At 67.2% G+C, this 57,671-nt stretch carries 47 protein-coding genes and 1 tRNA gene (2 of these 48 only partly in view); 29 read left to right on the top strand and 19 right to left on the bottom strand.

The window, feature by feature from the left end; all coding sequences use genetic code 11:
* Positions 1-448, top strand: the 3' portion of a protein-coding gene (locus ABQE44_RS06030; protein WP_448395091.1) for a sigma-70 family RNA polymerase sigma factor. 212 nt of this gene lie to the left of the window's left edge; the window shows 448 of its 660 coding nt (coding positions 213-660); the start codon falls outside the window, past its left edge; its stop codon occupies positions 446-448.
* The gene (rsrA, locus tag ABQE44_RS06035) at positions 445-753 is read left to right on the top strand and encodes a mycothiol system anti-sigma-R factor (RefSeq protein ID WP_448395030.1); all 309 of its coding nucleotides are present in this window, start codon (positions 445-447) and stop codon (positions 751-753) included. The genes ABQE44_RS06030 and rsrA overlap by 4 nt, the downstream gene beginning before the upstream one ends.
* On the opposite strand, the gene ABQE44_RS06040 is transcribed toward rsrA, so the two are convergent.
* The gene (locus tag ABQE44_RS06040) at positions 750-842 is read right to left on the bottom strand and encodes a 50S ribosomal protein bL37 (RefSeq protein ID WP_090355725.1); all 93 of its coding nucleotides are present in this window, start codon (positions 840-842) and stop codon (positions 750-752) included. The two genes, rsrA and ABQE44_RS06040, sit on opposite strands and share 4 nt — an antisense overlap.
* A 170-nt stretch (positions 843-1,012) precedes the next feature.
* Between ABQE44_RS06040 and ABQE44_RS06045 the strand changes: the two genes are divergently transcribed.
* Together ABQE44_RS06045 and ABQE44_RS06050 are read left to right on the top strand one after the other, a co-directional pair.
* On the top strand, positions 1,013-1,228 hold the full coding sequence (locus ABQE44_RS06045) for a biotin/lipoyl-binding carrier protein (protein WP_448395092.1): 216 nt from the start codon (positions 1,013-1,015) through the stop codon (positions 1,226-1,228).
* A 68-nt stretch (positions 1,229-1,296) separates the two neighbouring features.
* Positions 1,297-2,784, top strand: coding sequence for a two-component system sensor histidine kinase PdtaS (locus tag ABQE44_RS06050; protein WP_448395031.1), 1,488 nt, complete (start codon positions 1,297-1,299; stop codon positions 2,782-2,784).
* Between the two features lie 206 nt (positions 2,785-2,990).
* On the opposite strand, the gene ABQE44_RS06055 is transcribed toward ABQE44_RS06050, so the two are convergent.
* Together ABQE44_RS06055 and ABQE44_RS06060 are read right to left on the bottom strand one after the other, a co-directional pair.
* Positions 2,991-3,245, bottom strand: a complete 255-nt coding sequence (locus ABQE44_RS06055) for a WhiB family transcriptional regulator (protein ID WP_448395032.1) — start codon at positions 3,243-3,245, stop codon at positions 2,991-2,993.
* 237 nt (positions 3,246-3,482) lie between these two features.
* Positions 3,483-4,448 (bottom strand): diacylglycerol/lipid kinase family protein, encoded by a 966-nt coding sequence (locus tag ABQE44_RS06060; RefSeq protein ID WP_448395033.1) that lies wholly within the window; start codon positions 4,446-4,448, stop codon positions 3,483-3,485.
* Between the two features lie 83 nt (positions 4,449-4,531).
* Between ABQE44_RS06060 and ABQE44_RS06065 the strand changes: the two genes are divergently transcribed.
* The gene (locus tag ABQE44_RS06065) at positions 4,532-5,551 is read left to right on the top strand and encodes a 3-hydroxybutyryl-CoA dehydrogenase (RefSeq protein WP_448428727.1); all 1,020 of its coding nucleotides are present in this window, start codon (positions 4,532-4,534) and stop codon (positions 5,549-5,551) included.
* A 42-nt stretch (positions 5,552-5,593) separates the two neighbouring features.
* Entirely contained in the window at positions 5,594-6,031 is a 438-nt protein-coding gene (locus tag ABQE44_RS06070) for a hypothetical protein (RefSeq protein WP_448395035.1), read from the top strand.
* Here the strand turns inward: ABQE44_RS06070 and ABQE44_RS06075 are convergent.
* Genes ABQE44_RS06075 through ABQE44_RS06085 form a run of 3 tightly spaced genes read right to left on the bottom strand, consistent with a single transcriptional unit; the run spans position 5,983 to position 8,197 of the window.
* Positions 5,983-6,465: a GNAT family N-acetyltransferase gene (locus tag ABQE44_RS06075; RefSeq protein ID WP_448428729.1), complete on the bottom strand. Its 483-nt coding sequence runs from the start codon at positions 6,463-6,465 to the stop codon at positions 5,983-5,985. The genes ABQE44_RS06070 and ABQE44_RS06075 overlap by 49 nt on opposite strands.
* Complete coding sequence (locus tag ABQE44_RS06080) at positions 6,462-7,556, bottom strand: isochorismate synthase (protein WP_448395037.1); 1,095 nt, start codon at positions 7,554-7,556, stop codon at positions 6,462-6,464. The genes ABQE44_RS06075 and ABQE44_RS06080 overlap by 4 nt, the downstream gene beginning before the upstream one ends.
* Positions 7,553-8,197, bottom strand: coding sequence for an acid phosphatase (locus tag ABQE44_RS06085; RefSeq protein WP_448395038.1), 645 nt, complete (start codon positions 8,195-8,197; stop codon positions 7,553-7,555). Before ABQE44_RS06085 ends, ABQE44_RS06080 begins: the two co-directional genes overlap by 4 nt.
* Before the next feature lie 51 nt (positions 8,198-8,248).
* Here ABQE44_RS06085 and ABQE44_RS06090 point away from each other — a divergent pair, with 51 nt between their 5' ends.
* A complete protein-coding gene (locus ABQE44_RS06090; RefSeq protein ID WP_448395039.1) occupies positions 8,249-9,052 on the top strand; it encodes a ParA family protein in 804 nt (267 codons plus the stop codon).
* Between the two features lie 94 nt (positions 9,053-9,146).
* Here the strand turns inward: ABQE44_RS06090 and ABQE44_RS06095 are convergent, their stop codons facing one another.
* The gene (locus ABQE44_RS06095) at positions 9,147-10,358 is read right to left on the bottom strand and encodes an Rv3212 family protein (protein WP_448395040.1); all 1,212 of its coding nucleotides are present in this window, start codon (positions 10,356-10,358) and stop codon (positions 9,147-9,149) included.
* A gap of 19 nt (positions 10,359-10,377) precedes the next feature.
* Positions 10,378-11,835 (bottom strand): DEAD/DEAH box helicase, encoded by a 1,458-nt coding sequence (locus ABQE44_RS06100; RefSeq protein WP_448395041.1) that lies wholly within the window; start codon positions 11,833-11,835, stop codon positions 10,378-10,380.
* Between the two features lie 231 nt (positions 11,836-12,066).
* Between ABQE44_RS06100 and ABQE44_RS06105 the strand changes: the two genes are divergently transcribed.
* Entirely contained in the window at positions 12,067-12,762 is a 696-nt protein-coding gene (locus ABQE44_RS06105; RefSeq protein WP_448395042.1) for a ferritin-like fold-containing protein, read from the top strand.
* 11 nt (positions 12,763-12,773) lie between these two features.
* Here the strand turns inward: ABQE44_RS06105 and ABQE44_RS06110 are convergent, their stop codons facing one another.
* Positions 12,774-13,577 carry a superantigen-like protein SSL4 gene (locus ABQE44_RS06110; RefSeq protein WP_448428731.1) on the bottom strand — a complete coding sequence of 268 codons (804 nt, stop codon included), beginning with the start codon at positions 13,575-13,577 and terminating at the stop codon, positions 12,774-12,776.
* Between the two features lie 255 nt (positions 13,578-13,832).
* Here ABQE44_RS06110 and ABQE44_RS06115 point away from each other — a divergent pair, with 255 nt between their 5' ends.
* A complete protein-coding gene (locus ABQE44_RS06115; protein ID WP_448395044.1) occupies positions 13,833-14,087 on the top strand; it encodes a DUF3107 domain-containing protein in 255 nt (84 codons plus the stop codon).
* On the opposite strand, the gene ABQE44_RS06120 is transcribed toward ABQE44_RS06115, so the two are convergent.
* The gene (locus ABQE44_RS06120) at positions 14,074-14,739 is read right to left on the bottom strand and encodes an HTH-type transcriptional activator FasR (RefSeq protein ID WP_448395045.1); all 666 of its coding nucleotides are present in this window, start codon (positions 14,737-14,739) and stop codon (positions 14,074-14,076) included. The two genes, ABQE44_RS06115 and ABQE44_RS06120, sit on opposite strands and share 14 nt — an antisense overlap.
* Positions 14,740-14,870: 131 nt before the next feature.
* On the opposite strand from ABQE44_RS06120, the gene ABQE44_RS06125 reads away from it, so the two are divergent.
* The 3 genes from ABQE44_RS06125 (at position 14,871) to ABQE44_RS06135 (ending at position 18,176) form a co-directional block, all read left to right on the top strand.
* Positions 14,871-15,920 carry a DUF3152 domain-containing protein gene (locus ABQE44_RS06125; RefSeq protein WP_448395046.1) on the top strand — a complete coding sequence of 350 codons (1,050 nt, stop codon included), beginning with the start codon at positions 14,871-14,873 and terminating at the stop codon, positions 15,918-15,920.
* A 186-nt stretch (positions 15,921-16,106) separates the two neighbouring features.
* Positions 16,107-17,285, top strand: a complete 1,179-nt coding sequence (gene moeZ, locus ABQE44_RS06130) for an adenylyltransferase/sulfurtransferase MoeZ (RefSeq protein WP_448428733.1) — start codon at positions 16,107-16,109, stop codon at positions 17,283-17,285.
* A gap of 36 nt (positions 17,286-17,321) precedes the next feature.
* On the top strand, positions 17,322-18,176 hold the full coding sequence (locus ABQE44_RS06135; RefSeq protein WP_448395048.1) for a TIGR02569 family protein: 855 nt from the start codon (positions 17,322-17,324) through the stop codon (positions 18,174-18,176).
* Positions 18,177-18,266: 90 nt separating this feature from the next.
* Here ABQE44_RS06135 and ABQE44_RS06140 read toward each other — a convergent pair whose 3' ends face one another.
* Both ABQE44_RS06140 and ABQE44_RS06145 read right to left on the bottom strand, forming a co-directional pair.
* Positions 18,267-18,563 carry an MGMT family protein gene (locus ABQE44_RS06140; protein WP_448428735.1) on the bottom strand — a complete coding sequence of 99 codons (297 nt, stop codon included), beginning with the start codon at positions 18,561-18,563 and terminating at the stop codon, positions 18,267-18,269.
* A gap of 2 nt (positions 18,564-18,565) precedes the next feature.
* Positions 18,566-19,348, bottom strand: coding sequence for an alpha/beta fold hydrolase (locus ABQE44_RS06145; protein WP_448428737.1), 783 nt, complete (start codon positions 19,346-19,348; stop codon positions 18,566-18,568).
* Between the two features lie 63 nt (positions 19,349-19,411).
* Here ABQE44_RS06145 and ABQE44_RS06150 point away from each other — a divergent pair, with 63 nt between their 5' ends.
* Entirely contained in the window at positions 19,412-22,540 is a 3,129-nt protein-coding gene (locus ABQE44_RS06150) for an ATP-dependent helicase (RefSeq protein WP_448428739.1), read from the top strand.
* Positions 22,537-25,788 carry an ATP-dependent helicase gene (locus tag ABQE44_RS06155; protein ID WP_448428741.1) on the top strand — a complete coding sequence of 1,084 codons (3,252 nt, stop codon included), beginning with the start codon at positions 22,537-22,539 and terminating at the stop codon, positions 25,786-25,788. Before ABQE44_RS06150 ends, ABQE44_RS06155 begins: the two co-directional genes overlap by 4 nt.
* On the opposite strand, the gene ABQE44_RS06160 is transcribed toward ABQE44_RS06155, so the two are convergent.
* Entirely contained in the window at positions 25,785-26,189 is a 405-nt protein-coding gene (locus tag ABQE44_RS06160) for a DoxX family protein (protein ID WP_448395053.1), read from the bottom strand. The genes ABQE44_RS06155 and ABQE44_RS06160 overlap by 4 nt on opposite strands.
* A gap of 45 nt (positions 26,190-26,234) precedes the next feature.
* Here ABQE44_RS06160 and ABQE44_RS06165 point away from each other — a divergent pair, with 45 nt between their 5' ends.
* Positions 26,235-27,314, top strand: coding sequence for a potassium channel family protein (locus ABQE44_RS06165; RefSeq protein ID WP_448395054.1), 1,080 nt, complete (start codon positions 26,235-26,237; stop codon positions 27,312-27,314).
* Entirely contained in the window at positions 27,311-28,243 is a 933-nt protein-coding gene (gene nudC / locus ABQE44_RS06170) for an NAD(+) diphosphatase (RefSeq protein WP_448428743.1), read from the top strand. Before ABQE44_RS06165 ends, nudC begins: the two co-directional genes overlap by 4 nt.
* A 107-nt stretch (positions 28,244-28,350) precedes the next feature.
* Here the strand turns inward: nudC and ABQE44_RS06175 are convergent, their stop codons facing one another.
* The gene (locus ABQE44_RS06175) at positions 28,351-28,605 is read right to left on the bottom strand and encodes a mycoredoxin (RefSeq protein WP_448395056.1); all 255 of its coding nucleotides are present in this window, start codon (positions 28,603-28,605) and stop codon (positions 28,351-28,353) included.
* Positions 28,606-28,687: 82 nt separating this feature from the next.
* On the opposite strand from ABQE44_RS06175, the gene ABQE44_RS06180 reads away from it, so the two are divergent.
* Both ABQE44_RS06180 and ABQE44_RS06185 read left to right on the top strand, forming a co-directional pair.
* Positions 28,688-30,847 carry an ATP-dependent DNA helicase UvrD2 gene (locus ABQE44_RS06180; protein WP_448428745.1) on the top strand — a complete coding sequence of 720 codons (2,160 nt, stop codon included), beginning with the start codon at positions 28,688-28,690 and terminating at the stop codon, positions 30,845-30,847.
* Positions 30,848-31,315: 468 nt separating this feature from the next.
* Positions 31,316-31,597: a WhiB family transcriptional regulator gene (locus ABQE44_RS06185; protein ID WP_448395058.1), complete on the top strand. Its 282-nt coding sequence runs from the start codon at positions 31,316-31,318 to the stop codon at positions 31,595-31,597.
* 26 nt (positions 31,598-31,623) lie between these two features.
* Here ABQE44_RS06185 and ABQE44_RS06190 read toward each other — a convergent pair whose 3' ends face one another.
* From ABQE44_RS06190 to ABQE44_RS06200, 3 genes are read right to left on the bottom strand one after another with little or no spacing between them, the layout of a single operon-like run.
* Entirely contained in the window at positions 31,624-32,985 is a 1,362-nt protein-coding gene (locus tag ABQE44_RS06190) for a macrolide-binding ATPase MABP-1 (protein WP_448395059.1), read from the bottom strand.
* A 9-nt stretch (positions 32,986-32,994) separates the two neighbouring features.
* Positions 32,995-33,822: a cyclodehydratase gene (locus tag ABQE44_RS06195; RefSeq protein WP_448395060.1), complete on the bottom strand. Its 828-nt coding sequence runs from the start codon at positions 33,820-33,822 to the stop codon at positions 32,995-32,997.
* Between the two features lie 54 nt (positions 33,823-33,876).
* Positions 33,877-35,250 (bottom strand): zinc-dependent metalloprotease, encoded by a 1,374-nt coding sequence (locus ABQE44_RS06200; RefSeq protein ID WP_448395061.1) that lies wholly within the window; start codon positions 35,248-35,250, stop codon positions 33,877-33,879.
* A 121-nt stretch (positions 35,251-35,371) separates the two neighbouring features.
* Here ABQE44_RS06200 and ABQE44_RS06205 point away from each other — a divergent pair, with 121 nt between their 5' ends.
* From ABQE44_RS06205 to ABQE44_RS06255, 11 genes are all read left to right on the top strand, one after another.
* Positions 35,372-36,394 carry a YlbL family protein gene (locus ABQE44_RS06205; protein WP_448395062.1) on the top strand — a complete coding sequence of 341 codons (1,023 nt, stop codon included), beginning with the start codon at positions 35,372-35,374 and terminating at the stop codon, positions 36,392-36,394.
* Positions 36,395-36,476: 82 nt separating this feature from the next.
* Positions 36,477-39,500 (top strand): UPF0182 family protein, encoded by a 3,024-nt coding sequence (locus ABQE44_RS06210; protein WP_448395063.1) that lies wholly within the window; start codon positions 36,477-36,479, stop codon positions 39,498-39,500.
* A gap of 135 nt (positions 39,501-39,635) precedes the next feature.
* Positions 39,636-39,712: transfer RNA gene (locus tag ABQE44_RS06215), tRNA-Met, on the top strand.
* A gap of 666 nt (positions 39,713-40,378) precedes the next feature.
* Positions 40,379-40,510, top strand: a complete 132-nt coding sequence (locus tag ABQE44_RS06220; RefSeq protein WP_448395064.1) for a hypothetical protein — start codon at positions 40,379-40,381, stop codon at positions 40,508-40,510.
* 265 nt (positions 40,511-40,775) lie between these two features.
* Positions 40,776-41,345 carry a type IV toxin-antitoxin system AbiEi family antitoxin domain-containing protein gene (locus ABQE44_RS06225; protein ID WP_448428747.1) on the top strand — a complete coding sequence of 190 codons (570 nt, stop codon included), beginning with the start codon at positions 40,776-40,778 and terminating at the stop codon, positions 41,343-41,345.
* Complete coding sequence (locus ABQE44_RS06230) at positions 41,335-42,285, top strand: nucleotidyl transferase AbiEii/AbiGii toxin family protein (protein ID WP_448428749.1); 951 nt, start codon at positions 41,335-41,337, stop codon at positions 42,283-42,285. The genes ABQE44_RS06225 and ABQE44_RS06230 overlap by 11 nt, the downstream gene beginning before the upstream one ends.
* A gap of 111 nt (positions 42,286-42,396) precedes the next feature.
* Positions 42,397-43,155 (top strand): MBL fold metallo-hydrolase, encoded by a 759-nt coding sequence (locus ABQE44_RS06235; RefSeq protein WP_448428751.1) that lies wholly within the window; start codon positions 42,397-42,399, stop codon positions 43,153-43,155.
* Positions 43,156-44,014: 859 nt separating this feature from the next.
* Entirely contained in the window at positions 44,015-44,437 is a 423-nt protein-coding gene (locus ABQE44_RS06240; RefSeq protein ID WP_448395093.1) for an MmpS family transport accessory protein, read from the top strand.
* A complete protein-coding gene (locus ABQE44_RS06245) occupies positions 44,434-47,337 on the top strand; it encodes an MMPL/RND family transporter (protein ID WP_448395068.1) in 2,904 nt (967 codons plus the stop codon). Before ABQE44_RS06240 ends, ABQE44_RS06245 begins: the two co-directional genes overlap by 4 nt.
* A 39-nt stretch (positions 47,338-47,376) precedes the next feature.
* Positions 47,377-50,235 carry an MMPL/RND family transporter gene (locus ABQE44_RS06250; RefSeq protein WP_448395069.1) on the top strand — a complete coding sequence of 953 codons (2,859 nt, stop codon included), beginning with the start codon at positions 47,377-47,379 and terminating at the stop codon, positions 50,233-50,235.
* 138 nt (positions 50,236-50,373) lie between these two features.
* Positions 50,374-50,712: a hemophore-related protein gene (locus tag ABQE44_RS06255; RefSeq protein WP_448395070.1), complete on the top strand. Its 339-nt coding sequence runs from the start codon at positions 50,374-50,376 to the stop codon at positions 50,710-50,712.
* Between the two features lie 85 nt (positions 50,713-50,797).
* Here the strand turns inward: ABQE44_RS06255 and ABQE44_RS06260 are convergent, their stop codons facing one another.
* Both ABQE44_RS06260 and pks2 read right to left on the bottom strand, forming a co-directional pair.
* Positions 50,798-52,165 carry a hypothetical protein gene (locus ABQE44_RS06260; RefSeq protein WP_448428753.1) on the bottom strand — a complete coding sequence of 456 codons (1,368 nt, stop codon included), beginning with the start codon at positions 52,163-52,165 and terminating at the stop codon, positions 50,798-50,800.
* 61 nt (positions 52,166-52,226) lie between these two features.
* Positions 52,227-57,671: the 3' portion of a sulfolipid-1 biosynthesis phthioceranic/hydroxyphthioceranic acid synthase gene (gene pks2 / locus ABQE44_RS06265; protein ID WP_448428755.1), read on the bottom strand. Its footprint extends 846 nt past the window's final position; 5,445 of the gene's 6,291 nt are visible here — the last part of the coding sequence; its start codon lies beyond the right edge, outside the window; the stop codon is at positions 52,227-52,229.

Consider the following 57,671-nt stretch of genomic DNA (forward strand, 5'->3'; position numbering starts at 1 on the left):
TCGCTCGTTCCGTGAGGGCACCAACCTGAAGGCGTGGCTGTACCGCATCCTGACCAACACCTACATCAACACCTACCGCAAGAGGCAGCGGCAGCCGGCGGTGTATCCCACTGAGGAGATCACCGACTGGCAGCTGGCAGAGACCGCCTCGCATTCCTCGACGGGGCTGCGGTCCGCTGAGGTGGAGGCGCTCGAGGGGCTTCCCGACAGCGAGATCAAGGAAGCGTTGCAGGCTTTGCCGGAGGACTTCAGGATGGCGGTGTACTACGCCGACGTGGAGGGCTTTCCATACAAGGAGATCGCCGAGATCATGGACACACCGATTGGCACGGTGATGTCCCGGTTGCACCGGGGCAGGCGCCAGCTTCGCGAGCTGCTCGCCGATGTGGCGCGCGACCGTGGCTTCGTCCGGGGACAGCTGGACACCCCTGAGGAGGTGTCCTCATGAGCGAGCGTTCGGATTCCGACGAGCGATGGACCCCGCCGGTCGGTCCGGTGGACCCCGACCACCCCGAGTGCGCTGCGGTGATCGCCGAGGTCTGGATGCTGCTCGACGGCGAATGCACGGCCGAGACCCGCGACAAGCTCAAGCAGCATCTGGAAGCCTGCCCGGCCTGCTTACGGCACTACGGCGTCGAGGAGCGGGTCAAAAAATTGATCGCCAAGAAATGCGGCGGTGAGAAGGCCCCTGAGAGCCTCCGCGAGCGGCTGCGCATCGAGATCAGCCGCACCACGATCATCCGCGGCGGTTAACGCACCGACTTCGAACCGGCGTTCGGCCGCTTTCCGTGGTTGGCCTTCGTGTGCTTGCGGTCACGCTTCTTACGGCCACGTTTGGCCATGATATTCCTCCGTATAAGTCAAGGGTTTGAGAGGTCCGCCGCACGGCGGACGCAGCCCAACCATTGTGTCATGGCCCGCCGACACCGCTGCCATCGCGTGGTTGTGGTTCGATAGACGCGGCAGGCAGCCGGATCTGGATGCCCACGACATGTACTGCGAAGGGGTGAAGATGGCCGAGGATGTTCGCGCGGAAATCGTGGCCAGTGTGCTCGAGGTCGTGGTTAACGAGGGCGATCAGATCGGCGCGGGCGACACCCTGGTGCTGCTGGAGTCGATGAAGATGGAGATCCCCGTGCTGGCCGAGGTGGCAGGCACGGTCAGCAAGGTCAGCGTTTCGGTCGGTGACGTCATCCAGGCCGGCGACCTCATCGCAGTAATCAGCTGAGACCGTGATTTGGGTGTACTTGGTCACGATTTGCGTGACCAACTACGCCGAAACCGCCCCTAGCCAACATGTCGACTCTCGGTGACCTGCTTGCCGAGCACACCATGTTGCCCGGCAACGCGGTTGACCATCTGCACGCGGTGGTGGGGGAATGGCAGCTGCTGGCCGATCTGTCCTTCGCCGACTTCCTGATGTGGGTCCGCCGCGACGACGGCTCCCTGGTGTGCGTGGCGCAGGTACGCCCCAACACCGCGCCGACGGTGCTGCTGGCCGACGCGGTCAGCACGCTGGCCGCGCCGACGGACATGCCCGTCGTCGCCGCGGCCTTCGAGTCGGGCAGTATCGGCGTGGGAGACGGTGCGGGACAACCGGTTTCGCCCGGGCTCAATGTGGAGGCGGTGCCGGTGCGCTACGACAACGAGGTCGTTGCGGTGCTCACCCACCAAACGGCGTTGGCGTCGCGCAAAGCCAGCCCGCTGGAAAGCGCATACCTGGACTCTGCGGGCGATCTGCTGCACATGGTGTCGGAGGGCACCTTTCCCAACGTCGGCGATCTTGCGGTGTCGCGTTCCAGCCCCCGCGTCGGCGATGGTTTCATCCGCCTCGACGAGGGCGGCGTGGTGGTGTTCGCCAGCCCGAACGCGATATCGGCCTATCACCGGATGGGTTTGCCCGCCGAACTCGAGGGGCATGACCTCGTCGAGGTGACACGGCCGCTGATCTCCGATCCGTTCGAGGCCGAGGAACTGGCCGAGCACGTGCGCGACTCGCTGAGCGGCGGGTCGAGCATGCGCATGGAAGTCGACGCGGGCGGTGCCGCTGTGCTGCTGCGCACGCTGCCGTTGGTGGGCGGTGGCAGGCCCGTCGGCGCGATCGTGCTGATCCGCGATGTCACCGAGGTCAAGCGCCGCGACCGCGCCCTGCTGTCCAAGGACGCCACCATCCGCGAGATCCACCACCGGGTGAAGAACAACCTGCAGACCGTCGCGGCGTTGCTGCGCCTGCAGGCCCGGCGCACCAACAATGCCGAGGGCCGTGAGGCGCTGATGGAATCGGTGCGCCGTGTGTCGTCGATCGCGCTGGTGCACGACGCGCTGTCGATGTCAGTGGACGAAGAGGTCAACCTCGACGAGGTCGTGGACCGGATCGTTCCGATCATGAATGACGTTGCGACAGTGGGCAGTCCGATGCGCATCACCCGCGTCGGCGACCTCGGGGTGCTCGACGCCGACCGGGCCACGGCGTTGATCATGGTCATCACCGAGCTGGTGCAGAACGCGATCGAGCATGCCTTCGACGGGTCCACCGAGCAGGGTTGCGTGACGATTCGTGCCGAGCGCTCGGCGCGGTGGCTTGACGTCATCGTCCATGACGACGGTCGTGGTCTACCCGAGGGGTTCAGCCTGGAGAAGTCCGACCGGTTGGGTCTGCAGATCGTGCGGACGTTGGTGTCCGCGGAGCTGGATGGCTCGTTGGATATGCGCGATGGGCGCGATGGGGGAACGGAGGCGGTTTTGCGGGTCCCGATCGGCCGCCGCGGCCGAGCCGCGCAATGACGAGGGCGGCCGAGCCGCGCAATGACGAGGGCGGCCGAGCCGCGCAATGACGAGGGCGGCCGAGCCGCGCAATGACGAGGGCGGCCGAGCCGCGCAACAATTGCGCGAATTGGCTATTTGTATCGCGAACTGGCCCTAATTGAATTCGCACACGTTTACGGCCCCGATTTTCGCCGGGGCCGTAAATCTATTGGTCTGTACTGCGGTTAGACGCTGCTGCGGGCCTTGGTGCGGGCATTGCGTCGCTTCAGCGCGCGCCGCTCGTCCTCGCTCATGCCGCCCCACACGCCGGCGTCCTGGCCGGACTCCAATGCCCAGGTGAGGCACTCGGTGGTGACGGGGCAACGATTGCAGACGAGCTTCGCGTCGGCGATCTGCGCGAGCGCCGGCCCGCTGTTCCCCACTGGGAAGAACAGTTCCGGATCCTCGTCACGACAGACCGCCTTGTGGCGCCAATCCATAATCACAACTCCTTACATGTGCGCAGCGGGGCGCACGAGCTTTTCTTCGGCTGTCAACGCGTGCAAAGGGAAATGTTTCTGCACTGGTTGCTATCGATGCTTTCACAGGCTGGACAGATGTCAACACTCATCAGTTAACAAGTGCGCAATCTCACTAGAAGGAGGTGTTAGCGGATCACTCAATCGTTTGTACTACGCTTGATCCACCTGCGCCCTCAATCGGACCGCAGAATGTTATTACTGCAGGTCAGGCGGAGAAATCGCAGGAGGTGCGAGCACGCCGAGCGCGTCGGGAACGGCAGTGAACGTCATCGAGTCGCGCCGGCCCAGGTAGTCACCGTCGATCTGGCATGCCACCGCCGTGTCGCTCGTCACCCGCAGCCACGGCAGATCATCGTCGCGGACCAAGTGCTTGGCTTCGATGCGCGGCCGCCGCGACAGCATCTGCCGCACCAGCCGCAGATTCGCCCCGACGTTCATGCTGGTCGTGGCGAATACACCCAGGCCGGTCTCGAAGGTGGTCGTCGGGTTCGTCCAGACCGGTCGGCTGTTGGCGTATGTCCACGGGCTGGCGTTCGACACGAAAGCGAAGTGCACACCGGTCACTGGTTCGCGGTCAGGCATATGCAGCGTGAGCGACGGCTCTTTGCGGGTGCTCGCCAACACTTCGCGGATCGCTACCCGGATATAGCGGGACGCGGTGACCTTGCGTCCCTTGCTGCGTTGCGCCTCGACGGCGGCCACAACATCGCCGTCGACACCCATGCCCGCGGTGAACACGCCCCAGCGCTCCCCACAGTCCATCAACCCGATCCGCCGCCAGGTCTTGTGGCGTCGGTAGCTCGACAGTAGGTCGACGAGCTGGTTGGTCGCTTCGATCGGGTCCGGGCTGATGCCCAGTGCGCGGGCGAAAACGTTGGCCGAACCGCCGGGGACGACGCCGACTGCGGGTGCGGCCGCACCAGGCCCTCCGACCTCCAGAATGCCGTTGACCACTTCGTTGACGGTGCCGTCGCCGCCGTGCACGATCAGCACGTCGACGCCATCGCGGGCGCTGTCGCGGGCGATCTCGATGGCGTGGCCGCGGTGGTCGGTGTGTACGACCGCCAGCTCGACGCGGCTTTCCAGCGCGTGGGCCAACAGGTCACGCCCAGCCGGCGTCGTCGACGTCGCGTTCGGGTTCACGATCAGGACGGCGCGCACGGGGCGTCAGCTTATCGGGACGGCCGACGGGGGTCAGGGTGCGCTCGGCGGCTTGCACCTTGCCGGCGGTCCAAGTTGTCGGCTTGGCGGTCGCGGTGATAGCGGACGAAGCGCTGTTCGCAGCAGTCGTGACGTGGCTTGTACGGGGCCTGCTGGCAATGAGACCGCGGTCTGCGGTTGGTTACCATGTCGATCACATCAGGGCACCGGCGTGGCTGCCGGACGCATGCCGTCCGAAGGGAGCGAAAGTGGCGAAAGCCGTAGGGATCATCGGCGGCGGCATCATGGGTTCCGGTATCGCGGAGGTATCGGCTCGCGCGGGCGTCGACGTCGTGTTGCGCGAGATCAACAATGAGCTGATCGAGGCGAGCATCCGCCGACTCGATACCTCGCTGGACGCCGCGGTCCGCAAAGCCAAACTCACACAAAGTGAGCGCGACGACATCAGAGGACGCATCCGCTTTACCGAAAGGCTCGAAGAGCTAGCCCATTGCGATCTGGTGGTCGAAGCAGTCGTCGAGGACCTCGGGGTCAAATCCGAAATCTTCGCCGCTCTCGGGAAGATCGTCCGCACCGATGCACTGATCACGAGCAACACGTCATCCATCCCGATCATGCAGCTGGCGGCCGCCACGGAACGCCCGGAGCGCGTCCTCGGCCTGCACTTCTTCAATCCGGCGCCGGTCATGCCGCTGGTCGAGATCATTCCGTGTCAGGTCACGTCGGACGAAAGCGTAAGCCGCGCCATGGCATTCGCGAACGAACAACTGGGTAAGACCGTTGTCACGGCCAAGGACCGCGCCGGCTTCATCGTCAACGCTCTGCTGATTCCCTATCTACTGTCGGCGATCCGTATGGCGGATGCGGGTCTTGCCAGCGCAGAAGACATCGACAAAGCGATGGTCGGCGGCTGTAACCACCCGATGGGTCCGCTCGCGCTGACCGACCTCATCGGACTCGACACCACGATGGCGGTGGCCGAGTCGATGTACGCCGAGACCAAAGAGCAGTTGTATGCCCCGCCTGCGCTGTTGCTACGCAAGGTAGAGGCCGGTGAACTCGGCCGCAAGACCGGACGCGGGTTCTTCACCTACTCCAAATAGGCGACAGAGGTTCTCCGGCGCATCAGTCGCTAACCTACGGATATGACCGTTCCCTCACCGTCAACCGTGCGCCAGGCCGCCGTCCTGGTCGGCCTCGAAGGCCTCGGTGGGCTGATGGCCGCGCTGGTCTACCTGGTGAGCGGGTTGTCCGGTACCGACCAGCCGGGGATGAACTTCTTCGGCACCGCCGCCTGGTTCGCGATCATCGGCGGCGGGGTCGCCGCCGCGGGATGGGCGCTGTGGACCGGTCGGCGCTGGGGCCGCGGCATCGCGGTGTTTGCGCAGCTGCTGCTGCTTCCGGTGGCCTGGTACATGGCGATCGGCTCACATCAGTGGGTCTACGGCGGGGTCGTGGCGATCCTGGCGCTGATCACGCTGGGGCTGCTGTTCAGCCCGTCCACGCTGCAGTGGGTGGCGGCTTCCGACACCGGTCAGAGTTCAGCGGCCAAGGCGGACAACTCCGGGCCCGACACCCGGTAGGTGATCCAGTCGGTCTGCGGCTTGCCGCCGACGGCGTCGTAGAGCGCGATCGCGTCGATGTTCCAGTCCAGCACCGCCCACGTCAACCGGGTGTAGCCGTTGTCGACGCACTCGCGGGCCAGCGTGGCAAGGATTTTGCGGGCCAGGCCGCGCCGGCGAAACTGCCGACGGACGTAGAGGTCTTCCAGATAGATACCGGCCACACCGTCCCATGTCGAGAAGTTGCGGAACCACAAGGCCCCGGCCGCGACCTCACCGTCGACCTCGGCGAGGTGCCCGAACACAATCGGCGTATCGCCGAAAAGCGCTGCATATACCTGACTTTCGGTGACCGTACATTGGTCGCTGGCGTGTTCGAAGGCGGCGAGTTCGTGGACCATCGCCGTCAACTCCGCCTCGTCGCCCGGGCGGACGCGACGGATGAGTTCGGTCATGGCTGGGCCTGCAGGGCCGACAGGATCGTGGTGAACTTGCTTGTGGTCTCGGCGACTTCGTCGTCGGGATCGGATTCGGCGACGATGCCCCCGCCCGAATAAGCGGTTGCCGTGCGCCGGTCGGCGGACAACTGCGCGCACCGGATGGACACCACCCAGCGGCCGTCGCCGCGCTGATCACACCAGCCCACGGCGCCGGCGTAGAAGCCGCGGTCGCCTTCCAACTCGGTGATCAGATCGGCGGCCGCATCGGCGGGCACACCCCCGACCGCCGGGGTGGGATGCAGTGCGACAGCCAGATCCATTGCAGTGGTGGACTTATCGCGCACCTGGCCGCTGATCATGGTGTAGAGATGCCAGACTGCGTCGGTCTTGCGGAGTTTGGGTTCCGGCGCGATGTCGAGGTCCGTGCAGAGCGGATCGAGCGCATCTCGGATCGCGTCCACTACCAGTTGGTGCTCGTAGCGGTCCTTGCTCGATGCGGCCAGCGCAGCGCCGCTGGCCTCGTCGGCCTCGGGATCGGAAAGCCGGGGGGCAGAGCCGGCGAACGGCGCGCACACCACCTGATCGCCGCGGCGCGCCACCAAGAGTTCGGGGCTGGCCCCCACCAGGGCGGATCCGGAGTAGCCTCCGCCTGCCGCGGTCAGATCGGCGAGAAACGCATTTGCTGTCGGGTCGGCGACCACCAGGCGGTTCACGACGGTGCGGGCGTCGATCGGACCGTCGGCTGCCAACCGCAGCGTGCGGGCCAACACGACTTTGTGCATCGCGCTGTCCGGGTCGCGCAGCCGCTGCAACGCGGCCTCAACGCGTGCCCGGTGTTCCTCGGGTGCGGGCCTGGTTTCGACGATGCGTACAGACGGCAGCGCACGCAGCGGCCACTGCGGTGGTTCGTCGAGGAACTGTACCGCCTGCGGCCGCATCAGCGCCGCCGGTTTGGACATGTCAAAAGGTAAGGCGCCCACGATGATAGGCGCGCTGTGGGAGGCTAACGCGGCTCGCGCGTCAGCGACGTTGGGGAAGGCGGTGTGCACCCCTTCGGCGACGACGGCGCCGCCGGAGACCAGGACGAAGCAGGGTTCGCGCGTCATGTCGGCAGGCACGGGTGGCGATGGCCCGTCAGTCCCAGTGCGCTGATCTGACGCACGCCGTGCTCGTAGCCGCACACCGCGATCGACGCGGCGACCATCGCGAACCTGATCCCGTCCTGCAACGCAAGCTCCACCCAGCGGGTCACCACGGCGCGCGAAAAATGGCCGTGTCCGACGAACAGCACATCACGAGATCGCATGTGCTCCAACGCATACTCGATAGCGCGGTCGGCGCGGTCGCTGACCTGCTGGACCGTCTCGCCGCCGGGGCAGCCGTGCGTCCAAACCAGCCAGTCGGGGACGCTTCGCCGGACCTCTGCGGTGGTGAGGCCCTCGTAGTCGCCGTAGTCCCATTCCGCCAACAGGGGTGAGACACCGTCGACGGTCAGCCCGGCCAGTTCGGCGGTGACCAGCGCGCGGTGGCGCGGGCTGGAAACCACCAGCGGGTTGTCGAGGTCCAGTACCGCGAGCGCGTCGGCGGCCAGCTTGGCCTGTGCGCGACCGGTGTCGGTGAGGTCGAGGTCGGTGCGTCCGGTGTGCTGACCGGAACGCGACCATTCGGTCTCACCGTGGCGAAGCAGCAGCAGCCGGTGCCGTTCGGCACCGCTTTCTGGTCCTCGCCGCAGTGGCTCGTCGCCCACGCCCACGAATTCTGCCTCACGGCGCGTCGCAAGTCGCGAGCACGTGCCAGGATGGGAAGTGTGACGCGGGTTCTTGCGGTCGCAAACCAAAAGGGTGGCGTTGCCAAGACGACGACGGTGGCTTCCCTGGGTGCGGCGATGGTCGAACAGGGGCGCCGAGTGCTGCTGGTGGACCTTGACCCGCAAGGGTGTCTGACGTTTTCGCTCGGGCAGGACCCCGACAAGCTGGCGGTCTCGATCCACGAGGTGCTGCTCGGCGAGGTGGAACCCGATGCCGCGCTGGTCGACACGATCGAGGGGATGGCCCTGCTGCCGGCCAACATCGACCTGGCGGGCGCGGAGGCCATGCTGTTGATGCGGGCGGGTCGCGAGTATGCGCTCAAGCGGGCGCTGGCCAAGCTCGGCGACCGGTTCGACGTGGTGATCATCGACTGCCCGCCATCGTTGGGGGTGCTCACGCTGAACGGGTTGACCGCATCTGATGACGTCATCGTGCCCCTGCAGTGCGAGACGCTGGCGCACCGCGGCGTCGGCCAGTTCCTGCGCACGATCACCGACGTCCAGCAGATCACCAACGCCGACCTGAAGCTGCTGGGCGCCTTGCCCACGCTGTACGACTCGCGCACCACGCACAGCCGCGACGTGTTGCTCGACGTCGCCGACCGCTACGACCTGCCGGTGCTGGCGCCGCCGATTCCGCGCACCGTGCGGTTCGCCGAGGCTTCGGCTTCGGGCTCCTCGGTGCTGGCGGCGCGCAAGAACAAGGGTTCGTTGGCCTATCGGGATTTGGCCGCCGCGCTGCTCAAGTACTGGAAGAACGGCAAACAACTCCCCACCTTCACCCCCGAGCTCTAAAGACGCCGAAAGGGACGAACGGGCGGGAAACTGCGAGTAAATCGCGCCATATCGTCGATCTCGGTCCGGCTCGTGGCGCGGCGCTCGGGCTGGGTCAGCCCAAGGCGACCACTTCGTCGCCGCGTTGCTCGATGACCATCGAACCCGCGACCGCGGGAACCACCGGCGTCGGATGCGGTGACCGCTCCACCGCGATGTGGCGATCGCCCTGCCCGGTGGCCGGGTCGAACAGGTCGTAGCCTCCGGTGACAGGCACCAGCAGCCGCCCGGCCATCACCGTCGCCGGCCCCAGCGGAATGTCGGGACCCGACGGCGCGATCGAGTACTTGTAGCGAAGTCCGTTGGCGGAAAACACCATTACCGTGTCGCCGGTCCACCAGGTGATCAAGTCTCCGGCGCGCGACATCGTGGCGTTCGCCGCCGGGGGTCTGGGCAACTGGGTGCTCGCGACGGTCGCGCCGGTTTCGTCGATGACGTTCACCGTCGGCTGGGGGGTCGGCACGTACACGGCCGTCGTGGTGTCCGCCACGGCGACGACGCGCGCGCCCGAGTCGTCGGCGACGCCCTCCAGCGGCACGTATTTCAGCTCAGGGGTGTCTTCCTCGTCCGACGGCCGCAGCAGCGTCAGCCGTAGGTCTGGTTCATGCGGGCAGGCCTCCAGCACCGATACCGCGCTCGAACTGGCCGCCGCGGACACCAGCCGGCACAGCGGCAACACGGGGATGTCGGGTTTGATGCGGGCGTCGATGGCGCCGTAACTGAGCATCCTGACCATGTCGGAGCGCCACAGCTCCAGCCGGGTGTCACCCGCCGACAACACGGTGGTGCCGTCCGATGACAGCGTCACCTCGGGGTCGGCGTAGCCCGAACGGGCCGGACCGCGCACCCCGGTGCCGGCGTCGATCGTGCTGACCTGTCCGCAGCCGCGGACGTCGGGATACACCGCGACCGCGTACTCGTAGACATAGGTGACCCCGCACAACGGCAGATCGCGGGCGTAACTCCATGACGTGTCCCCGGTCGCCGGGTCGCGACCCTCGACGACGCTGCCGTCCCCGGTGACCACACTGCCCGCCACCACCAGCGGTCTACGGGTCTGCGTGCTGGGCGCCGTCCACAGCTGCGCCAGTGCGTCCGGCACCGCCTTGGCCGGTGTCAGTTTCGGCACGGGCTCGGCGGCCGGTCGGCTGATCGTGGCCCGCGCGTCGCTGTTCCACCAGACCAACGCGATGACGACGGCCACCACCGCGACTATCGCCAAGGCCGCGGCCACATCGGCCTTGGTGCGGCGTTCGGGTTTGACCATCGCGGGGCCGGGCGCCTCGCTAGGTGGCGCTGGCCGGCGCCTTACCCGACCGGCGCCGACGCCGACGGCGAGGTTTGGCGTTCTCGTCGGACCCGGTGTCGTCGCCATCGGTCGGGGTCTGCTCGTTGGCCGACGACCCCGGATGCCCGGTCACCGGCTTGCCGCCGCGGGTCCGCCGCCGGGCGCGGTTGCGGCTGCGGGGACGGTCGGTGGACCGCTCGGCCGGCGCGCGTTTGGCCTTCGGTTTGACCGCTGCGCCGACGCGACCACTGGCGTCGGCCGGGATGCCCAGCTCCTCGTACAGGTGCGGTGAGCTGGAGTAGGTCTCGGCGGGTTCGGGGCAGCCCAGCCCCAGCGCCTTGTCGATCATTTCCCAGCGGGGCAGCTCATCCCAGTCGACCAGCGTCACGGCGACGCCGGTCTTGCCTGCGCGGCCGGTGCGGCCGATGCGGTGCACGTAGGCCTGCTCGTCCTCGGGGATCTGGTAGTTGATGACGTGGGTGACGTCGTCGATGTCGATGCCGCGGGCGGCGACGTCGGTGGCGACCAGCACGTCCACCTCGCCGTTGCGGAATGCCTTGAGCGCCTTCTCGCGAGCACCCTGGCCCAGATCACCGTGCACGGCGCCGACCTTGAAGCCCCGCTCGCCGAGGTCGTCGGCGACCTTCTGGGCGGTGCGCTTGGTGCGGGTGAAGATCATCGTGGCCCCGCGACCTTCGGCCTGCAACACCCGGGTGACCAGTTCCACCTTGTCCAGCGCATGGGCGCGGTAGACGAACTGCTCGGTGGTGTCGTGGGTGGCCGCCGAATGGGGGGCCTCGGCCCGGATGTGCGTCGGCTGGTTCATGAACGTGCGGGCCAGCGTGATGATCGGGTCGGGCATGGTGGCCGAGAACAGCATCGCCTGACGCTGGTCGGGGATCTGCTTGAGAATCCGCTCGATGTCGGGCAGAAAGCCCAGATCGAGCATTTCATCGGCCTCGTCGAGCACCAGCATGGACAGCCCGCCCAGTTGCAGGTGACCCTGCTGGGCCAGGTCGAGCAGCCGGCCGGGCGTGCCGACGACGACGTCGACGCCCTTCTGTAGCGCCTCGATCTGCGGCTCGTAGGGGCGCCCACCGTAGATGGACGTGACGGTCAACTTGCGCTCACCGGCACGCAGGTGCTTGGCCGCGACCGACAGGTCGTTGAACACCTGTAGGCACAGCTCGCGCGTCGGCACGACGACCAGCGCCCGGGGGATACCGGACAGCGGCCGCTCGGCGTCGCTTGTGATGCGCTGAAGCAGCGGCACTCCGAACGCCAGGGTCTTGCCCATCCCGGTGCGGGCCTGGCCGATCAGATCGTCGCCCGCCAGCGCCATCGGCATGGTGAGTTCTTGGATAGCAAACGGATGTTCTTTGCCGTCTTCGCGGAGAGCCTGGACAATCTCGTCACGAACTCCGAGTTCAGCAAAGGTTGGATTGAGATGCGTCATACGCGGTCGAGGTAGCCTTTCACTTGTCATTCCTCATGGCGTCCACACGCGCGCACGAGTTCGACGAAGCTGCTGCCGGGGCCCAGCGCTGGTAGGCGGACCAACTGCGTGCACGCACATTTCTTCGGAAGCGGCAAACCCAAAGTGCTCTGAGCACCACTGCCATCGACCATCATACCCGCGCGGCCTCGCCCGGCAGTCGGCGCGCCGGGCGGCGTTTAGGCTTGGCCCATGACTTACCCGCCGGGACCCGAGCCCAAGTCCACCTCGGTGTCATCGGGCGTCTCCCCGGATCACCCCGGTGTCAACGAACTGTTCGCGCTGCTGGCCTACGGTGAGGTGGCCGCGTTCTACCGGCTCACCGACGAGGCGCGGATGGCGCCGAACCTGCGCGGCCGGATCAACATGGCCATCATGGCCGCCGCCGAGATGAACCACTACGAGGTGCTCCGAGATGCGTTGCAGCGCAGGGGAGTCGACGTAGTGCCGGCGATGACGAAGTACGCGTCGGCGTTGGAGAACTACCACCGCCTGACCACGCCGAGCACCTGGTTGGAAGCGCTGGTGAAGACCTACGTCGGTGACGCACTGGCCGCCGACTTCTATCTCGAGATCGCCGACGCGCTGCCCGACGAGATCTCCGACGTGGTGCGGGCGGTGCTGGCCGAAACCGGGCACTCACAGTTCGTCGTCGCCGAAGTGCAGGCCGCCGTGACCGCCAGCGACAAACAGCGCCACCGGCTGGCCCTGTGGTCGCGGCGTCTGCTCGGTGAGGCGATCACGCAGGCGCAGTTCGTGCTGGCCGATCACGACGAACTGGTCGACCTGGTGATGGCCAGCGGTGAGGGCCTGAGCCAGATGACCGAGTTCTTCGACCGCCTCCAGCGCACGCACGCCGCCCGCATGGAGGAGCTGGGCCTGGCCTGACCAGCGCCGCGCTACTTCGTGCAGTTGGTGATGATCGTGTTGTTGTTCTGCGCGGCGATCACCGCACCCGACGCGTCGGTGATGCTGCAGTTCAGCTGACCGGCCACGCTGGTCGCGGTGACCGAGCTGAGCTCCACACCGGGGTCCAACACGATGGTCTTGGCCCACGGCAACGCCGCGTTGACGTCGGTTCTCAGCGCGCCCTGCGCGTCGGTGTAGATCACTGTCACCAGATCGATCAGCTGGCGATTGCCGGTCACCCGATAGGTCACTGTGCGCGGTGCGGGCGCTGGCGGCGGGGCCGCCTGAGCGGGCGGGACGGCCTGCGTGGGCGGCACGACCGGCTGTGCGGTCGGCTGTGCGGTTGGTGCGGCCTCGGCCGACGGCGTGACGGTGGTGACGGTCTCCGGCGGCAGGGTGGGAACCAACCCCGCGCGCGGGGCCGAGGACGCGGTTGCGCTCGGGCTGGGCGCCGTCGACGTCTGAGTGGCCGTAACCGAACCGCTGTCCCCACCGCCGAGGATCACGCCCGTCGTGCCGACGGCGACGAACAGAATGGCCCCGGCGATGCCGGCCACCCACATCCAGCGCCGGTCGATACGCGCCTCGTCGTCCTCGAAATCGGCGTACTCGTCGGCGTATTCATCGGCGTAGTCGTCGTAGTGCTCGTCGTACCCCTCGTCATAGCCAGGCCGGTATCCGGCGTCGAAGTGAGGGTCGTAGTCGAGCTGGTCGACGGGCGATCCGCCGTCGTGGCCGCGGCGTTCGGTCGGGGTCAGCGAATACGGCGACCGCGCAGTAAAAGGCCTGTTCATGTGGACTTTCCCAAGTCGTATCGAGCAATACCCGGCTGATGCTATCGATGCCAGAGTGACGTATGAGGTCTGGCGGCCGGTGTGTTGGTTACGGTCCGGACTCGGTTCGGTCGCCGTTTGTAGCCGCGGCGCGAAATACGCTCAACGGGGCTTCGCTGACCGCGAACTCACCGCCTCGGCACCGCGTCGACGGCGTCCATTAGCCTTGGTGCAAACAGTCCCGGCAAGTGCGACGAAACGGAAAGGGTCCGCAGCGTGGAGGTCAAGATCGGTGTCATGGACAGCCCGCGTGAGCTGGCCTTCAACAGCGCACAGACGCCCAGCGAGGTGGAGAAGTTGATCACCGATGCGCTGGAGCGGCAGTCGGGTGTGCTGGCCCTGACCGACGAGAAGGGCCGACGCTTTCTGGTGCAGACCGCCAAAATCGCCTACGTCGAGATCGGCGCGGCCGACGTGCGCCGCGTCGGGTTCGGGGTCGGAGTGGGAGCCGAGCCGGCTAAGACCGGGTAAGCGGCACGTGTGACAAGCCGCCCCAGATGAACTGCACGGTGCCCTCCACGGCGTCTTCCTTGGAGATCGGGCGCTCGGCGTTCAGCCAATAGCGCGCTGAATCGACGCTGATGGCGACCAGGCCGACGGCGATCATCCTGGCCCGGTGCGGTTCCAGCCCGGAATCGTGGCTGATCAAGTCGAACACCGCGTCGGTGCAAGCTTCGGTGGCCACCTTGACCTGCGCGGCAACCTGCGGCTCGGTGACGTAGTCGTTCTCGAAGATCAGCCGGTAGCCCTGGCCGTCGTGCTCGATGAAGTCGAAGAACGCCTGCACGGCGGCGCGCACGCGCTGGCGGTTGTCGGTCGTGGTGCGCAGCGCCTGTCGCACCCCGGAGACCAGGTTTTCCACATGGCGCTGCAGCACCGCCAGGTAAAGCTCCAGCTTCGACGAGAAATGTTGGTAGAGAACGGGTTTGCTTACGCCGGCACGATCAGCGATCTCGTCCATGCCTGCGGCGTGATAGCCGCGGTAGACGAACACCTCGCTTGCCGCAGCGAGCAACTGCCCACGACGTTCATCACGTGGCAGCCTGTTGCCGCGCCGGTTGGGTCCGTTGCCGTTTCCCGACGGTGCGTTCTTCCTCGCGGCGGGGTTCGCGAGATCGCTCATCATGTCCTTCGTCCGGTCAGTTTCGGCAATGACACTACTACCGTCGGCAAAGGCGTAGTGGTAGGCCGTCGTCGGCTTCTTCGGTGGCGCGCCGGAAGTGCCTGCGCTTCGGCCTGTGTCATCCTGATTCGGTGACTCACGACTCGGAGCGTCGCGTGGACTCGCGGATCCGGGGAGATGTGCCCGCTTTGCGTAATGAGTGGCGCGAGCCACTACGTGCGCAACGCGATCCGCTGTCCCAGGGGTCTGGGCGGATCAGGTCCAACCGCGATGAGCACCGCCAGGTGCGCAAACAAACCTGGCTGGGCCGCTTCGTGTCCACCTACGGTTGGCGCGCCTACGCATTGCCGGTGCTGATGGCGTTGACCGTCGTCGTCGTGTACCAGACGATCACCGGGACCAGCGCGCCGCCCACTGCCGAGCAGGCCGAAGGCCCGGTACAAGGCCCGCCCACCATCGGGGTGGCCAGCACCGCCATCATCGGCGCCCCGCCCAAGGGTCTGACCGAGTTCGACGCCAACCTGCCCACCGGGATCCTGCCCGCGGGCGGGCCGTTCACCCAGGCCGGCGCCAAGACCTGGCACGTCGTGCCCGGTGCCACCGCACAGGTGGGGGAGGGCACCGCCAAGGTGTTCACCTACACCGTCGAAGTGGAGAACGGCATCGACACCACGACGTTCGGTGGCGACGACGGGTTCGCCAGGATGGTCACCGAAACCCTGGCCAACCCCAAGAGTTGGACGCACAACCCCCAGTTCGGGTTCGTCCGCGTCGACGAAGCCTCCGGGGTCCAGCCGGACTTCCGGGTATCGCTGACCACGCCCATGACGATCCGCGAGGGTTGCGGCTACGACATCCAACTCGAGGCGTCCTGTTACAACCCCGCCTACATCGACGGCCAGCCACGGGTGTTCATAAACGAGGCCCGCTGGGTGCGCGGCGCGATTCCGTTCCAGGGCGATGTGGGGTCCTACCGGCAGTATCTGATCAACCACGAAGTCGGCCACGCCATCGGCTACCAGCGTCACGAGCAATGCCCGGAAAACGGTGAGCTGGCGCCGATCATGATGCAGCAGACGTTCTCCACCAACAACGACGACGCGGCGCGCTTCGACCCCGGCACGGTCAACCCCGACGGTAAGACCTGCCGGTTCAACCCCTGGCCCTATCCGATCGCCTGATTTTCCCCTCCTTATTTCCGCGAGCGTGCGGGTTCCCCGCGCTTCGCGGTCGGGCCCAGAGGCCGACACGCCGAGGTTTAGCCAGAGTTCACGCACGCTGGCCAAGGCCGCGGGAAGCCCTACGGCCCAATCCGCGTTGTGCGGTACGACCTATTGTTAAGGCAGGACAGCCTAAGGAGTAGTTCGGTGTCGACACCGTTGCCGCCGCTGGTTGAACCGGCGGGCGAACTCACGCGTGACGAGGTGGCGCGCTACAGCCGTCATCTGATCATCCCGGACCTGGGGGTGGATGGGCAGAAGCGGCTGAAAAACGCCCGGGTGCTGGTGATCGGGGCCGGTGGGCTGGGTTCGCCGACGCTGCTGTACCTGGCCGCGGCTGGGGTGGGCACCATCGGCATCGTCGAATTCGACGAGGTCGACGAATCCAACCTGCAGCGCCAGGTCATCCACGGGCAGTCCGACATCGGTCGGTCCAAGGCGCAGAGCGCACGCGACTCGATCCTCGAGATCAACCCGCTACTCGAGGTGCGGCTGCATGAGTTCCGCCTCGAACCGGACAACGCCGTCGACCTGTTCTCCCAGTACGACCTGATTTTGGACGGTACCGACAACTTCGCCACCCGCTATCTGGTCAACGACGCCGCGGTGTTGGCGGGCAAACCGTATGTGTGGGGCTCCATCTACCGCTTCGAGGGCCAGATCTCGGTCTTCTGGGAGGACGCCCCCAACGGACAGGGCCTCAACTACCGCGATCTCTACCCGGAACCGCCACCTCCTGGAATGGTGCCGTCCTGCGCTGAGGGCGGGGTGCTGGGCATCTTGTGCGCGTCGGTCGGCTCGGTCATGGGCACCGAGGCGATCAAGCTGATCACCGGCATGGGTGAACCGCTGCTGGGGCGGTTGATGGTGTACGACGCGCTGGAAATGAGCTACCGCACCATCAAGATCCGCAAGGACCCGGCCATCCCGAAAATCACCGAACTGATCGACTACGAGGAGTTCTGCGGCGTCGTCTCCGACGCGGCCGCCGAAGCCGCCGCCGACGCCACTGTCACCCCGAGGGAGCTTCGCGAGCTGATGGATTCGGGCAAGCCGCTGGCGCTGATCGACGTGCGTGAGCCCGTCGAGTGGGAGATCAACCGCATCGAGGGCGCCGAGCTGATCCCCAAGACCGCCTTCGAATCGGGCGAGGCCCTGGCCAAACTGCCCGTGGACCGCACGCCGGTGTTCTACTGCAAGACCGGGGTGCGCTCGGCCGAGGTGCTGGCCATCGCCAAGAAGGCCGGCTTCTCGGACGCCATGCACGTGCAGGGCGGAATCGTCGCGTGGGGTAAGCAACTCGAACCCGACATGGTGATGTACTAACGCCTGGTTTGCCCGTGCGCGGCTTAGGCTGAGCTCGTGACAGTCGATGGCCCGCCGGATCATGTGCTGGCGGCGTTCGGGCTGACCGGCGTCGAGCCGGTTTCGCTTGGCTCGAGTTGGGAGGGCGGCTGGCGCTGCGGCGAAGTCGTGCTGTCGATGGTGGCCGATCACGCCCGCGCCGCCTGGTCGGCAAAGGTGCGCGAAACCCTGTTCGTCGACGGGGTGCGGCTGGCGCGGCCGGTGCGCTCCACCGACGGTCGGTATGTGGTGGCTGGTTGGCGCGCCGACACGTTCGTCGCGGGCAGCCCCGAACCGCGCCACGACGAGGTGATCTCGGCCGCCGTGCGGTTACACGAAGCGACCGCCAAACTGGAACGTCCGCGGTTTCTCACCCAGCCCCCGGTCGCGCCGTGGGCCGACGTCGACGTCTTCATCGCCGCCGACCGCGCCGCGTGGGAGGAACGTCCGTTGCATTCGCTGCCGCCGGGCGCGCGGGTTTCGCCCGGCTCCGCCGACGGCCAGAAGTCAATCGAGTTGCTCAACCTGCTCGCGACGCTGCGCAGGCCGACCAAGAGTCCCAGCCAGTTGGTTCACGGCGATCTCTACGGCACAGTGCTTTTCGCCGGCACCGCCGCGCCCGGCATCACCGACATCACCCCGTACTGGCGGCCGGCGTCGTGGGCGGCCGGGGTGGCGGTCGTGGATGCGCTGTCATGGGGCGAGGCCGACGACGGGCTGATCGAACGGTGGAACGCGCTGCCGGAATGGCCGCAGATGTTGTTGCGCGCCTTGATGTTCCGCATCGCCGTGCATGCGCTGCATCCGCGGTCGACGGCCGCGGCGTTTCCCGGGCTGGCGCGGACGGCCGCGTTGGTGCGGCTGATCCTGTAGTGGCGGCTCACGCTCGGTTTCGGGGCGCGAACGTGGGTTACCCGCACGCTTTCACGCGGCGGAGCGTGTCGGTAACCCACGTTCGACGGCTCAGAACGTGTGGCGCACTTGCCCCAACGGCACCCGGCCGTCATGGGCCAGCACGCCTTCGGCGCGCAACAACTCGAGTTGTCGCGTCGTCAGATGCGCAGCGGGCCGCCCGGATGCCCGGATCACGCGATGCCACGGCAGATCCGACGAGTCGGTGCGCATGATCCAGCCGACGATGCGCGCGCTGGAAAGCCCTGCGGCATCGGCGATGTCACCGTAGGTCGACACCCGCCCTGGCGGAATCGCGGCGACCAAAGCGCGTACGGTCTCCACCTGCAACTCGGTGACCGCCGCCATTGTCAACGCCGGTTCAGTGCGTCGCGGATCAGCGCCGACGTGTCGGCGGGGCGAGCGTGGGCCACCATGTGTTCGCAATCCCACTCGGCCCACGTGAATGCGTCCCCGAGGTGTTGGCGCAGCGACGCGATCAGATCATCGGAGGCGTAGGCTGGGCGGGTGCGGGCAGCGCGCACCAACGTGGTCGGTGTTTCCTTGGGCGGCAACGTGACCGGGCGGGCCAACTCGCTCCAGTACGCCATCATGGCCGGGATGCTGATCCGCCATCCCACTCGCCCGTTGGGTAGCGCGACGAGGTGCTCGTCGAGTTCGCGGTCCAATTCGGCCGGTTCGACCTCACCCCACGAGCCGTTGGCCTTCTCGGCGCGGGCTTCGGCGCGGTCGGTGTAGTCGGGGGAGGCGAGCATGTTCTCGGCGATGTCGCGCATCCACGCCCCGTCGAGCCCGACGGCCGGGTCGAGCAGCACCAGCGCCGAGACGAGGTCGGGCCGGGCGACAGCGAGCTTCAACGCCAGCCCGGCGCCGAACGAGTGCCCGACCACCGCCACGGGTCCGTCGGCCTCGATGAGGGTGGTCAACGCGGCGACGTTGGCATCCATCGTCCACGGCGCCGCCCACGACGACCGGCCGTGCCCGATCAGGTCCGGTGCGACGACCGCGAACTCGGCCAGGTGCCGCGTCGCCAGCGTTTGCCACCGTTGACCGTGCCCGGTCAGGCCGTGAAGTAGCAGAACGTCGATCGGCCGCGCCGGGCCATACCGGTGCACATACAGGTCGGCGGTCACAGATGTGATGCTGCCACCAGCGCCGACCGCGATTTGTCAGACCCCCATGGTGTTATTCGGGGCATGTCCGCACCGCACACCGATCTGACACCGGCCGCGCTCGCTGAACCGGGCACGCGCGGGATGGTCCGCGTCATCGGCGGCGCGGGCACCGGTAAGAGCACGCTGCTGATCCGAACGGCCGCCGCGCACATTGCCGCCGGGTTCGATCCGGAAAGTGTTCTGCTGCTGACGGGTTCGGCCCGGCTCCGAGTCGAAACCAGGGCCGCCGTCACCGCGGCGCTGCTGGGCGCCGGTGAACGCGCGGTCGTGCGTGAACCGCTGGTGCGCACCATGCACTCCTATGCCTTCGCGGTGCTGCGGTTGGCCGCGCAGCGCAACGGCGACCCGCCGCCGCGGCTGATCACCAGCGCCGAGCAGGACGGCATCATCCGCGAACTCCTCGCCGGCGATCTCGAGGACGGCGACACGTCGGCGGTCGCCTGGCCGCCGCATCTTCGTGCGGCGCTGGGCACCACCGGATTCGCCACCGAGTTGCGCAACCTGCTGGCGCGCTGCACCGAGCGCGGCGTGGATCCCGTTGAACTGCAACGTATCGGGCGCCGTGCGCGTCGTCCCGAATGGCTGGCCGCAGGGCAGTTCGCCCAGGCCTACGAACAGATCATGTTGTTGCGCTCCGCGGTCGGGATGGCCGCGCCGCAGGCCACCATCCCCGCCCTGGGCGCGGCGGAGCTCGTCGGGGCGGCGTTGGAGGCCTTCGCCACCGACGCCGACCTGCTGGCCGGCGAACGGGCGCGGGTGAAACTGCTCCTCGTCGACGACGCGCAGCAGCTGGATCCGCAGGCCGCACGGCTGGTGCGGGTGCTGTCGGCGGGCGCTGAACTCACCGTCGTGGCAGGCGATCCCAACCAGGCGGTGTTCGGCTACCGCGGCGCAGATCCCGCCCTGCTGCGCGGCGAGGAGCCGACGATCACACTGACGCAGTCCCACCGGTGCGCACCGGCCATCGCCGATGCCATCACGGCGACCGCACGACGGCTACCCGGTGCCGACCCGGGCCGCCACCTCGAGGGCGCCGACGGACGTCCGGGCGAGCTGAGCGTGCGCATCGCCGGCTCATCACACGCCGAGTCGGCGCTGATCGCCGACGCGCTGCGCCGCGCCCACCTCGTCGACGGGCTGCCGTGGTCGCAGATGGCGGTGGTCGTGCGCTCGGTGCCGCGGCTCGGCGCCGCGCTGGCCCGCGCACTGGAGGGCGCAGGCGTACCTGTCGAGATGTCCGCAACGGGCGCACCGTTGGCCGCACAACCGGCGGTGCAGGCGCTGCTGACGGTGCTCGAGGCTACCGCACACGGGCTCGACGGCGACCAGGCGCTTGCGTTGGTGACCGGACCGATCGGCAGGGTCGATCCGGTGTCGCTGCGGCAGTTGCGGCGCAGTCTGCGCCGCGCCGACGGCAGCCAGCCTCCGCGTCCGCTCACCGAACTGCTCGTCGCGGCACTGGAACAGGGCACCGACGCGTTGCCCGACACCCTGGAGCGTTCGATGCGACGCGTGCGCGCTGTGCTGACCGCCGCGCGCCGCACGGTCGAAAAGGGCCAAGACCCGCGCTACACCCTGTGGCAGGCCTGGCACCGCTCCGGACTGCAGCGCCGATGGCTGAGCGCCAGCGAACGTGGCGGCACCGCGGGCGCGCAGGCCGACCGCGGCCTCGACGCGGTCACCGCGCTGTTCGACGTCGCCGAGCAGTACGTCAACCACACGGCGGGTGCGTCGCTGCGCGGTCTCATCGACCACGTGGCCGGCCTCGGCGCGCCGGCCGCCCCGCGTGACGAGCGCGACGTCGACGCGGTCGCCGTGCTCAGCGCACACGCTGCGCTGGGCCGCGAATGGGAGTTCGTCGTGATCGCCGGTGTACAGGAAGGGTTGTGGCCCAACACCGTTCCCCGGGGCGGGGTGCTGGCCACCCAGCAGCTGGTCGACGTCCTCGACGGTGTCGCGACCGACGAGGACCGCGGGTTGTCCACCCGGGCGCCGCTGCTGGCCGAGGAGCGCCGGCTGCTGATCGCCGCGATGGGATGCGCCCGCGACCGGTTGCTCGTCACCGCGGTCGACAGCGACAACGGCGACGACGCGACGCTGCCGTCCTCGTTCTGCCACGAACTGGCCACCATGGCCGACGACGCCGACCCGGCCGCTTTCACACCGGTCAAGGCGCCGCGGCTGTTGGCGCCGGCGGCGCTGGTCGGTCGGCTCCGAGCGGTGGTGTGTGCCCCCGACGACGCCGTCGATCACCGCGTCCGGGCCTGCGCGGCAACACAGTTGGCGCGGCTGGCCGTCGCCGGGGTGCCCGGCGCGGATCCGACGCAGTGGTACGCCATGACACCGGTGTCCTCCGACGAACCGCTGTGGCGCGGCGATGACCACACGGTCGCGCTGTCGCCGTCGACGCTGCAGATCCTCACCGATTGCCCGCTGCGCTGGATGCTCGAACGCCACGGCGGCACCGACGGCCGCGACGTGCGCTCAGCGGTCGGTTCGCTGTTGCACGCCCTGGTGGCCGACCCGGGCAAGACCGAGAGCCAGCTGCTCAACGAACTGGAAAAGGTCTGGGAGAAGCTGCCCTACGAGGCCGCCTGGCATGCCGACAACGAGCTGACCCGGCACCAGGCGATGCTGTCGACGTTTCTGCAGTGGCGGGCCCAGACACGCCGCGAGTTCACCGAGGTCGGTACCGAGGTCGACGTCGACGGGGTGGTCGCGCCCGCCGGCGACGGCGAGCCGCAGGTACGGGTACGCGGCCGGGTGGACCGCATCGAGCGCGACAGTGAAGGCCGGCTCGTGGCCGTCGACCTCAAGACCGGTAAGAGCCCGGTCACCAAGGACGACGCGCAACGGCACGCCCAGCTGGCGATGTACCAACTCGCGATCGCCGAAGGCCTACTGTCGGAGGGTGATTCACCCGGTGGTGGCCGACTTGTCTACCTCGGCAAGCCGAACGCCGCCGGTGCCACCGAACGCGAGCAGGACGCGTTGACGCCGGACACGCATGCCCAGTGGCGTGAGGCCGTGCGCCGCGCCGCCGCCCAGACCCAGGGGCCGCAGTTCGTCGCACGCGTCAACGACGGCTGCAGCCACTGCCCGGTGCGCGCGATGTGCCCGGCGCAACAGATCTCTGGAGGCCGGTCATGACGGCGCGCTACAGCCCCGCCGAACTCGCTGACCGGCTCGGCCTTTTCGCGCCGACCGAGGAACAGGCCGCCGTCATCGCCGCACCGGCGGGCCCGCTGGTCGTCATCGCCGGAGCCGGCGCGGGCAAGACCGAAACGATGGCCGCGCGGGTGGTATGGCTGGTCGCCAACGGCTATGCCAGGCCCAGCGAAGTGCTCGGGCTGACCTTCACCAGGAAAGCCGCCGCCCAACTGCTGCGCCGGGTTCGCACCCGGCTGGCCCGGCTGGCCGGAACCGGTTTGGCGCCCGACGCCGAGACGGCCGACTACCAGGAACCGGCCACCATCAGCACCTACCACGCGTTCGCAGGCAACCTTCTGCGTGAGCATGGGCTGCTGCTGCCGGTCGAGCCCGAAACCCGCCTGCTTAGCGAAACCGAAATGTGGCAGTTGGCGTTTCGCGTGGTGTGCGAGCACCCGGAGCTCGAAACCGACAAGACACCGGCGGCCATCACGTCGATGGTGCTGCGGCTGGCCGGTCAACTCGCCGAACACCTCGTCGACACCGAGCAGCTGCGCGACACCCATGTCGAGCTGGAGCGACTGGTGCACACGTTGCCCGCAGGGCCGTACCAGCGCGACCGCGGGCCCAGCCAGTGGCTGCTGCGGCTGTTGTCGACCCAGACCGAACGGACCGAGCTGGTGCCGCTCATCGATGCGCTGCACCAGCGGATGCGCGCCGAGAAGGTCATGGACTTCGGCATGCAGATGGGCGCGGCGGCCCGGCTCGCCTCGTCGTTCCCCCAAATCGGCGAGCAGCTACGGAAGCGCTACCGGGTGGTGCTGCTCGACGAGTACCAAGACACCGGCCACGCGCAGCGGGTAGCGCTGTCCTCGCTGTTCGGCGGGGGAGTCGACGACGGTCTCGCGTTGACCGCGGTGGGCGACCCCATCCAGTCGATCTACGGCTGGCGCGGCGCATCGGCGACCAACCTGCCGCGGTTCACCACCGACTTCCCGCGCGCTGACGGCACCCCCGCACCCACTTTGGAGCTGCGGACCAGCTGGCGCAACCCGCCGCGTGCGCTTTACCTGGCCAACGCCGTCTCCACGCAGGCGCGGCGCCGGTCGGTCGCGGTGCGCACCCTGCTGCCCCGCCCCGATGCGGAGCCCGGCACCATCCGCTGCGCGCTGTTGAACAACGTTGCGGCCGAACGGGAGTGGGTGGCCGACCACATCGCGCGGCGCTACCACGGCACGCATGCCGACGGCGCCGCCACGCCGACCGCCGCGGTGTTGGTGCGGCGCAACGCCGACGCCGCGCCGATGGCCGAGGCGCTCAACGCCCGCGGTGTTCCGGTCGAGGTGGTCGGGCTGGCCGGTCTACTCGACGTGCCCGAGGTCGCCGACGTGGTGGCCATGCTGCGACTGCTGGCCGAGCCAACCGCGGGCAGCGCCGCCATGCGGGTGCTCACCGGGCCGCGCTGGCGGCTGGGGGGACGTGACGTCGCGGCGCTGTGGCGACGCGCGCTCGACCTCGACGACACCGCTCGAGGCGCCGACAACGAAGCCGTCGAGCGGATCGTCGCGCAGGCCGCGTCTGACGCCGACGCCGCCTGCCTCGCCGATGCCATCTGCGATCCCGGTTCCGCGGCGGCCTATTCGACGGCCGGGTACGCCCGGATCGTGGCGCTGGGCCGCGAGTTGACCGCGCTGCGCGCGCACCTGTCGCATCCGCTGCCCGACCTGGTCGCCGAGGTGCGTCGGGTGCTCAGCGTGGATGTCGAAGCCCGTGCGGGTCAGCCGGTTTCGGCGGGGTGGTCGGGCACCGAGCACCTCGATGCGTTCGCCGACGTGGTCGCCGACTTCGCCGCCCGCCCGGCCGCAACGCTGCCTGGTCTGCTGGCGTACTTCGCCGTGGCCGCCGACGCGGAGGACGGGCTGGCACCCGCGGACGTCACCGTCGCCCAAGACCGCGTGCAAATCCTCACCGTGCACGCGGCCAAGGGGCTGGAATGGCAGGTGGTGGCGGTGCCGCATCTCAGCGGCCGGGTTTTCCCGTCGACCGGATCCGCCCGCACCTGGCTCACCGACGCCGGGGAACTGCCGCCGCTGCTGCGCGGCGACCGCGCCACCACATCGCGCCACGGTGTCCCGGTGTTGGAGACCTCCGACGTCACCGATCGGAAGAAACTGTCGGACAAGATCTTCGACCACAAAAAACTGCTCGAGCAACGTCGCACCGATGAGGAACGCCGGTTGCTGTATGTGGCGCTCACCAGGGCCGAGGACACGCTGCTGTTGTCCGGGCACCACTGGGGAGCCACCGAGAACAAGCCGCGGGGACCGTCGGAGTTCCTGCACGAACTCAAAGACGTCATCGAGCAGTCGGCCGCGGCCGGCGAGCCGTGCGGGGTGATCGAGCACTGGGCCCCGGCTCCCGCCGACGGTGAACCGAACCCGCTGCGCGACAAGGTGATCGAGGCGATATGGCCGACCGACCCGGGCGGCTCGCGGCGCGGGAACATCGACCGGGGCGCCGAGCTGGTGGCGCAGGCGATGTCGACCGGATTCGACGAAACCGCCGCAGACGCCGACGAGGGCTGGGCATCGGACGTCGACGCGCTACTGGCCGAACGTGACCGCGCGGCCGAACCACCCGCATCGCCGCCACTGCCGACGCAGATCTCGGTCAGCGCCATGGTCGAGCTCGGCCGCGACCCGGACTCGCTCACCCAGCGGCTGCGGCGACGACTTCCGACTCGACCCGATCCGCATGCGTTGCTGGGCTTAGCCTTTCACGACTGGGTCCAGCGCTTCTACCACGCCGAGCGGTTGTTCGACCTCGATGACCTGCCAGGTGCGGTCGACCACGACACCGGCGTCGCCGACGAACTCGCCGAACTACAGGCAGCGTTCGCGGTATCGCCGTGGGCCGCGCGTACCCCGCTCGACGTCGAGGTGCCGTTCGACATGGTGATCGGTGATCGGGTGGTGCGGGGCCGCATCGACGCGGTGTTCGCCGACGCTGACGGTGGTGCGACGGTGGTGGACTGGAAGACCGGTGACCCGCCCGCGACCCCGGAAGACAAGCAGCACGCGGCGATTCAGCTGGCGGTGTATCGACTCGCGTGGGCGCAGTTGCACGGCCGCCCCGTCGATTCGGTGCGTGCCGCGTTTCACTACGTGCGGACGGGAACCACCGTCGCACCCGACCCGCTGCCCGCTGCGGAGGAGTTGGCGGCGCTGCTCAAGACGCGTGCCGCCTAGGAGTTGCGGTAGATCTTGAGCGCCTGCAGCACCATCGGAATCTGCAGTGGCAGCCGGGCCAGCGCACCGATGCGCATCACCAGCGGCTTCTTCGGCTCCTGGGACCACAGCCGGACCATGTTGACGTTGGCGGGAAACACCGAGACGAACAACGCGATGGCGGCCAGCGCCCCGAGGCGACGCGTCCGGGGCGCGGCCAGCAGGGCCGCGGTGCCGAGCTCGGCGACCCCGGAGGCATAGGTGTAGAACCGCGCGCTGCCGGGCAGTTCGGCCGGGACGATCGAGTCGAACGGCTGCGGCGTCAGAAAGTGCAGGCTGCCGACACCGAGCAGCATCGCCGCCATCCGGTACGCCGGTGCCGGGTCGGCCATCTGCTGCAGCTCGGGAGGCAAAGAGGTCATGGTTACATAATGGCGTGCGCTCACTTGCAGCGGTGACCGGTTTTCATGCCTGAAGGCAGGCTGCGGCGCCGGCTCCGCAGATTCGACGACGCCCTGGCCGACCGGCCGGTGCACGCTCTCACCGACAGGGTGCAGATCCCGGCCGACCCGGTGAGCCCGGTGCGGCGTATCACCCGGCGGGTCATCTACGCCACCCTGGCGCTGTTCGCGGCGGTGTTGATCGTGTACGTGGACCGCGACGGCTACCGCGACGCCACGGGCGGGCAGCTGTCGTTCTTGGACTGCCTGTACTACGCGACGGTGTCGATGTCGACCACCGGATACGGCGACATCACCCCGGTCACGCCCGGCGCCCGGCTGGTCAACGTCCTGGTGATCACCCCGCTGCGGGTCGCGTTCCTGATCGTGCTGATCGGTACCACGGTCGAAACGCTGACCACGCAGTCGCGGCAGGTCTACCAAATACAGCGATGGAGGAACAAAGTGCGCAACCACATCGTGATCGTGGGCTACGGCACCAAAGGCAGGACCGCGGCGGCCGCGATGGTCGGCGATGAGGTGGCCCCCGCCGACATTGTCGTCGTCGACGAGAACGCGGTCGCGCTGGAACGCGCCAAGAGCGCCGGGTTGGTCACCGTGCGCGGCAACGCCACCGACTCCGAGGTGCTGCGGTTAGCCAGTGCGCAGCACGCCAAGGCGATCATCGTGGCGACCAACCGCGACGACACCGCCGTGCTGGTCACGCTCACCGCGCGTGAGCTGGCGCCGAAGGCCAAGATCATTGCCGCCGTGCGCGAAACCGACAACGAGCATCTGCTCAAGCAATCCGGTGCGGACTCCACGGTGGTGACCGCCGAAACGGCGGGACGGCTGCTCGGCGTCGCCGTGCAGACACCCAGCGTGGTCGAGATGATGGAGGACCTGCTGACCCCGGACCGCGGTTTTGCGATCGCCGAACGCGAGGTCAGCCCCAAGGAGGTCGGCGGGTCGCCGCGCCACCAGAGCGACATCGTGTTGGGCGTCGTGCGTAACAACAAGCTGGTGCGCGTCGACGAGCCGGAGGCCGATGCGCTCGAACTCGGTGACCGGCTGCTGTTCATCCGCAGCGCGGACACCGACCGATGACGTCGCGCGGGTTCCGGCTGCGCCACGTGCCGCTGTTGTCCCGGGTCGGTGCCGACCGGTCCGATGCGCTGCGCACCGACGTCGACGCCGCCATCGCCGGCTGGGCCGACGCGGCGCTGCTGCGTGTCGACCGCCGCAACCAGGTGCTGATGTCTGGCGGCAAAGTGCTGCTGGGCAACACCGCCAACCTGGGCGACAAGCCACCGGAGCACGCCGTCTTCCTCGGCAGGCTGGGCGACGACAGGCACGTGTGGGCGATCCGGGCCGCGCTGGAGCCTCCCGACGACCCCGACGTCGAAACCGAAGTGCTCGACCTGCGCAGGGGCGGGCAGATCTTCGACGACGTCAGCGCGCAGCTGCTGGCCACGGCCACCGCGCTGCTGAACTGGCACGACAGTGCCCAGTTCAGCACCGTGAACGGGGCCCCGACCAAACCGGCCAAGGCGGGCTGGTCACGGGTCGACCCGGTCAGCGGTTACGAGGAGTTTCCCCGCATCGACCCCGCGGTGATCTGTCTGGTGCACGACGACCATGACCGCGCGGTGCTGGCCAGGCAGACGATGTGGCCGGAGCGGCTGTTCTCGCTGCTGGCCGGGTTCGTCGAGGCCGGTGAGTCGTTCGAGTCGTGTGTGGTGCGCGAGATCTCCGAGGAGATCGGCTTGACCGTGACCGACGTGGAGTACCTCGGCAGCCAGCCGTGGCCGTTCCCGCGGTCGTTGATGGTCGGCTTTCATGCCGTCGGAGATCCCGAGCAGGAGTTCTCGTTCAACGACGGCGAGATCGCCGAGGCGGCCTGGTTCACCCGCGCGGAGATTCGCGAGGCGCTGGACGCCGGGGACTGGAGCAGCGACTCGTCGTCGCGGCTGCTGCTGCCCGGCTCGATCTCGATCGCCAGGGAGATCATCGAATCCTGGGCCGCCGAGGAGTGACTGCCGTCGCCCAAAGGGACAAACGGGCGGGAAAGCGCGAGTAAACCTCGCCATTTCGTCAATCTCGGCGCGGGTGCGTGGGTGCGACGGACGCGGGCGGGGGTCTGCTAGCCCGCGAGCTTGGCCTTGATGTCCTTGGCGCTGGGGTTGGTCAACGTGGACCCGTCGGGGAACTTCAGCGTCGGAACGGTCTGGTTCCCGCCGTTCACCGACGCCACGAACTGCGCCGACCCGGGATCGTTTTCGATGTCGACCTCGGTGAACTCGATGCCCTCGGAATGCAGAATCTTCTTCAGCCGAAAGCAGTAGCCACACCACGACGTGGTGTACATGGTCACCCGAGGATTGTCTGCAGCGCTCATAACGCCTTTCAACGTAGCCGATCCGCCCAACATGCCCGCCGCCGTCCCGGATTTGTCACCGCACCCTGCCAAGATGGACCGCATGTCGGTAGAGGTCGATTCGTTGCGCGTTGTCGACGACCTCGACGAGGAGCAACGCGAGGCCGTGCTCGCCGCCCGCGGTCCGGTCTGCGTGCTCGCCGGCGCGGGCACCGGCAAGACCCGCACTATCACCCGGCGCATCGCCCACCTCGTCGCGGGCGGACACGTCGCGCCCGGGCAGGTACTGGCCGTGACGTTCACCCAGCGCGCCGCGGGGGAGATGCGCAGCCGGCTGCGCGCCCTGAGCGCGGACTGGGCCGGTGTCTCCGCCGAAGCCGTGCAGGCGATGACATTTCACGCCGCGGCGCGCCGCCAGCTGTCCTACTTCTGGCCGCGAGTGGTCGGCAACACGTCGTGGCAGCTGCTCGACACCAAATTCGCCGTCGTCGCCCAGGCCGCCAACCGCGCCGGGCTGCAGACCAGCACCGACGACGTTCGCGACCTCGCCGGTGAAATCGAGTGGGCCAAAGGCTCGTTGATCAGCCCAGAGGGTTATGGCGCGGCCGTGGCCGCAGCGGGTCGCGACATTCCGTTCGACGCGGAGAAGATCGCGACCGTCTACGCCGGCTACGAGACGCTCAAAGCACGCCGCGACGGGACCGCGCTGCTGGACTTTGATGACCTGCTGCTGCACACCTCGGCTGCGATCGAGAACGACGCCGCGGTGGCCCAGGAGTTCCGCGACCGGTACCGCTGTTTCGTCGTCGACGAGTACCAGGACGTCACACCCCTGCAGCAGCGGGTCCTCGACGCCTGGCTCGGCGAACGCGACGACCTCACCGTCGTCGGCGACGCCAACCAGACCATCTACTCCTTCACCGGCGCCACCCCGCGCTACCTACTCGACTTCTCGCGGCGCTTCCCCGACGCGGCCGTCGTCCGGCTGGAACGCGACTACCGCTCCACCCCGCAGGTCGTGTCGCTGGCCAACCGGGTCATTGCCGGCGCCCGCGGCCGGATGGCCGGAAGCAAGCTGCACCTCGTCGGCCAGCGCGCCCCCGGGCCGAAGCCGACGTTCGCCGAACACCCCGATGAGCTCGCCGAGGCCGTCGCGGTGGCCAAGAGCATCAAGCGGCTCATCGAGTCGGGCACCGAACCTGCCGAGATCGCGGTGCTGTACCGGATCAACGCGCAGTCCGAGGTGTATGAGGAAGCGCTGACCGAGGCGGCAATCCCGTTCCAGGTTCGCGGCGGCGAGGGCTTTTTCAGCCGTCAGGAGATCCGCCAGGCGTTGGTGGCGCTGCAGCGCGCAGGCGAACGCGGTGTCGCAGACCAAGGACAAGAACAAGCCCCGCTGCCCGACATCGTCCGCGCCGTGCTCGAACCGCTCGGGCTCACCGCCGAACCGCCGGCCGGCACCAAGGCGCGTGACCGCTGGGAGGCGCTGACAGCGCTGGCCGAACTCGTCGACGAAGAAGTCGCCCAGCGCCCCTCGCTGGATCTGCGCACCCTGCTCACCGAACTGCGCCAGCGCGCCGACGCGCGGCACCCGCCCGTCGTCCAGGGCGTGACGTTGGCGTCGCTGCACGCCGCCAAGGGCCTGGAATGGGACGCGGTGTTTCTGGTCGGGTTGGCCGACGGCACACTGCCCATCTCGCACGCGCTGGCCCACGGTCCCGACAGCGAACCGGTCGAAGAAGAACGACGTCTGCTCTATGTCGGAATCACCCGCGCCCGTGTGCATTTGGCGCTCAGTTGGGCGCTGTCACGCAGCCCCGGGGGCCGGCAGAGCCGCAAACCGTCACGTTTCCTCAACGGCATCGCGCCGCAGTCATCGGCCGACGCGACCCCGTCCCGTCCCCGCCGGTCTCGCGGCGCAACCCCGCGCTGCCGCGTCTGCAACAGCACGCTCACTACGCCGCCGGCAATCATGTTGCGCCGCTGCGAAACCTGCGCTTCCGATATCGACGACGAGTTGTTGGGGCAGCTCAAGGATTGGCGGTCACGGGTCTCCAAGGAGATGAACATGCCCGCCTATGTGGTGTTCACCGACAACACGTTGATCGCCATCGCCGAGACGCTGCCCGCCGACAACGCGGCGCTGGTCGCGATTCCCGGGATCGGCGCACGAAAGCTCGAGCAGTACGGCCCCGACGTTCTCGCATTGGTCAAGGGCCGGAGCCGGCCGGCCGGCGACATCGGGCACGGCCAACCGTCGTAAAAATCGCGCCAAAACCGCAGGTCAAAAATTTAATTGTGCGATTCCGCTGCTACCCTTAACCTCAAGATCGCACACCTGTTGTGTAATTCATCGTGCGAGAGGAGGGTGTCGAGATCATGGCGAGCATCAACGCATTCACCGGCGTAGGCCATGTCGCGGGCGTTGCCGGCATGTCGCGGACCCTCCAGGTCGCCGTCCCCACGGCGCATCCCGCCGCCGCGCACGTCGGCGCCGCGGGTGCCGCTGCCGCTATTACGCCGCCGCGTAAGCGCCGCGCCGCCGCCGCGACTGCATCCTCCGTGGATCGGGGTCCCCTCTAGGAGAACCCTTCGATTTCGCCGAAAAGGCCACGGAACCGCAGTCCCCGGATCCGTGGCCAGTTCTATTTTCGGGAATCGCTCGAAGACCTGGTCACAGATCCATCAAGAGACAGATGCGAAACCCTCGACCAGGAAGCAGAGGACAGACATGTCGAGCCAGACATGCCGGAACAAGACGATGCTGGCGGTGCCGTGTCACATCGGCGACCCCGACCTGTGGTTCGCCGAGAACCCCGTCGACCTCGAACGCGCCAAGAAGCTGTGCGCGGATTGCCCGATCCGCCGCGAATGCCTAGCCGCCGCTCTAAAACGTCAAGAGCCGTGGGGTGTGTGGGGCGGCGAGATCTTCGAGCGCGGCACCGTCATCGCGCGCAAACGTCCGCGTGGCCGGCCCCGAAAGAACACCGAGAACAACCCGGCCGCAGCCTGAACCGCCAGTCTCGGCGGACCTAAGCGCTATTCGTCGGCAAAACCTGGAATCAGTTCGGTGGCAAGCCTTCTGGCCGGGATGCGGGCGTCCAGCTGACACGAGATCGCGACATTGGATGCGATCACCCGCATCGGAATCGCCAGCGCGGCTGGGATATCCATCTGTCGGGCGGTGCGGACCTGGGCCACCGACCGATCCATGTCGGCCATCGTCATCTTCTGTAACCACTTGCGGGTGTAGTGAAAGACCTCGACCTGAAGAGGTTCCACATAGGGCCGCAGCATCTCGTCGAGCTCTCGGGTCGACACCTGCTCACCCTTCTGGATGAACCCGATCTTCTCCATGACCGGCAGCAGGTTCTCGTAGTCCTTGGCGATGGCAAAGCGGGTGGCCATGCCGAGCTCGGGTGGGATACCGCCGGGCAGCGGGGCGACAGCGCCGAAGTCGATGACGCCCATCTTGCCCTCCGGCATCAACATGAAGTTGCCGGGATGCGCGTCGCCGTGCATGATCTCCAGCCGCCGAGGAGCGTCGTAGGTGAACTCGAAAAGCCTGGTGCCTATGGTGTCTCGTTGTTCCTGCGTGCCCTCCCTGATGATCACCGACATCGAGATGCCGTCGATCCACTCCTGGATCACCACTTTGGGCGTGCTGGCCAGGATGCGGGGCACGACGAAACGTGGATGTCCCGCATAGGCTTTCGCGAACGCACGCTGGTTGTCGGCTTCCAGCCGGTAGTCGAGTTCCATCTCCGTGCGTTCGATGAGTTCGTCGACGATGCCCTGCACGTCGGCGCCTGGCGCAAGTTGCTTGAGCACCTTGACCATCCGCTGCATACTCTTCAGGTCCGCGCGCAGCGCCTCGTCAGCGCCCGGATACTGGATCTTGACCGCGACTTCACGACCGTCGGCCCACACGGCCTTGTGTACCTGGCCGATGCTGGCCGACGCCACCGGGGTGTCGTCGAACGACGAGAACCGCTCGCGCCATTTGGTACCCAGCTGCATATCCAGCACGCGGTGCACCTTGGCGGCGGGCAGCGGCGGCGCCTCGCGCTGCAGCTTGGTCAGCGCTTCGCGGTAGGGCTTGCCGTACTGCTCGGGAACGCCGGCCTCCATCACCGACAGCATCTGACCGACCTTCATGGCGCCGCCCTTGAGCTCACCGAGAACGGTGAACAGCTGCTGGGCGGCCTTGTCCATCAGCTCGGCGTTGACCTCGTCCTTGGACCTGCCGGTCAACCTCTTGCCGAAGCCGAGCGCGGCCCGGCTCGCCATGCCGACGGGAAGGCTCGCCAGCTTCGCGTTGCGAGCCGCACGGCCCCGTTTGATGTCACTCACCAGACCATCATCCCTGACGGCGATGGGCGCACGGCAACAAGTTGGCATCAAGCGTTTTCAACATGAGCATCGCGGATGCCGTGACCAGCGGCGCGTGACCACCGAACCCACGTTCACGTCGAACTCCAGCGTCGTGTCCAGGGTCGGCAACGGCTCGTCTGTGCTGCGTTCCTCGCGGACCGCGCGGATGACGCGGTCGACCTGGTTGAGCGCCAGCGCCGCGGTCGCCAGGACGGTGGCCCGGTCCGCGGTGCCGACGGTGTCGCGCAGCTGGGCCGCGACGGCCGGCCAGGCGGCATCGCGGTCGCTGCGGTGCAGGTCAGCACATCCCAAACAGCTTGTCACGCCGGGGATCACCAGCGGTCCGACCAGGCCGGCGCCGTCGCGCACCCGCACCGGCAGGTGCGCGATCCCGGCGTCGTGCAGATCGCGCACCACCCGCGGGTCGACCACCAGGTAATCGGACAGCACCGCCAGATCGGTCGGTTCGGACGGCGCGCCGGCGGTGTTGCGGGTGCTGTGGGTGACCCGGGCGCCCGAGCAGCGCAGCGCGCTGGAAAGCAGGTCCGAAAGGGGTCCGCTGCCGTGGATACGCACCGACGCTGCGCGGGTGCGTCGGCGCGCCGTGCTGATCAGAACGCCGGCGTCGACCAACGACGTGAGCAGGTCGGCGATCTCGGTCGGTTCCACACCGTCAGCGAGCCGCTGGACCTCATCCAGAGTGGCGCCCGACTGCAGCCGCCGCAGCAGTTCGGCCAGCGCGGTGGGGCTCATTCCCGATGGTGGCCGCACCACGACCGCGCGGCGCGGATCCCAGCCCACCTGCACGACGCCGTCGGGTCGCAGCAAGACCGGCGTCGTCGGGTTGAGCGCGTAGGCCCGCATAGCGACGGACTTTGCCACAGCGGGCGTCAAAACCCCCGCGGGTTATCCACAGGCTCAGCTGGTGGGGTGGTCGCCGTCGTCCTCGGAGCGCTTTTCCAGATCGGCGATCGCTTCCGCGATGGCGCTGTCCATTCCGCTGGTGTCGCCGCCGATCATCCGGTCGATGAAACCTGCGGGTTCGTCGAGGTCCTCGGCGGTGGGCAGCAGGTCGGGGTGCTGCCACACGGCGTCGCGCGCGTCGGCGCCGACGGCCTCGGCCAGCCGCTGCCACAACGTCGCGGCCTCCCGCAGCTTGCGGGGACGCAATTCCAGCCCGACCAGGGTGGCAAAGGTCTGCTCGGCCGGACCGCCCGTGGCGCGCCGCCGGCGCAGCATCTCCGAGAGCGCAGATGTGCCGGGGAGCCGGTCGCGCAACGCGTCGGCGACGACGGTCTCCACCCAGCCCTCGATCAACGCCAGCAGCGTTTCCAGCCGGCTCAGGGCTGCCGTCTGCTCCGGCGTCGCCTTCGGCTCGAAGATGCCCTGGTTCAGCAGCTGCTCGAGCTGCGCGGGGTCGGCCAGCGATGCCGGGTTGAAGCCCTGCGCGAGCTCCTCGATCCCGGTCATGTCGATCTTCATGCCCTTGGCGAACGCTTCGACGGTGTTGAGCAGCTGGCTGGATAACCACGGCACATGGCTGAACAGGCGGTGGTGCGCGGCTTCCCGCGCGGCCAGAAACGTCATGACCTCGCTGCGCGACTGTTCGAGGCCCTCGGTCAGCGACTCGACCGCATCCGGCATCAGCGCCGCGACGCCCTTGGGGCCGAGCGGAAGCCCGATGTCGGTGGAGGTCAACACTTCTCGGGAGAGCTTGCCCAGCGCCTGGCCCAGCTGGGAACCGAACGCCATGCCGCCCATCTGCGCCATCATCGACAGCAGCGGACCGGCCATGCTCCTGGCTTCTTCGGGTAACGCCGAAGCCCACACCGTGGAGATCTGTTCGGCAACCGGGTCGCACAGCCGTTTCCACGTCTCCAGCGTGTTGTCGAGCCAGTCGCTGGGTGTCCACGCCACGGCCTTGGTGGCGCCTGCGGGCAGCGCGGTCGCGCCGTCGAGCCAGGTGTCGGCGAGGTGCACGGAGTCGCGCACGGCTGCGCTGGTCGATTCGGGGATCGGTGCGACGAACCCGATCTGGTTGGTGGCCAGCTGACGGGCCAGGTCGTAGTTCACCGGACCGGACGTCTTGCCGCCGGCCATCGCGCCGCCTGCACCGCTGAACATCTCGCCGAGCCGGCTGAAGATCTGGCCGAGCTGTGACATGTCGAACTCGGACCCGCCGAACCCGAACGGATCGCCCGAACCGGCGTCCGGGTCGTTCTTGCGCTTGTCGCGCTCCGGGTCGTCGCCGGCCGAGTCACCGGCAGAGAAGCCAAAAGGCGGGTCAGCCATGCCCTCAACCGTACTCACCAGCGTCGCGCTCTGTCGTTGGGCAGGTCACGCGCTCAGCGAACACCCCGCGACGACGGTCGCGGTCCGGGGTGCTCACCGGGCAACCTTTAGATTGGGCGACGTGAACAGGCGGATTCTGACGTTGCTGGTCGCCCTCGTCCCGATCCTGGTGTTCGGGGTGCTGGTGTCGCTGGTGGTCGTGCCCTTCGTGTCGCTGGGGCCGGGGCCGACGTTCAACACGCTCGGCGAGGTCGACGGGGAGCCGGTCGTGCAGATCGAAGGCGCCGACGTGTACCCGACCTCGGGACAGCTGAACATGACCACCGTCTCCCAACGCGACGGGCTGAGCCTCGGTCAGGCGCTGGTGCTGTGGCTGTCGGGGCGCGAACAACTTCTGCCCCGCGAACTGGTCTATCCCCCCGGCAAAACGCGCGAGGAGATCAACGAAGCCAACACCACCGACTTTCGCCGCTCCGAGCGCAGTGCCGAATACGCCGCGCTGCTCTACATGGATTACCCGATGGCCGTCACGGTGGAGAACGTCAACGACCCCGGCCCGTCGGCAGGCAAGCTTGAAGACGGCGACGCGATCGACGGGGTCAACGGTGAGCCGGTGGCCAACCTCGAGGAGTTCCAGGCGCTGATCAAAGAGACCAGACCCGGTGACACCGTCGTGCTGGACTACCGGCGCAAGGACGGCCCACCCGGCGAGGCCACCATCACGATGGGTGAGCACCCCGAAGGCGAGCAGGGCTACCTGGGCATCGGCGTGCTCGACGCGCCGTGGGCGCCGTTTTCCATCGACTTCAACCTGGCCAACATCGGCGGACCGTCGGCCGGGCTGATCTTCAGCCTCGCCGTCGTCGACAAGCTCACCCCGGGAGATCTCAGCGACGGCCAATTCGTCGCCGGGACGGGCACGATCACCGGCGACGGCCACGTCGGGGCGATCGGCGGCATCACGCACAAAATGCTGGCCGCCCGGGAATCGGGTGCGACGGTGTTTCTGGTGCCCGCCGAGAACTGCGCGGAGGCCAAATCGGCACCCCAGGAGGGCCTGGAACTGGTCAAGGTGGACACCCTCACGACGGCAGTGGATGCCTTGGAGGCACTTTCCGCTGATGGCGAACGTCCCCACTGCTGAATCGTGCGCGCGCAGCGCATGCGTACAGTTGTTCTGACGTCGGGTGGCGACGTGTGAGATCGGCAAGACTGGAGTTTGACGAGTGGGTATGCGGCCCGCGGCAAGGATGCCCGCGCTGACACGACGTAGCCGGATTCTCATCGCGATCGGCGTGGTGGTGGTGCTGCTATTGCTGATCGGGCCACGGTTGATCGACACCTATATCGATTGGCTCTGGTTCGGTGAACTGGGCTACCGCTCGGTGTTCACCACGGTGCTGTTCACCCAGTTCATCTTGTTCCTGGTTGTGACGCTGCTGATCGGGGCGATCGTGTTCGCCGGGCTGGCGCTGGCGTATCGCACCCGGCCGGTGTTCGTTCCGACCGACGGCCCCAACGACCCGGTGGCCCGGTACCGCACCGCGGTGATGACCCGGCTGAAGCTCGTCGGCATCGGCGTGCCCGCGCTCATCGGCGTGTTCGCCGGGCTCTTCGCGCTGGGGCAGTGGGAGACTGTGCAGCTGTTCCTGCACGGCGGTGACTTCGGTGTCACCGATCCGCAGTTCGGCAAGGATCTGGGCTTCTACGCGTTCGACCTGCCGTTCTACCGGCTCGTGCTGAACTATCTGTTCGTCGCGGCGTTCCTGGCGTTCATCGCCAACCTGTTGGGCCACTACCTGTTCGGCGGTATCCGGCTATCCGGTCGCACCGGCGCGCTCAGCCGCTCGGCCCGCATCCAGCTCATCTCGCTGGTGGGCATCCTGATGCTGCTGAAGGCCCTGGCGTACTGGATCGACCGCTACGAGCTGTTGAGCCACACCCGCGCCGGTAAACCGTTCACCGGAGCCGGGTACACCGACATCAACGCGGTGCTGCCGGCCAAGCTGATCCTGATGGCGATCGCGGTGATCTGTGCCGCGGCGGTGTTCTCCGCGATCGTGCTGCGCGACTTGCGCATTCCGGCCATCGGTGTGGTGCTGTTGCTGCTGTCCTCGCTGATCGTCGGGGCCGGCTGGCCACTGATCGTCGAGCAGTTCAGCGTCAAACCCAATGCGGCGCAGAAGGAAAGCGAATACATCGGCCGAAGTATCGCCGCCACCAGACAGGCGTACGGTCTGACCGACGAGGTGGTCACCTACCGCAGCTACAGCGGCGACGCGCCGGCGACGGCTCAGCAGGTGGCCGCCGACCGGGCCACCACATCCAACATCCGGCTGTTGGACCCGACCATCGTCAGCCCGGCCTTCACCCAGTTCCAGCAGGGTAAGAACTTCTACTTCTTCCCCGATCAGTTGGCGATGGACCGCTACACCGGGCCCGACGGCAACCTGCGGGACTATGTGGTCGCCGCCCGGGAGCTCAACCCCGACCGGCTGATCGACAACCAGCGCGACTGGATCAACCGCCACTCGGTGTACACCCACGGCAACGGCTTCATCGCCTCACCTGCCAACACCGTGCGCGGCATCGCCAACGACCCCAACCAGAACGGCGGCTATCCGGAGTTCCTCGTCAACGCGGTCGGCCCGGACGGCATCATCAACCAGGGCCCTGCGCCGCTGGAGCAGCCGCGTATCTACTACGGCCCGGTGATCGCCAACACCCCGGCCGATTACGCGATCGTCGGGGAGAACGGCCCGCCAAGGGAGTACGACTTCGAGACCAGCACCGAGACGCGCAATTACACCTACACCGGCAGCGGCGGCGTTCCGGTGGGGAACTGGCTGGCCCGGTCGCTGTTCGCCGCCAAGTTCGCTGAACGGAACTTCTTGTTCTCCAACGTGATCGGTGAGAACAGCAAGATTCTGTTCAACCGCGACCCCGCCGACCGGGTGGAGGCGGTCGCCCCGTGGTTGACCACCGACACCACCGTGTACCCGGCGATCGTCAACGAGCGCATGGTGTGGATCGTGGACGGCTACACCACCCTGGACAACTATCCGTATTCGGAGTCCACGGTGTTGTCCAGCGCCACCGCGGATTCCAACGAGGTGGCCTTCAACCGGTTGCCACCCGACAAGCAGGTGTCCTACATCCGCAACTCGGTCAAGGCGACCGTCGATGCCTACGACGGCACCGTCACGTTGTACGCCCAAAACGAGCAGGACCCGGTGCTGCAGGCGTGGATGAAGGTCTTCCCGGACACGGTGAAGCCCAAGAGCGAGATTTCCGACGAGCTGCGCCAGCACCTGCGGTACCCCGAAGATCTTTTCAAGGTGCAGCGCGCGTTGCTGGCCAAGTACCACGTCGACGACCCGGTGACGTTCTTCTCGACGTCGGACTTCTGGGACGTCCCGCTGGACCCGAACCCGACCGCCAGCAGCTTCCAGCCGCCGTACTACATCGTGGCCAGAGACCTTGCGGCCAATGACAGTTCGGCGTCGTTCCAGCTCACGACCGCGATGAACCGGTTCCGCCGCGACTTCCTCGCCGCCTATATCAGCGCGAGCTCTGACCCCGAGACCTACGGCAAGCTGACGGTGCTCACCGTTCCGGGTCAGGTCAACGGTCCGAAGCTGGCGTTCAACGCGATCAGCACCGACACAGCGGTCAGCCAGGACCTCGGCGTCATCGGACGCGACAACCAGAACCGCATCCGGTGGGGCAACCTGCTCACGCTGCCGCTGGTTCAGGGCGGGTTGCTCTACGTGGCGCCGGTGTACGCCTCGCCGGGCAGCAGCGATGCGGCGTCGACGTATCCCCGCCTCATCCGGGTCGCGATGATGTACAACGACAAGGTCGGATACGGCCCCACGGTGCGCGACGCGCTCACCGAACTGTTCGGACCGGGCGCCGACGCCACCGCGACGGGGCCTGCGCCGATGCCCGGTAGTAGTGCGCCCCCGGCAGCGACGCCCACCGACGGTGAGCCGCAGGCCGCGCAGCCTCCGGCCAACGCCAACCAACAGGGCCGGGCGCCGGAAGCCCCAGCGCCCACCTCGCCGCCGGCGGCGGCGTCGCCGGGCGTGCCCACCCAACTGTCGTCGGCCAAAGCTGCTGCGCTGCAAGAGGTCAACGAGGCGTTGGATGCGCTGCGTCAAGCGCAGTCAGGCGGTGACTTCGGTGACTTCGGTGAGGCGCTGCAGCGCCTCGACGACGCGGTGAACAAATACCAGAGCACCAGCTAGCAACCCTTTCGGGGCGAGCGTGCGCGTTTGCGCCGGACGCGCCGCTTGGATTCAGCCGTGAGCGGATTCACCCGCTGCGGTGACCGCACGATTTGGAAGTGCACCCGCGCCTTGGGTAGCCTTGCGGTTACCCGACGCGGGGTGGAGCAGCTCGGTAGCTCGCTGGGCTCATAACCCAGAGGTCGCAGGTTCGAATCCTGTCCCCGCTACCAGCGGAAATGACCCCAGAGGTGTGACCTCTGGGGTCATTTTCATGCCGTTTGTGAACGGATTTGTGAACATCGGCGTTTGCTGATGCTTCTAAGCGCTCTCGAATCTTCCTGGTAGCGGCCGACACGGGCTGAGTTTGGGCAACCGACCGGGGTTGCTACATCGGCGGAGAAAGTCCTCGGAAGCTGTCAATGGCGACGAATGATCCTGTGATCGCTGGGTCGCCTGCCCTGCTGGCCGGCGACGCTTATCGGACCAGTTTCTGGGGTCTGGGGAAGCCCAGTTTGGTGTAGCCGGGTGCGCGTTTTCGTAGTGATGAGGCGATTACTGGGGTGAGTTCGTCGTGATAGTCGTGCACGGTCGCGGTGGTCTTGGTGGGGCGGGGTCGGATGATGCGCCCGACGTATTGGACGAGTCGGTTCTTGAAGGTGATTGGGGCGCGAGGAAAGCGTGTCCAGTGCAGGGCAGTCGAATCCCTCGCCGATGAACGAACTGGTGCCGACGATTAGCAAGGGCTCGGTATCGGCGGCGTGGTTGGCGAGTTGTTCGGACACCTCGCGGCGTTGGCGTGCCTTCAGTTGGCCGCTCGGCACGACGACTGACTTACCAGCATCGCGGAGTCGATCGGCAATCTCGTTGAGGTGTCGACCCACGTGGTGAGAACGAGGATGTTTGGCACCGTCAGTGTGAGCGGCAAGGACGTCGGCAACGATCTGTGTGAGCCGAGCTTCATCGGCGATCAGTGCTCGGTAGATCTCGGCCATTCCGCCCGGGCGCTCGGATCGGCCTTCCCGGTGTAGCGGAACTCGGTGGGATGAACGTGTAGGACGGGGTGCGGTGCGAGCAGGTCGTTATCTGCTGAGGGAGCTGGCCGGCGGCAGGGGCTTCGAGGGTCGCGTGATGTGATCTGAGTTGGGTAGCCGCCCCTGCAAAACGGTGAGGTTACGGCGCGAAGGGAGCTGTCTACCGTGTCGAATTCCAGGCACCGTCTTGCCAGAAATAGTTAAGGCACGAATGCCCCGGAGCTAGGTGGCAATAGTATCACGATTTCGTTATGCTTTTGCCATGCCAACAAAGTCGCTCGCGCGAGACGAGCTCTGGGAGGTTGCGACCACGCAGCTCGGGTTCGTAACTGCTCAGCAGGCTGCAGATCTGGGTGTGGGCAAGGGTGCGCTGCAGATGCTTGTGCAGCGGGGCACGCTGATACGTGTTGCGCATGGGGTTTACCGGTTCCCGCAGTACCCGGTCGGTCAGTACGACCCCTACATGCTTGCCGTGCTGTGGACGCGAGCACCGGAGGCGTGTCTGAGCCATGAGACCGCGCTGGACGCCTATGGGATCAGCGACGTCAACCCGAACCGTATCCACGTCACCGTCGCCAAGCACCGGCGGCTGCGCCGTGCGGGTGGCGAGGGCTACGTGATCCACCAGGAGGACCTCACGCCAGCGCAAATCGGCTGGTGGCAGGAGATTCCCACCGTCACGGCGGCGACAGCGGTTGCCCAGTGCATCGCCTACGGCACACCCACCTACCTGCTGCGGCAGGCACTCGAGCGGGGGCACGTCCAGGGTTATCTGAGGACCGCCGAGCGTGACGAGTTGGCCAGGGCATTGGAAGCTCGCGATGGGCGATGACCGTATCGGCTCCCGGCTGGCCGATCTGCTGCACACGCTGAAGCCGAAGACGAAGCAGCCTGCGTCGATGACCGTCCTGAACAACTGGATTGCCCAGGCCGAAGGCAAACTCGGCGCGGAGGCCAAGGGAGGCAGGCTTGGCTGGCTCGTGGCTTCGTCGGTCGCCGTCGCGTGTGTTCAACGCGCAATCGACGTCGACGGCAGGCAGCTGTTCCTCCTCAAGGGCGGCACCCTGCTGCAGCATCGCTTGCCCGCGACCGCCCGAACCACCAAGGATGTCGACGGGCTCGTCCGCGGTGACCTGGACGCGTTTCTTCTGGCCTTGGAGGACGCGCTGGCCGAGCCATGGGGACCTCTCATGTTGCGCCGGGGAGAGGTCGAGGTCGTCAACGTTCCCACCAGGATCATCAAGCCACGCCGGTTCGACATCATCATTGAGTTCCGAGGTGTCACCTGGAGGCGCATCCAGTTCGAGGTCTCACCCGACGAGTCAGGAATCGGCGAGGACTTCGAGTCCATCGAGCCGCCGCCACTGAGCGGGTTTGGCCTGCCGGACCCCGACACCCTCGTGGGGATCGCCATGCGCTTCCAGATCGCGCAGAAGATTCACGCGGTTTCCGATCCTCATAAACCGCCGGACTCCATCAACGATCGTGCCCGCGACGTTGTAGACCTACTCCTGTTGCGTGACCTCGCGGCCGCGACCGGAAGCCCGACGTTGGCCGAGATCCGTGCAGCCGGTGCGGCCGTCTTTCAGGCCCGAGCTGACGAGGCCTTGCAACTCGGTTTGCCAGCAAGGACGTGGCCGCCGACCGTGACCGGACACGACCACTGGGGCCACGACTACAAGCGGGCTGCCGCCTCAGCCAGCATCGAGCTGTCGCTCGACGCGGCTATCGCTGAGATCAACGACTGGCTTGCCGAGGTCGACAAGGTATGACGCCGTCCTCATGTCAGATCGCGCCGAGAGTCGCTGCGTGTGAACGCCAGTTGTGAACGTCGTGCTTGCGGTAGCCGAACTCGGCACCGCAGACTGCTCAGGTGTTGCGCGATGAAGCAGGCTGCGATGGCGTTGGTCGTTGAGCCGCTCGATGACATCGGGGTCATCCGCCTCTCCCGATGGATCTTCAACTGCTATCTGATCAGTGCTGACGGCTGCTACGTGGTGGTCGATGCCGGGATGCCCGGCAGCGCCGACGACATTGCGGGCGTGCTGTCGGTGCACCGGGGCGCCGTCGCCGCTGTCGCGGCCACCCACGGTCACAGCGACCACGTCGCCGGGGCGCCGCGACTGGCCACCGAGCACGGAGTGGCGCTGCACCTTCCCGAGATCACTCTCGGCTATCTGGACGGTAGCCGCCAGCCCCGCACTCCGGCGCTGAGCAAGGTCGTGCAGATCTGGCCCACGCTGGTAAGCCAGCCGCTCGACTTGACCGGGTTGCGCGGCTTCGCCGACGGCCCGCGCATCGCGGGCTACGGCGGAGCCAAGGGAATGGTCGGTGATGCTCTGGGCGGCGCCCAGCCGCTGGTCGACGGTCAACCGCTGCCTGGCGTGACGGGCTGGGAAGTGCTGCACGTGCCTGGCCACACCGACGACTCGACCGCGTTCTGGCATGCCGACAGCCGGACGCTGATTTCCGGCGACGCGGTCCTCAGTGCGCGCGGGCAGGCGTGGTTCACGCCCGAAACCGTCGACGCCGCCGCCGCGGCGCGCAGTGAGCGCCGCATGCGGGCACTGCCCGTCGAACACCTCCTGCCCGGCCATGGTCTTCCGGTGCACCGCGCCGACGTGTGGGCCGGTGCGCGCTGAGGCTGAATCCGGCGTTTCGCTGTACGGGCGACTGTTCGGCGAAATTGCTGAAACCGACCAATCCAGCCGCTTCCGAGCGTCCGGATGCAGGGAACTCATCGACACGTGCGTTCTTCGCGCATCCACGTAGCGGGCTGCGAAGTGACAATAGTTGGATGGACCCGATTTAGCCGGTTCCACTCGTTGCGGCGCCCCACCGCGAAGTCGCTGTCGGTTGCGGTTCGCAAGCCGCCCGCACCGACCGTAATGTGCATGGCCGCGACAGCAGCAGTCGGGTCAACGACGGGCACGACCTGGCGCCGGATACGGCTGGCGGCCATATTCCTCGACTCCACAAGCCGCCTGCGCGGCCGGATCAACGCGCGAATGCCTAATACCGACAACAGGACACATCGGTCGACCCGGCGATCCATACTGCGCGGATCCGATAGTGCGGGCGCCCACCCGAGCCACCATGAGCGCCCCTTGGTCGCCGGCTCGCTCGGCGCCGGCCACCGATTCCGCGCGGGCACCGAAGCGCGCGCAGCTGCGCGTAGCCGGATAATTGACGCTGACGACCTGCTTTGCCGCTGAGGTTCCTGAGAATCTTGGGACTGGGCGTACTAGCCAGGACGAATGCATTACGATCGCGTCGGGCTTGACCGGATTTGGAGGCGAACAGAAATGGATCACCTTCCAGGACCGACTCGCGCTCCCGGAGGCGCCGCGCATTTGCGGTGACCGCCACACGGCTCACCCGCGCGACACCGTGTCCGAGGTAGCGCCGTCTGGTGTGTCGCAGCAAGTGCGCAGTCAGACGATCGACCGAGCGACCGCATGGCACCAGGACTGAGAACAGAAGGGGTCTGACATTTTCAGGATTCTGAGGCGGCTGTGGATCCCGCTCGTCATCGCGATCGTCGCGGTCGCCGGCGGATTCACCGTTTCCAGGTTGCACGGCGTGTTCGGCAACGACCATCGCCCCACCTATGCCAGCACCGAAACTGAGGAGCGCCAGCCCCATAACCCCAAGCACCTCACCTACGAGGTGTTCGGCCCGCCAGGAACGGTCGCGGACATCAGCTATTTCGATGACAACGCCGACCCGCAACGGATCGAGGGAGCGCCGCTGCCGTGGTCGGTGGAGTTCCCGATCTCGGAGGCGACGGCGATCGGAAGCCTCTCCGCGCAAGGAACTGGTGACACCATCGGCTGTCGCATCACCGTCGGCGACGAGGTCGAAGCCGAACGGGTCCGCCACGGGGTGAACGCGTTCACCTTCTGCGTGCTGAAGGCCGCATGACCCAGTCGAGCGAACCCACGACGCAGCCGTTGTCGACGGCCAAACGTCCGCCCCTCGTCGCCCGGATCGTCTATCGCTTCTCGGTGCCGATCATCCTGGGCTGGTTGGCGATCGCCTTCCTGTTGACCACCGCCGTGCCGTCGCTGGAGTTGGTCGAAAAAGAGCAGGCGGTGGAGATGAACCCCATCGCCGCGCCGTCGTTCCAGGCGATGCAGCGAATGGGTGAGGTGTTCGGAGAGGCCAATTCGGGCGCTGTGGCGATGATCGTCCTGGAGGGCGAAGAACCCCTCGGCGACGACACCCATGCGTACTACGAAGACCTGATTGAGCGGCTGCGTGAAGACACCACACACGTCCAACACGTTCAAGACTTCTGGGGTGATCCGATCACCGAGGCGGCGGCCCAAAGCGCCGACGGTAAGGCCGTCTATGTGCAGGTGAACCTCACCGCCAATCGGGAGGGAACCTCGGCCAACGAATCCGTGCGAGCCGTTCGCGACATCGTGGAGCGGGCGCCACCGCCACCGGGAGTCCAGGCCCACGTCACCGGCCCTGCGGCTTTCGCCGCGGACCTGGGGCCGGCGGGCAACCGCACGGTGATGCTGGTGACGTCGCTGAGCTTCACGGTGATTTTCGTGATGCTGCTGTTGGTGTACCGCTCGGTGATCACCGTCGTCATCTTGCTGCTGATCGTCGTGATCCAGCTGCTGGTCGCCAGGGGATCGGTCGCGCTGCTGGGCGATCTGGAGCTCATCGGCATCACTACGTTCGTGGTCAACCTCCTGGTTCCGCTGGCGATCGCGGCCGGAACCGACTACGGCATCTTCTTCATCGGCCGATATCAGGAAGCGCGCCAAGCCGGCGAGGACCGCGAAACGGCGTTCTACACCACCTACGGGAGCGTCGCCAAGGTCGTTTTGGCCTCCGGTTTGACGATCGCCGGTGCGGTGCTGTGCCTGCGCTTCACCAGGCTGCCCGTCTACCAGACGCTGGGTGTGCCCACCGCTGTGGGCATCGTCATGGCGGTCGTGACAGCGGTGACGCTGATCCCTGCCGTCATCGCCGCAGGCAGCCGTATCAAGCTGTTCGAGCCCAAGCGAAAGATCACCGCCCGTCGCTGGCGGCGGGTGGGCACCGCGGTCGTGCGGTGGCCGGCGCCCATCCTGGCCGCGTCGCTGGCGGTCTCGTTCATCGGGCTGTTGGCATTGCCGGGGTACCAGGCCAGCTACAACGACCAGGAATATCTGCCGAAAGACATCCCCGCCAGCGTGGGCTATGCAGCCGCTGAGCGACACTTTCCCCAATCGTTGATGATGGCCCCCGATATTCTGCTCGTCGAGGCCGACCACGACATGCGCAATCCGGCCGACTTTTTGGTCCTGAACAAACTCGCCAAGGCCGTTCAAGGGGTGGAAGGCGTTTCCCGGGTGCAAGCCATCACCCGCCCCGGCGGAGAGCCGCTCAACAACACCACCATTCCGTTCATGCTGTCCATGAGCAGCGCCAGCCAGTCGCAGCTCATCCCGTTCCAGAGAGCCCGAATGGACGATCTGCTCGTCCAGGCCGACGACATGCTCGAGACGATCGCCACCATGCAGCGCATGCAGGCGTTGACGCTGGAAATGGTGAGCACGACCCATGACATGGTCGCCAAAACGCATGAACTAGAAGAAATCACGAACGAATTGCGCGATAACGTCGCGAACTTCGACGACTTCTTCAGGCCGATTCGAAATTACCTGTACTGGGAACCGCACTGCTACAACATTCCGCTGTGCTTCGCCGTCAGGTCCGTTTTCGACACGCTTGACGGCGTCGACCAGATCACCGTCAAGCTACGCGGACTTGTCGAAAACCTAGACCGACTCGACGCAATCCTGCCGCAAATGGCTGAGCAATTCCCGGTGATGATCGAGACCATGCGGGAAACGCGGCAAATGATGCTGACGATGCACAGCACCATGTCCGGAATTCTCGCTCAGATGGAGGAGACGAACGACAACGCGACCGCCATGGGTAAGGCGTTCAACGCAGCCAAGAACGACGACTCCTTCTATCTGCCGCCGGAGATCTTCGATAACGAAGACTTCAAACGGGTCATGGACGTCTTCCTGTCACCGGACGGGAAAGCGGCGCGCATGCTCATCTCGCAACGGGGCGACCCGGCCACGACCGAGGGGATGTCCCGCGTCGACCCGATCATGACCGCGGCGGAGGAGGCCCTCAAGGGAACTCCGCTACAAAGCGCCGACATCTATCTGACCGGCACCGCCGCCTCGGTCAAAGACATCGTCGAGGGCTCCACCTACGATCTGTTGATCGCGGCGACGGCGGCGCTGTGTCTGATCTTCTGCATCATGCTGATCATCACGCGAAGTTTCGTCGCGGCGCTGGTAATCGTTGGCACGGTGGCGCTTTCGCTGGGCGCGGCGTTCGGGCTCTCGGTGCTGATCTGGCAGCACATCCTCGGCATCCCACTGAACTGGGTGGTGCTCGCGATGTCGGTGATCATCCTGCTGGCGGTGGGTTCTGACTACAACCTGCTGTTGGTGTCGCGGATGAAAGAGGAGATCGGCGCGGGGTTGAACACCGGCATCATCCGGGCGATGGGCGGCAGCGGCAAGGTGGTGACGGCCGCGGGCCTGGTGTTCGCCTTCACGATGCTGTCGATGGTGGTCAGCGATCTGCAGACCATTGGGCAGCTGGGCTCCACGATCGGAGTCGGTTTGTTGTTCGACACGTTGGTGGTGCGCGCGTTCATGACACCGTCGATCGCCGCGCTGCTGGGCCGGTGGTTCTGGTGGCCGCTACGGGTGCACCCGCGGCCCATCGCCGCCGCCCGGCACGCGAGAGGTCCACGCCCGCTGGTGCGTTCCCTGCTCCAGAGGGATGAGCGGTAGCGCTATGAACGCGGTTATCTCCGTCCTGCTGAAGGCCGCATGACCGACCAGAAAGTCAAGACCCGTCGGTCGTTGGTAGCCCGGACCATCTACCGGTTGTCGGTGCCGATCATCATCGGGTGGCTGGCGCTGATCGCCGTCCTGACCTTCGCTGTTCCGTCGCTGGAACAAGTCGGCCGGGAAAGCTCGGTTTCGGTGATCCCCAAGGGCGCACCGTCATTCGAGGCGATGCAGCGTATGGGTGAGCTGTTCGAGGACTCCGACTCCGACAGCATCGCGATGATTGTCTTGGAGGGCCAGGAACCTCTCGGCGATGAGGCACACCTCTACTACGACGAGTTGATCCGTCAGTTGAGGGCCGACACCACCCATGTGCGTCACGTTCAGGACTATTGGGGGGATCCGCTCACCGCGTCGGGCGTGGAAAGCGCCGATCGGATGGCCGTCTACGTCCAGTTGAATCTGGCTGGTAACCAGGGCGAATTGCTGGCCAACGAGTCGGTCGAAGCCGTCCGCGACATCGTCGAACGGACGCCGGCGCCGCCGGGCGTAGAGGCCTATGTCACGGGCTCAGCGCCGTTGGTGGCCGACATGAACCACGCCGGCGACAGCTCCATCATCACGATCACCCTGGTGACGCTCGCGGTGATCTTCACGATGCTGCTGTTCGTGTACCGCTCGGTCATCACCGTGATTCTCCTGCTGCTCATGGTGGGCATCCAGGTCCAGGCCGCCAGGGGAGTGGTGGCGTTCCTCGGCGACCAGGGCATCCTCGGCCTGTCGATCTTCGCGGTGAATCTGCTGGTGTCGCTGGGCATCGCCGTGGGAACCGACTACGGGATCTTCTTCACCGGCCGCTATCACGAGGCGCGCCAAGCCGGCGAGGACCGGGAAGCGGCGTTCTTCACCACCTATCGCAGCGTCGCCAAAGTGGTGCTGGCCTCGGGTTTGACGATCGCCGGAGCGATCTACTGCCTCAGTTTCACCCGGCTGCCCTATTTCCAGACCATGGGCGTGCCGTCCGCGGTGGGCATGGTCGTGGCGGTCGGGGTAGCGCTCACGTTGATCCCGGCCGTTATCGCGGTCGGCGGCCGGTTCGGCCTGTTCGAGCCAAAGCGCAAGGTCGTGGTGCGCCGGTGGCGGCGGCTGGGCACGGCGATCGTGCGGTGGCCCGGGCCGATCCTGATCGCGTCCTGCGCGGTCGCGCTGGTCGGGCTGCTGGCGCTTCCGGGCTACAAAACCAGCTACGACGATCGCCTGTATGTCCCACAGGACATTCCCGCAAACGTGGGATACGCAGCCGCCGAGCGACATTTCCCAGAGTCGCGAATGATGCCGGACATCATGATCTTGGAAGCCGACCACGATATGCGCAACCCGGCCGATTTCGTGGTTCTACACAAGCTCGCGAAGGCGATCTTCGCCGTTCCCGGTATCGCGTCGGTGCAGACGATCACCCGGCCCGAGGGGACCCCGATCGAGCGGACGTCGATCCCATTTCAGATCAGCCTGCAAAGCGCCGGCATGCAGCAGATCCTCCCGTTCGGCAGAGATCGCATCGACGGCATGCAGGATCAGGTCGAGAACATGAACAGAATGATCAGCCAAATGGAGCGCACCTACGCTCTGATGCAGCAGATCAGCGATATCACGCATGAGACGACGCTGATGAACAAGGAAATCACCGAGGTCACCGATGAGTTGCGCGACAACATCGCCAACTTCGACGACTTCTTCCGGCCGATCCGCAACTATCTGTTCTGGGAACCGCACTGCTACAACATCCCCGTCTGCTGGGCGGTGAGGTCGGTCTTCCAGGGCCTCGACGGCACCGACCAGATCAGCGTGCAGATGCACGAGATCCTGGTACACGTCGATAAGCTCGACCTTCTCCAGCAGGACCTACTCACCCTGTTCCCGCCGATGATCGCCAGCATGAAGGCCATGCGGACCATGATGCAGACGACCCACAGCACCATGGACGGCATGATGGCGCTGATCGACGACACGATCCAGAACGCCAGCGCCATGGGCCAGGCCTACGACGCCGCCCAGAACGACGACTCCTTCTACCTGCCGCCCGAAGTCTTCGAGAACGAGGACTTCAAACGCGCGATGGAGCTGTTCTTCTCACCGGACGGTAAGGCGCTGCGCCTGATCATCACGCACCGCGACGATCCAGGGACACCCGAAGGTATCTCGCGCGTCGACGCCCTGCACACCGCGGCCCAGGAGGCCCTGAAGGTCACGCCGCTGGAAAGTGCCAAAGTCCATCTCGCCGGGGCAGCGCCCACGTTCAAGGACCTGCGCGACGGGTCCAGGTACGACCTTCTGATCGCGGGAACAGCGGCGCTGTGTCTGATCTTTTCCATCATGCTGATCATCACGCGAAGTTTCGTCGCGGCGCTGGTAATCGTTGGCACGGTGGCGCTTTCGTTGGGCGCGGCGTTCGGGCTGTCGGTGCTGATCTGGCAGCACATCCTCGGTATCGAGTTGCACTGGCTTGTGCTCGCGATGTCGGTGATCATCCTGCTGGCGGTGGGTTCTGACTACAACCTGCTGTTGGTGTCGCGGATAAAGGAGGAGATCGGCGCGGGGTTGAACACCGGCATCATCCGGGCGATGGGCGGCAGCGGCAAGGTGGTGACGGCCGCGGGCCTGGTGTTCGCCTTCACGATGCTGTCGATGGTGGTCAGCGACCTGCGCATCATCGGGCAGGTGGGTTCCACCATCGGGTTGGGTCTGTTGTTCGACACGTTGGTGGTGCGCGCGTTCATGACACCGTCGATCGCCGCGCTGCTGGGCCGGTGGTTCTGGTGGCCGCTGCGGGTTCACCCACGGCCGGTCGCCGCGGCCCGGCGCCTTCCCGCCGACGAACAAAATGCCTCGGTTAGCTAACGTTCCTCAAGGAGTGCGCGATAAGGGGGTAACGGGCTTGCCGGTCGGCAGTCCGCTACCAAAAAGTTTGGGAAGATCCCGGATTGGCCACTAGAGTCTGTACGGTCGGGGATCACTTGTCAGGGAGGAAATCTGCACATGATCCAACTGTCGTTGACCAGACTGGCTGTTGTGGTCGGCGGTGTCGCACTGTCGCTGGGCGTCGGATCCGGCGTTGCATCCGCGGCTCCTGATCTGGGCCCGGCCATCAACACCACGTGCACCTACCCGCAGCTGGTGGCGGCGCTTGAGGCGCAGAACCCGCAAGTCGCCGCGGCGTTCAACAAGACGCCGATTGTGCAGCGGGGTCTGAACGAGTTCCTCGCCGCGGGTCCGGAGCAGCGCGCGAAAACGGCGCAGCATGTTGCGTCCGCGCCGCAGATGCAGCCGTACCTCCCGGCGATCGAGGGGGCCTTCCGCACCTGCAACAACTTCTGACCAGTAACTGACCGAAACGGGCGGCGGCCTCTTGGCTCCGCCCGTTTCGCGTTAGTGCCCGTTTCGCGTTAGTGCCCGTTTCGCGTTAGTGGATGTGGCCGGTCAGGTCGAAGTCCGCCATCGTGGCCCTGGCCAGTTCATATAGGGCCGGCTTGGTGTTGTCGGCACCGGGCTGATAGGCGCCGACGCTGATGAAGATCTGGCCGTTGATGCGCCCGGACAGGATGATCATCCGGCCGCCGATCTGCTCGAGGAACCGGCGGCTTTCGCGTTGTCCGGTTCCTCGGGCGTTCTCGTATTCGGCGATGGTGCCGGCCGGGCAGCCGATCACCGAGTGCAGATCGCCGAGGTAGGAGCAAAACACCGGCTGATCGGGGTCGGCGGGCATCCGGGCGACCATTTTCTTCAGCGCACGTTTCGGCGTGAACGACGGCAACCACAGCAGCTGCTTGGACTCGTCCGGGGTCTCCTTCAGCGTGCGAAGCGTCTCTTTGACGGCGGCGCGGATGTCGCTGAGGTCGGTCGTCAGCGGCTTCGGGTCGACGCTGACACGCGCATACGACAACGCCATCGCCCGGGTGTCGTCCTCGGTGCGGTCGCTGATGGGAATCTGCAGGGTCACCGCCCCATCATCGGCGCGCCGACGTCCGATCCGTTCCCCGAACTTCGCGGCGAACGCCGCGGCCATCGTGTGGCTGGCTCCGCCGAGGGCTGCGGCGCGGGCATCCCACTGCTCCAGGTCGATGTAGATCGTCAGGGCCGGCACCAGCACGACGTCGTCACCGTCGGGGACGACGGCGGCTTTCGCTCGTTGCGGACGGTTCTTACGCGGCTGGGTGCGCGCCTGCTTTCGGGCCAGGCGTGCTGCCGTGGTGAGCGCCCGGGCCACCTGGGGGATGTCGCGCGCCGTCTGGCGGGCGTCCTCGACGATGGCGCGTACCCGAGTGCGTGATTTCGGCAGCGGGTAGCCGAGCTCGCGTGTCTTGCCGAGGGCCGCTTCGATGATCACCAGGGCCAGACCGAGGCCGTCGATCAGGTTGTGCGAGAGCACCAGGCTGATCCCTGTCGAGCCGTCCGTCAGCGGAAGCACGCCCAGATGCCAGCCGGGCCCCGTTTCGGGATCGATCGGCAGCTGTGAGCGTTCATCGACCCAGTCGCTGAATTCTTCGCGGGGCCGGGCTGTTTCGGCGATATCGAACTCCAGCGGCCCGCGATCGACAACCCATCGATGCCGCGCGATCGGAAACGCCGGACGCTCGATGCGCCGTCCCAGCAACCCCTGGCCGAGGTGGTAATGAAAGCGCCGCAACGCGTCGTAGTCGACGGGATGCTCGTAGAGCCACGTGACCTGAATGACGACGTTCATGTCGGCGGCGTAATGCTCTGCCAGCAAGGCTTCGTCCGCTACCGCCAGCCGATTGTCGGGCAGCACATCAGCCCTCCGCGCAGCCATCAGTCAGCCTCCTTCACATACAGCCCGCAGATGCGGCGTGTTGAGGTTGCGGCAGAAGCGATCACACCGCTGCCAACACCGTCTGTTCACTGGCCAGCGTATCGGCCAGGTGCTGGCCCAGCGTACGCGCGGTGTTGTGCGCGGCAATCGCCTTGGGTGTCACGCGTATTCCGGTCTCGGATTCGATGCGGTTGCGCAGCTCGAGGAACCCGAGGGAGTCCAGCCCGTGGTCGGGGAAGGAGTGGTCGGGATCGACCGTGCGTCGCAGGATGAGGCTGGCCTGCTCGGTCACCAGCCGTCGAAGCCGCGCCGCCCACTCGTCGCGGGGCAGCGAGCGCAGCTCGGCACGCACCGCGGCGGTGTCGTCTCGTGCTTCGCCCGCGGTCTTGAACGCCTCGGCGAACGGGCTGCGCGCAACGAGTGCGTTGAACAGCGGGGTGCCCTTGGTGGGCAGGTAGCCGGTGTAGCCGCGGTCGTAGCGCAGCAGCGCCTGGAAGGCATGCGCACCGTCTTCGGGGGTGATCATCGTGGTGCGGCCTTCTTCCAGGGATGCGGCGCGGCCGACCTCAGCCCATGCTCCCCACGCGATCGTGGTGGCGGGCAGGCCTTCTGCCCGGCGCCAGTGGGTGAAGGCGTCCAGCCAGCTGTTGGCCGCGGCGTAGGCGCCCTGGCCCGGGGAGCCGAGCAGCGCGGCCGCCGACGAGAAACAGCAGAACCAATCCAGCGGCTGCGTGGATGTCGCTTGATGCATGTGCCAGGCGCCGTGCACCTTGGCCATCCAGTCCCGCTCGATCAGGTCGTCGGTCATGGTGGTGAGGGTGGCGTCCGCCACGACCGCGGCGGCGTGCAGCACCCCCCGGACCGGCAGCCCGGTGGCGGTGGCGGCGGCGACGAGGCATCCTGCGGTTGCCGGATCGGCGATATCGCCACACTCCACGTGGATCTGCGTACCGCTGTCGCGCATGCGCTCAATGGCTTGTTGGGCAGCAGCATCGGGTTGTGAGCGACTCGTCAGCACGATCCGGCCACAGCCGGCCGAAGCCATCTCGGCGGCCAGGAACAAGCCGAGCCCGCCAAGACCGCCGGTGATGATGTAGGCGCCGTCGGGACGGAAAACCGGGGCCTGCTCTGGTGATAGCGCCACGGTGCTGTGTCCCCGGCGGGGCACGTCGAGCACCAGCTTCCCGGTGTGTTCGGCCGCGCTCATCACCCGAATCGCGGTGGCCGCCTGGGCGAGCGGGTAAGAAGTGGTCTGCGGCGGCGCCAGCTCACCGGTTGCCACCAGCCCGTACACCCGCCGCAGCAGGTCGCCGACCCGCTCGGGGCGGCTGTGGGCCATCAGCGCCAGATCGACGTAGTGGAAGGTGAGGTTGCGGCGGAAGGGGTACATGCCCAGCCGGGAGTTGGCGTAGACGTCGAGCTTGCCGATCTCGACGAAGCGTCCGTCGATGTCCAGGAGTTCGAAACCGGCGCGTTGCGCGGCTCCGGTGAGGGAGTTGAGCACGATGTCGACCCCGGCGCCGTCGGTGTCGCGGCGGATCAGGTCGGCGAACTCGGTGCTGCGCGAGTCATAGACATGTTCGATACCCATGTTGCGCAACAGTTGCCGTCGTTCCGGGCTTCCGGCGGTGGCGAAGATCTGCGCTCCGGCGGCGCGGGCGATCGCGATGGCCGCCTGCCCGACGCCGCCGGTGGCGGAGTGGATCAACACCCGATCCCCTGCGGCGATCCGGGCCTGGTCGTGCAGCCCGTACCAGGCGGTGACGTACGCCGTGGTGGTCGCGGCCGCGACCTCATCGGTCAGGCCGGCCGGAAGCGGCGCGGCGGCGCGGGCGTCACAGGTCACGTGCGTGGCCCAGCAACCGTTTCGGGAGAAGCCCCCGACGTGGTCACCGACCCGAAGATCGGTGACACCGGGCCCGACCGCGGTCACCACGCCCGCGAAGTCGGTGCCAGGCTGCGGCAGTCGGCCCTCGAGGCTGGGGTACTGGCCGAACGCGATCAACACGTCGGCGAAGTTGATGCTCGACGCGGTGACCGCGACCTCGATCTCGCCTGTTCCCGGTGGAACACGTTCAGCAGCAACGAATTCCATCGTACCCAGGTCGTCGGGAGTGCGGATCTGCAGGCGCATACCGTCGGTCTCGTGGTCGACCGTGGTCGTGCGGCGCTCTTCTGGGCGCAACGGTGCGGGTCGTAGCCGCGCGACGTACCATTGGCCGCCGCGCCAGGCGGTCTCGTCCTCGGCGGACCCGGACAGCAGTTCGAGCGCCACCGTGTCGGGATCGCACGCGTCATCGACGTCGATCTGGGTGGCGCGCAGCTCCGGATGTTCGGCGCCGACCACCCGGATCAGGCCGCGCAACCCCGCCTGATCGAGGTTGGACCGGTCTTGATCCGCGACGGTTTGAGCCGACCTGGTCAGCACATAGAGGCGAGGCGGATCGCCCGGCGATTCGGTGAGTTCGCGAGCGATGCGCACCAGCGCAGAGACGTGCGCGCGGGCCCTGGCCAAACCATCTTCGTCCACGTCGTTCGGCGCGGGGAACACCAAGACCACGCCGTCGACGGTGCTGGCCGTCAGCCGGTCGCCCAGTTGCTTCGCGTAGGCCACATGGTCGGCGTGCCCGGGCCAGTCGAACCAGTCACATTGTGCGCCATGGCCTTTGATTGCGTCGAGAAGCCTGGTCGTGAGGAAGTCCTCGCTATCGGAGGTGGTGATCAGCAGCCATTCGCCGGGATCGGTGTCCGCGCAGGCGGGTGGGTCATGCCGCCGCCATTCGACGCTGAGCAGCCGGTCGGCGAGCACGCGTTCGGCATCGCTTCCTTCCGAACTGCTGCTTAACTGGAACCCCCGCATGGTCAGCACCGGCGCCCCGGCCTCGTCGAGGATGTCGATATCGGCATCGATGCCGGTTCGGTCCTGGGTGTTCAACCGGACGAAACAGTACCGCGGCTTACCCGCCGGATCGCAGATACGCAGCCGTCGAATTCCCAACGGCACCAACAGCTCCGCCTGGATGACGGACGGGTGCGCGGCTACCGCTTGGAAGCAGGCGTCGAGCAGCACCGGGTGGACACCGTAGGCGCTCTGCTGCGCGCGCAGCGCCCGGGGCAGTGCGATCTCGGCGACCAGCGTGCATGCGTCATCGGCGGTGTGGGCGGCGATCAGGCCCGCGAACGCCGGACCGAGGCGGACCCCGCGGGAGTCGAACAGCGCTCGTAGCTCGTCGCCTTCGGTGCGGGACGGGTGCGTGGCGAGCAGCGTGGACATATCGTGTCGCTGCGGCGCAGGCTCGTCGTCGGCCACGTGCAGGCGTGCGACGGCTCGCCGGGTGTGTTCGCCTTCGTGGTCGGTCACCACTTCGAACTCGACGACGCCGGGCGCCTCGACCGCCGCGAGCGTGGTGATCGGCGTCTGTTCGTCGAGCATCAGCATCTGCTCGAAGCTGATGTCGCGGACCTCGGATCCCTCGCCGAGCATGGTGCGTGCCGCCGACAGCGCCATCTCGCAGTAGGCCGCCCCGGGCAGGGCGGGCACGTTGTGCACCTGATGGTCGCTCAGCCACGGCAGCGCCGCGGTGCCGACCTCACCTTGCCAGGCATGGCGCTCCGGCTCTTCCGGCAGCCGCACATGCGCGCCGAGCAGCGGGTGCACCACGAGGTTCCGCGTGCCCATTGCCAGTGCCTGGCGGCTGGTGTCACCGGACCCGATGCGCAGCCGACGGTGCGTCCACGTCGGCAACGGTGCGTCGACCAGCCGACCACTTGGATAGAGCGCCGCGAAATCGACTGCGGCACCGGCACAATGCAGGTTCGCCAAGAACTCGCGCAGGCCGTGTGGCAACTCCCGTTCACGCAGCAGGCACGGCAGTGCCTGGGCCGAGATATCGGCCGCCTTCGCGGTCTGTTCCACGGCGCGGGTCAACAGCGGGTGCGGGGAAAGCTCCGCGAAGACCCGGTGGCCGTCCTCCAGCGCGGCCTGCACCGCGTCGGCGAACCGCACCGGACGGCGCAGGTTATCGACCCAGTAGCGGGCGTTCAGGACGGGCTCGCGCCGCGGGTCGTCCAACGTCGCCGAGTAGAACGGCACCGCAGGAGCCATCGGCGTGAGCTCGGCCAACGCATCGGTGAGATCGGCGAGAATGGGATCGACCTGCGGTGAGTGCGACGCGACGTCCACTGCCACCTCGCGCGCCGTCAGGTCGCGGCGCTCCCACATCGCGACCAGGTCCCGAACCGTCTCGGTCGCCCCGCCGATGACGGTGGACTCCGGCGAGGCGACCACCGACACGACGACGTCGGACAGCTTTCGCGCGGCCAACTCCTCGCGCACCTGTCGCGCGGGAAGCTCCACAGACGCCATCGCGCCGGCGCCGGCGATGGTCGCCAACAACCGCGAGCGGCGGCAGATGACGCGCACCCCGTCCTGGACCGAAAGCGCCTCCGCGACGACGGCAGCGGCGACCTCTCCCATCGAATGCCCGACGACCGCGCCGGGGTGGACGCCGTAGGAGCGCATTGCGGCGGCGAGCGCGACCTGCATGGTGAACAGCGTCGGCTGGACCCGCTCGATACCGTCGACCGTCTCGGGTGCCGACATCGCCTGGGTGACCGAGAACCCCGCTTCCGCGGCGACCAACGGCTCCACCTGAGCGACCGTCGCGGCGAACACCGGCTCCGTCTCCAGCAGCGCCGCACCCATCGCCGCCCACTGCGAACCCTGCCCGGAGAACACCCATACGGGTCCACGGTCGTCCTGGCCGACCGCGGCGGGATATGTGATGGCGCTGTCAGCGACCCCCTGCAACCGCTCGGCCAGCTCCGGCAGGTCCGCGGCGACCACCGCCGCGCGCACCGACCGGTGGCCGCGTCGGCGCGCCAAGGTGTAGGCCAGATCGGCGGGCACCAGCTGATCGGCGCGGACGCTCACCCATTCAGCGAGCCGGGCGCAGGTACGGTGCAGCGCTTCGCTCGAGGTGGCTGACAGTGCGAACACCAGCGAGCCGGGCGAGACTGCGGCCGCCTCCCGCGGCGCGCACGTAGGGGCCTCCTCCAGTACGGCGTGCACGTTCGTACCGCTCAGACCGTACGACGATACGGCAGCCCGACGTGGGTGCTGATCCTGCGGCTGGTCTTGCTGCGATGGCCATGGGGTGGCGGCAGTGGGTACGAACAGTCCGGTCTCGATTGTTGCCAGGTCGTCGGGCAGCCGGGTGAAGTGCAGCGACGGCGGGACCACACCGTGTTGCAGCGCGAGCGCGGCCTTGATCAAGCCCAATGTGCCTGCGGCGCCCTCGGTGTGGCCGAAGTTGCTCTTGGCCGATCCGAGTGCGCACGGTCGACCATCGGTGCCGTAGACCCTCGACAGGCTGCCGAACTCGATCGGGTCACCGACCCGGGTGCCGGTGCCGTGGGCTTCCACCATGCCGACGGTCTTGGGGTCGACGCCGGCCGCCGCCAGCGCTGCCCGGTATGCGTCGGCCTGCGCTTCCAACGACGGTCT

The organism is Mycolicibacterium sp. XJ2546, assembly GCF_053483195.1.

What these genes read in the sequence shown, in the direction of transcription:
- ABQE44_RS06190 (WP_448395059.1), bottom strand. Translation starts at nt 32,985, where the DNA reads ATGCCAACTTGTTGCCGTGCGCCCATCGCCGTCAGGGATGATGGTCTG.
- ABQE44_RS06080 (WP_448395037.1), bottom strand. Translation starts at nt 7,556, where the DNA reads ATGACGCGCGAACCCTGCTTCGTCCTGGTCTCCGGCGGCGCCGTCGTC.
- ABQE44_RS06165 (WP_448395054.1), top strand. Translation starts at nt 26,235, where the DNA reads ATGCCTGAAGGCAGGCTGCGGCGCCGGCTCCGCAGATTCGACGACGCC.
- ABQE44_RS06100 (WP_448395041.1), bottom strand. Translation starts at nt 11,835, where the DNA reads ATGACGCATCTCAATCCAACCTTTGCTGAACTCGGAGTTCGTGACGAG.
- ABQE44_RS06250 (WP_448395069.1), top strand. Translation starts at nt 47,377, where the DNA reads ATGACCGACCAGAAAGTCAAGACCCGTCGGTCGTTGGTAGCCCGGACC.
- ABQE44_RS06230 (WP_448428749.1), top strand. Translation starts at nt 41,335, where the DNA reads ATGGGCGATGACCGTATCGGCTCCCGGCTGGCCGATCTGCTGCACACG.
- ABQE44_RS06110 (WP_448428731.1), bottom strand. Translation starts at nt 13,577, where the DNA reads ATGAACAGGCCTTTTACTGCGCGGTCGCCGTATTCGCTGACCCCGACC.
- ABQE44_RS06075 (WP_448428729.1), bottom strand. Translation starts at nt 6,465, where the DNA reads ATGACCGAACTCATCCGTCGCGTCCGCCCGGGCGACGAGGCGGAGTTG.
- ABQE44_RS06050 (WP_448395031.1), top strand. Translation starts at nt 1,297, where the DNA reads ATGTCGACTCTCGGTGACCTGCTTGCCGAGCACACCATGTTGCCCGGC.
- ABQE44_RS06225 (WP_448428747.1), top strand. Translation starts at nt 40,776, where the DNA reads ATGCCAACAAAGTCGCTCGCGCGAGACGAGCTCTGGGAGGTTGCGACC.
- ABQE44_RS06160 (WP_448395053.1), bottom strand. Translation starts at nt 26,189, where the DNA reads ATGACCTCTTTGCCTCCCGAGCTGCAGCAGATGGCCGACCCGGCACCG.
- ABQE44_RS06150 (WP_448428739.1), top strand. Translation starts at nt 19,412, where the DNA reads ATGTCCGCACCGCACACCGATCTGACACCGGCCGCGCTCGCTGAACCG.
- ABQE44_RS06140 (WP_448428735.1), bottom strand. Translation starts at nt 18,563, where the DNA reads ATGGCGGCGGTCACCGAGTTGCAGGTGGAGACCGTACGCGCTTTGGTC.
- ABQE44_RS06070 (WP_448395035.1), top strand. Translation starts at nt 5,594, where the DNA reads ATGACCGTTCCCTCACCGTCAACCGTGCGCCAGGCCGCCGTCCTGGTC.
- ABQE44_RS06120 (WP_448395045.1), bottom strand. Translation starts at nt 14,739, where the DNA reads ATGAGCGATCTCGCGAACCCCGCCGCGAGGAAGAACGCACCGTCGGGA.
- ABQE44_RS06055 (WP_448395032.1), bottom strand. Translation starts at nt 3,245, where the DNA reads ATGGATTGGCGCCACAAGGCGGTCTGTCGTGACGAGGATCCGGAACTG.
- ABQE44_RS06155 (WP_448428741.1), top strand. Translation starts at nt 22,537, where the DNA reads ATGACGGCGCGCTACAGCCCCGCCGAACTCGCTGACCGGCTCGGCCTT.
- ABQE44_RS06045 (WP_448395092.1), top strand. Translation starts at nt 1,013, where the DNA reads ATGGCCGAGGATGTTCGCGCGGAAATCGTGGCCAGTGTGCTCGAGGTC.
- ABQE44_RS06090 (WP_448395039.1), top strand. Translation starts at nt 8,249, where the DNA reads ATGGGAAGTGTGACGCGGGTTCTTGCGGTCGCAAACCAAAAGGGTGGC.
- ABQE44_RS06200 (WP_448395061.1), bottom strand. Translation starts at nt 35,250, where the DNA reads ATGGCTGACCCGCCTTTTGGCTTCTCTGCCGGTGACTCGGCCGGCGAC.
- rsrA (WP_448395030.1), top strand. Translation starts at nt 445, where the DNA reads ATGAGCGAGCGTTCGGATTCCGACGAGCGATGGACCCCGCCGGTCGGT.
- ABQE44_RS06220 (WP_448395064.1), top strand. Translation starts at nt 40,379, where the DNA reads ATGTTTGGCACCGTCAGTGTGAGCGGCAAGGACGTCGGCAACGATCTG.
- ABQE44_RS06185 (WP_448395058.1), top strand. Translation starts at nt 31,316, where the DNA reads ATGTCGAGCCAGACATGCCGGAACAAGACGATGCTGGCGGTGCCGTGT.
- ABQE44_RS06040 (WP_090355725.1), bottom strand. Translation starts at nt 842, where the DNA reads ATGGCCAAACGTGGCCGTAAGAAGCGTGACCGCAAGCACACGAAGGCC.
- ABQE44_RS06260 (WP_448428753.1), bottom strand. Translation starts at nt 52,165, where the DNA reads ATGGCTGCGCGGAGGGCTGATGTGCTGCCCGACAATCGGCTGGCGGTA.
- ABQE44_RS06195 (WP_448395060.1), bottom strand. Translation starts at nt 33,822, where the DNA reads ATGCGGGCCTACGCGCTCAACCCGACGACGCCGGTCTTGCTGCGACCC.
- ABQE44_RS06175 (WP_448395056.1), bottom strand. Translation starts at nt 28,605, where the DNA reads ATGAGCGCTGCAGACAATCCTCGGGTGACCATGTACACCACGTCGTGG.
- nudC (WP_448428743.1), top strand. Translation starts at nt 27,311, where the DNA reads ATGACGTCGCGCGGGTTCCGGCTGCGCCACGTGCCGCTGTTGTCCCGG.
- ABQE44_RS06095 (WP_448395040.1), bottom strand. Translation starts at nt 10,358, where the DNA reads ATGGTCAAACCCGAACGCCGCACCAAGGCCGATGTGGCCGCGGCCTTG.
- ABQE44_RS06245 (WP_448395068.1), top strand. Translation starts at nt 44,434, where the DNA reads ATGACCCAGTCGAGCGAACCCACGACGCAGCCGTTGTCGACGGCCAAA.
- ABQE44_RS06255 (WP_448395070.1), top strand. Translation starts at nt 50,374, where the DNA reads ATGATCCAACTGTCGTTGACCAGACTGGCTGTTGTGGTCGGCGGTGTC.
- ABQE44_RS06105 (WP_448395042.1), top strand. Translation starts at nt 12,067, where the DNA reads ATGACTTACCCGCCGGGACCCGAGCCCAAGTCCACCTCGGTGTCATCG.
- ABQE44_RS06180 (WP_448428745.1), top strand. Translation starts at nt 28,688, where the DNA reads ATGTCGGTAGAGGTCGATTCGTTGCGCGTTGTCGACGACCTCGACGAG.
- ABQE44_RS06235 (WP_448428751.1), top strand. Translation starts at nt 42,397, where the DNA reads ATGAAGCAGGCTGCGATGGCGTTGGTCGTTGAGCCGCTCGATGACATC.